Source organism: Leisingera sp. ANG-M7 (assembly GCF_000813965.1).
GTDB lineage: Bacteria > Pseudomonadota > Alphaproteobacteria > Rhodobacterales > Rhodobacteraceae > Leisingera.
Genome location: NZ_JWLI01000016.1, coordinates 220,158 through 263,852 on the forward strand (window position 1 = coordinate 220,158; position 43,695 = coordinate 263,852).

A 43,695-nucleotide genomic window follows, 5' to 3' on the forward strand; every position below is an offset into this window, starting at 1 on the left:
TCAAAGCTTTCCATCTCGACCGTGCTCAGCGCTTTGTCCACCAGAGCCGTATCCTCGCCGCTCCAAGGTTTCAGCGCCGACAGCCAGGGGGTGCGGCCCAGCTCGACGACGGACCGTGCGGTGATGCGCTCGGCCGTGTCGGCCTGCTGTTCGACAATGGCAATCCGCTGGGCGATATCGCGGCGTGTCAGCTGCGCCAGCGGCTTGTCTGCCAGCAGCACCTGTCCTTGCGAGGGCTTCGCGATGCCGGACAGCAGACGCATCAGGGTCGACTTGCCAGAGCCGTTGGGACCAACCAGCGCCAGCGTCTCGCCCGGCTGAACGGACAGAGACACATCCTGCAGCAGGGTTTTGCCGCGCACGGCAAAGGACAGGCTGCGGGCTTCGATCTTCATCGCGCAGCCCTTTGCCCACGCACCAGGATCACCGCAAAGGACGGCGCGCCAATCAGCGCTGTGACAACTCCGATGGGCAGCACCTGGCCGGGGATGATGACGCGGGACACGATGTCGGCAGCAATCAGGAACACCGCACCGGTCAGTGCTGCGGCAGGCATCAGCCTGCGGTGGCCGGGGCCGACCAGAAACCGCGCCGCATGGGGGATCACCAGACCGACAAAGCCGATGGAGCCGACAACCGACACCATCACCGCGGTCATCAGTGCGGTGGCAAAGATCAGCACCACTTGCACGCGGCGGACCGGGATACCAAGCGAAGCTGCGGAATCGGTGCCAAAGGTGAAAGCGTCAAGGGCGCGGGCATGAAACCGGCAGATCATCCAGCCTGCCAGCGCCAGCGGCACTGCCAGCCACACATCCGGCCAGCGCACGCCGCTGAGGTTGCCCATCAGCCAGAACATGATGCCGCGGGCCTGATCGGCGTTGGCAGACTTGGCGATGATGAAGGCGGTCAGCGCATTGAACAGCTGCGAGCCCGCAATGCCGGCCAGCACGATCTGCGCGGCGGCCGCACGATTGCCCCCTGCCCCAGCGGCGCGTGCCAGGATGGCGACAAAGCCAAAGGCCAGGAGCGCCCCGTTGAAGGCGCCGAAAGAGAGCGACAGGGCACCGCCGCCAAGCCCTGCAATGGCCACCGCAACCGCCCCGGTCGAGGCGCCAGCGGAAATGCCTAGAATGTAAGGGTCCGCCAGCGCGTTGCGCAGCAGCGCCTGCAGCACCACGCCAGCCACTGCCAGCGCCGCTCCGCAAGCCGCTGCCACCAGTGCCCGCGGCACCCGGTAGCTCCAGATGATGCCCTGGTCCACCGGATCAACCGGCAGGCCTGCGCCCGCCAGCTTATTGGCCAGAACGGCCAGCACAAGGTCAGGCGCAAGCGAGGTTTCCCCGATCATCGCGCCCGCCAGAACCGCCGCCGCCAGAACCGGCAGGGCCAGGCAGACGCCCCGGATGCCCTGCAAGGCCAGTGCGGCGGCTGCACTCATACGCCGTTGCCGATCGCTCTGAGTTCAGCAGCCAGGTCCTCCAGCGCCGGAATGGCGCGGATGGTGGCGTCCATCGCCTGGGCGTCCATCACCACGATGCGGTTGTTCTTGACCGCGTCCATCTGGCTGGCAACCGGGTCATTGCGCAGGAATTCCAGCTTCTTCTCGTAGTCGTCGGCGGCAAAGCGGCGGCGGTCCATACGGGCAATCACAATCACCGTCGGGTTAGCTTTGGCGATGGTTTCCCAGCCGACAGTCGGCCATTCTTCGTCAGTCTCGATGACATTGCGCAGGCCCAGCTGTTGCATCATGTAGCCCGGTGCCCCCTTCTGGCCGGCCACAAACGGATCGCTTTCCATTTCAGGCGAAGAAAACCAGAACACGGCAGAGGCATCTTCGAGCGCAACCTCTTGCGCCTTCGCAACCGCTGCCGCCTCACGAGCCTTGTAGTCGGCAACCAGTTCTGCACCCTTTTCGGCCTCGCCAAAGATCGCTGCCAATTCCTCGATGCCCTGATAAAGGCTGTCGGTGGTGAACATTTCGGTCCGGGTGCCGTCGCCGCCGGTGGTGTTGTCCTTGCCGACGCAATCCGCGGGCATCACATAGGTCGGGATGCCGAGGTCGTGGAACTGCTCGCGCTTGGCGACCACGCCTTCGGGGCCGACGTGCCATTCATACTGAGCCGCCACCAGACCCGGGCGCTTGGCCACCACGCTCTCAAAACTCGGGTCGTTGTCGGCGAGGCGCTCGACCTTGGCGTTCAGCTCAGCATATTCGGGCAGCACGTCATTGAACCAGACCGAGGTGCCCAGCACCTTATCACCCAGGCCCAGCGCATAGAGCACCTCTGTTGCCGCCTGGCCAACGGTCACGGAGGACCCAACCGGCGCCTCGAAAGTGACGGTCTCACCGCAGTTCTGAAGGGTCAGCGGAAAGGTCTCGCTGGCGGCGGCTGCCTGAGCGGCCGCAATGAAGTAAAGGCCCATCAGGCCAGAACGCAGGAACATGATTTCGATCTCCATGTGTCAATGACCGGAGAACGGGTGAAAAGGGCATTGACCGGTCAGACGAAGGGTTTTGGCCCTTCTTGCAGCCTCCAGTACTGGTGGCGCAATTCACCGGCAACCTCCCCGGACAACCCCGTCCGGTGTGCTTCAGTTTTCACCGGCAGGTCTCCTGACTGGCGGGTCATTGCCTGTGCCGTCTTCCCGGACTAGATGGTCCAGTGACTTTATGGCACAGCACTCGCCGCCTACAGTTGCGGGGGCAGTTCCGGTTGGCGCCAGACGGCGCCGCGGATTCCCTCTTAGCCCTTGCAGGACCGGTAAAGCGCGGGTAGCGCATCACCTCTCTTGCGGCAAGAAAAACTTCACTGGAAAGCTGATTTCCCCGAACACGCCAAGCAATGCCACATGCTGCGAAGAACTGTGAACAGAAAACACAGCTGCTTCCTTGTCAGATCGCTATCGGGCGGCACCACCTGCCCTTAGGCGGCCTGGAAGCAGCGCTCCACCAGCGCAGTTGTGTCGAGGATCAAAATCGACTCGTGCCTGCCATCCGCTGTTTTATGCTGCAGGCAGCCGGACACATCCTCTGCGATACTCTTCGAGGTGTTTTGCTGATCCAGGGGTTTCAGTTCAGCCACACGGTTTTCCGTCGAAATAATAATCTCGTCGACAGAGTCCACGAGTATCCCGAACTTCTGCACTCCGTGCCTGAAAATCAGAACCTTCTGATCCCGGCTGGATGCCGGCGGCAGACCGTACAGCACCCGGGGATTGAACAAGGTAATCAACTCCCCCCGCAAATTGAGGATGCCTTCGACGAATTCCAAGGAAAACGGCGGTTCCAGAAGATCCTTGGGCCGGTTGATGATCTCGCTGACGTGCGCGGTGTCCAACGCAAACCTTTTCTCAAAAGTGAATTTAATGAAGGTGCGCCGCGCCGACCGGGCTTCCTGCTCCTCAGCCTCGCCCTCTGCCGTCTCAGGCGGGAAAACCTCCTGACATGCCTTTGCGGCAGCCAGAAAGCTCGGCTCCTGCAGTAGCTTGCCAGGGTCCAGCATCATGACGATCTGATTGTCTTTGTCCAGAAGGCACCCGTTCACCAGGTCGCCGCGCGGCAAGGCCAGCTTGGCAAAGGGCAGCACTTCGTCCTCAAAGAACGGCAGGATGCTGTCAATCGAGAAGACCATGAGCCCTACCGGCCCCTCGCGGGTATCTATCACCAGCATGCGCCGTTCCTTGGGGATGGTTGCCCCAAGCTTAAATTTTGCGTCATCGCCCATGAAACCGCGAAAATCTATCACTGGCAGAATGACGCCGCGCATGTTTGCGGTACCGATCACGTTGCCACCGGTCAGCAGGGACTGCTCCAACTCGGGAACCGTTCTAACCTCTTTCACGAAGCGAAGGTCAATTGCACAGGTCGTGTGCCCGGTTTGAAAGGATACACAGGCGAGCTTTTTGCCCCTGTTGAGCTTGACGCTTTCCTTGCTGGCCTCATTGTCCGCCCGAGGCAGCTTCTCCAGGTTCAGCAATTCATGCGGGTCCAGTATCTGCACCAGCCTTTCGCCGCCGTCGAATTTCAGCACCCCGTCGATGACCACATCCTTGATGCCGTCGCCTTTGGGCCGGAAATCCACCCGAGCCACGCCTTTTCCATTCAAGACCTCGCCGGTCCTGTCAAAGAGCAGGCCAATGCAGTGTTCACCGTGTTCTATGATTGCCACCTTGCGCGCAGTCACGCTGCCAGTCGCTGGGAACTCCAGCAGGCTGCGCAAGTCTATCACCGGAACAATCATGCCGCGAAGGTTGAACAGCCCCAGCATAAAAGACGGAGCAAGCGGCACCGGTGAAATATCCTCCGGTTCGTTCACGATCTCCTGGAGCGAGGAGACCGGTATGGCAAATTCGCTGTCGTCAATCAGGAAAGACCCGTATTTGTTGGAGTGGCTGCGCTTCGCTTTGGCCGAGGGCGGCGATACAGTGGCTGGCCCAGCTGCTGCGCGGCCCTCCGCCCCGACCGAGGAACAGCCCACTCGTCCATGGGATGCACCTTCCGCGCCAAGGATCAGAGGCGTCGAGGTTTCTGTTTTCATGACGCCCCCCCTAAGCGCGGAATGGGTTTGACAGTGAACTCACCGCTGGAGCAGTCGATGGTCACTTGCCGCCCCTGCATACCTCCGACATCTTCGTGGATATTGCGGACGCCGACGTCCCGCAACGCCCGATAGGCTGAACGCGCATTGATGCTCCCGACAAGACGCTTTGGATCCGTATCTGCCGGCATCGTCATATTGGCGCCGCCAACGACAATTGCCTGAAGCTTGCGCAGATCCTTGCCGGACACCTCCATCAGGGACTGCAATGATCTGAGCGCCTGATCGACATGCCTGCCGCTGATAGCCTCCGAGGTATCCGGAGACTTGGACAGCAGGCAATGCGCCAGCCCATAGATCCCCTTGGCGGGGTGCAGAATCCCGAGACCGATGCAGGAGCCGAGAATAGCGTTCAGCGACTGTCCTGCCCGGCCGGTTTTCACCTGTCCGATTTGCACATGGATTTTTTGAACATCATTCACGCACATGGGCTGCTTACCCTGGCGGACGGCCGGTAGATAATCGGTGCCAGCTGCTCAAACCCGGTCCGAAGATTGTTCAGTGTCTCGCTTTCACCGATGAACAGAACACCATCTGGTTTGATAAGTTCCCTGACATGCTGGAGGATTTTCTCCTGATCTTCGTCAGTGAAGTAAATCAGCACATTGCGCAGGAAAACAACATCGAACGGGCTGGTGCCGCCAAGCCTTTCCAGAAGGTTATGCAACTTAAACTTCAGCCGGGCCCGGATCTGCGGCACCGCTTTGTATCCGTCCGCATCGCTGCCTTTCATGTGGCTGGCAAACAGGTCGGGCTTTTCTTTGCGGAAGCGGGCAATCGAGCGGCCATTGTAAACCCCCTTTTGCGCCACATCCAGAACCCGCGAAGAAACATCCGTGCCAAGCACGGAATAGTCGAAACCCGGTTTCTCCAGCCGCTTCTGCTCCAGGATGGTGCCGATGGTATGGGCCTCCTCCCCGGTTGAAGCCGCGGCTGACCAGACCCGCATCCGGAGGTTTTCGCCCCGTGCCTGGAATTCCGGTAGGAACACATCCTGAAAATAGTCCCAAACCCGCGGCGTGCGATAAAAATAGGTTTCGTTGGTGGTCACCCGGTTTGTCAGTTCCTGCATCTCCGCAGGGTCAGAGGCGAGACGGGAGATATAAGACGCGAAGCTCGGCTCTTCGACCTCCCGCAGCCGCCGCCGCAAACGGCTGACCAGCATTGTCTTGCGGGTCTCGCCGATTGTTATTCCAGTATTCCGGTGAACGATAGCGCGGAGTTTGGTAAAGTCCCCATCGCTCATGGTGATGTCGGTGTCAGGTTTTCTCATCCCCGGTCCTTTCGCCAATACAATGGGTCAGCAGCCAAGCCGGCCGACTTCCGTCTTCAGTTCCTGCGCTCCGCTGTTCAGCTCCTCGGTCGCAGCGGCGATGGAATCCGACGCGATGACAGCTTCTTCGGACGCGTCCACAATGCTCTGGATGGCTTCAGAGACGTCCCGCGCCGCGGTCTGCTGCTCATTTGCTGCCACTGAGATTTGAGCGATGGAATCGGTGGTATCCGAGATGCCCGTCAGGATCTTAGTGAAGGCCGCGCCAGCCTCTCTCGAGACCTCGCTGCCCAGGGTCACGCGTTTCACCGTTTCATTGATCAGCTTGCTGATTTCCTTGGCGGATTGCGACGACCGCTCCGCTAGCTTGCGCACCTCGTCAGCCACCACAGAGAAGCCGAGACCGTGTTCGCCTGCCCGCGCTGCCTCAATCGCGGCATTGAAGGCCAGCAGGTTGGTCTGCCCGGCAATCTCGCTGATCGTCTTGACGATTTCGCTGATCTCCTCGGAAGAAGCGTTGATCAGGTCCATGGCCTCAATAGACCGTTCAATCGCCTTTGCCCCCAAGTCGGCTTCTTCCTTGGTTTTCTGGGCGATCTCGTCGGAATGATTGCTGTTCTGTGCAATCGAGTCGATGGAGGCGCTCAGTTCCTCAACGGAGGCGCTGATTTCCTCGGTTGTGCAGCCGAGGGTCTGGGCACCGCCGGCAACAGTATGGGCCTGCTCCGAAATCTTCTTGGACTGTTCAGCAAACTGCGTTGCAATCCGTGTCACTTCCTGTGCCACCTGCTTTTCAGCGGTGATGTTGGTGGCGAATTTCACAACCTTGAAAGGTTTGCCATCGGCATTGAACACCGGGTTGTAGGAGGCATTGATCCAGACCTCCTTGCCGCCCTTGCCAAAGCGTTTGTATTCGCCGGCCGAGAACTCGCCTGAGGCCAGATCTGCCCAGAACTTCCTGTACTCAGGCGAGCTTGTGTACTCCGGATCGCAGAACATCCGGTGATGCTGACCGACGATCTCATCCATGGAGTACCCTACAGTGGCCAGGAAATTCTGGTTGGCGGTCAGAATGGTGCCGTCCAGTTCAAACTCGATCATGGCCTGGGCCCGGCAGATGGCCGCCATTTTGCCATCCTGTTCAGCGGTGCGCTGTTTTTCTTCGGTGATGTCGCTGGCGAATTTGACCACTTTGAAGGTCTTGCCGCCTGCATCCAGGATCGGATTGTAAGAGGCGTTGATCCAGACCTCCGCCCCGCCCTTGCCGAAGCGCTTGAATTCGCCGGCCGCAAACTCTCCGGCGGCCAGATCGGCCCAGAACTTCTTGTATTCTGGAGAGCTCGCGTAATCCGGGTCGCAGAACATCCGGTGATGCTGACCGACGATCTCATCCAGCGAATATCCCACCGTTGCCAGAAAATTCTCGTTGGCGTTGGTGATTTTGCCATCCGGCGTGAATTCGATGATGGCCTGCGCACGGTCCAGAGCGGCAAGAACGCCGGCATTCATCCGGGCCTCTGTCACATCGGCCCACTCCAGCATGTTGCCGACATATTCACCGCTTTGATCGAAGACACCGCCAACATTCAACGCGAACTTGTAGTCCCCGATTGTAATGTCGGTCTTGTACGGAAGATTGGTTGGGTCCGACAGCAGCTTGCGCTGGTGGGCCGGGTTCTTGTGGAACTGATCGATGCAGGTTCCGATGATATGAGCCGGATCGAAATTCGGCCAGACTTGTGCAAAAGCTTCTGCACTTCGGCTCAACAACTCACGGGTCGCTGCGTTGACATCGGTTACGATGAAGTCGCGGTCAACGGTCATCATGGCCGCGGACGCATTTTCATACCCCGTGGTCTTGCGCAGGTTCACCTGTTCCAGCTGTTTCTGCTTGGAAACATCGGTGGCAAACTTAACGACTTTGTACGGCCTGCCATCCGCGCTGAAGACCGGATTGTAGGAGGCATTGATCCACACTTCTGCGCCATTCTTGCCCAGGCGTTTGTATTCGCCGGCCGAAAACTCGCCCATCGCGAGCTGAAGCCAGAAGTCCCGGTATTCGTCAGACGCCGCATAGGCCGGATCGCAGAACATGCGGTGGTGCTTGCCTTCGATCTCCCCCAGCGTGTATCCGACCGTTGCAAGGAAATTCTCGTTCGCAGTTATGATTGTGCCATCCAGCTCAAACTCAATGACAGCCTGAACACGGTTAATGGCGTCCACGACCCCCTGAACGTCCTTGCTAGCCTGATCTGACTCCGGCGTCGCGGCTTTTTCATTCGCACCCATAGTTTCGCCTCACTCATATAAACGTTTCGAGGCCAAGTTGGGGGACAGCTGTTAACAACGAGATACCAATGCACCCATAACGTGCATTCACGGGTGTTTTTATACATAAAATGCAACCCAAGGACTCACCCGGCAACACAACGCCACCCATGATTGCATCCACCTCGCTGTCCGCCAAGCTACGTGTTTCTCCACTCCTGAAGTGGTCCGCTGTTATGCTTGGAAAACGGTGGATCAGAATGGGTACGAAGCTGCATAAGTTCGACGAGATTGTCACAAAGTTGCTGCAGGATGAGGTGCCCGACCTCTGGACCTGCGGTTTTCTTAGAATTACTTCCGCTTACATTAAGCACCAGCATTCGTTGCCAGTTTGGATGATGTCATGGTGAAGGCTGAACCGGCCGAACAGCCATTCGCCGGAGGCGAGATCGTTTGGACGGCAATCAAGACGCGTTCGCAGAGGCGGCTGATCATAGCGGTCGATCGTGCAGGTCCGGCGAAAGAAGAGCTCAAATTGCCTTAGGTTCTGCACGAAGGATGCGAGTAGCTCACTCGCCGAAAATCAATGGGGCTCCTCTTAGATCATTCCTGAAATGCGCGGGAAAATACTTTGCTCATTGCCGTTAACTTTGCCGAACCAGCTTACCAGCCTTCAGTTTTGACAATGACGGTTTCGATCTCGTGCTTTTCCAGCATGGCCCTGATGCCGTCCGGTGGAGGGGTGTCGGTGAAGAAGACGTCGATCGCCGACATCTTGTCGAGAGAGACCGGAGCGCGTTTGTTGAACTTGCCGCTGTCCGCCACGACGATGCAGACCTGCGCATTCTCAGCTGCGATGCGCGCAATATTGGCTTCCTCAAGATCGTGCAGCATGAAGCCCAGTTCACTGTTCACAGCGCCAACCGAGAACACCGCCAATTGAACATTGAGGCGCCGCACCAGGTCCAGCGCCTCCGCGCCGAAAGCGCCGCCGTCATGGGCGCGCAGCTCGCCGCCTGCCAGAAAAACCCGGTTGTTGTTCCGCGTGGCCAGCGTTTGTGCCACAAAAACCGAGTTGGTAACCACAAACAGGTTGCTGTGATTTCTAAGCGCCAGCGCGACATAGGCCGTTGTCGACCCGATATCCAGAAATACTGAATCTCCGTCGCTAATTGTGTCCGCCACGGCTTGGGCCAGTACTGTTTTCACATCGGCATGTGCGCTGAGGCGGTTTTCAAAAGGCGGCTCGATGACATCTTCATTCAGATGCACACCGCCATGCACCTTGCGCACTATTCTGCGCTCCTCGAGTGTCTTGACGTTGCGCCGAATGGTTTCGTTGGAGACGTTCAGCTGCTCCGCAAGCGCGCTTACGCGGCAGGATCCTCCTGCGCGATGAAGCTCGCGCAGTATCTCTTCTTCTCGCTGATTTGTGGTTTTCTGGTTCATTTCACAAGCAGGACATTGTTCTTGGCGCCCCCTTAGCCGTACTTAAAAAAGCCACACAATGCAACACGAAACCTCGTGTTTTGGCGCTGATCTCGGCATATTGGGCGCAATTATGTTGTTATTTGTGGTTTTTATTGACGAAAAGCCCAGCAAACTGCACGATACCCCTACGCGACGTCAAGAATCGCACACAACACCACACAACAGGGAAATCCACATGCGACAGAATCTCAGTATATTGGGAGCCGCTGCGCTGACAGCCGCCCTTTCCGTATCATCCGCCCGGTCTGCAGAATCCGCCGATCCGATCAAACTGACACTGCACGATTGGTCCGGTCAGCTGATCAACACAAAGATCATGGGCAGCATCCTGCAGGAGGCCGGATACAACGTCGAATACGTCCAGGCGGATTATATCGCGCAGTTTGCCGGGCTGAAGACCGGCGACCTGCATCTGGCCATGGAGATCTGGGAGACAACGGGCCGCGAAGCGCTGGACGAGGCCACTGCCTCTGGCAAGGTGGTCAATGCAGGCGAGACCGGTCTGATGGCGATCGAGGAATGGTGGTACCCAGCCTATATGAAGGACCGCTGCCCGGGTCTGCCCGACTGGCAGGCCCTGAAGGACTGCGCCGACGAATTTGCCACCGCGGAAACCTCGCCCTACGGCCGCTATGTCGGCGGTCCGGTAACCTGGGGTGGTTTCGACGAAGAGCGCGTCGAAGCGCTGGAGCTTGAGTTTGAGGTGGTGCATGCCGGCACCGATGCGGCACTGTTTGCAGAACTGGAATCCGCATATCAGCGCCAGGACCCGATTGTCCTGTGGGTCTATGTTCCCCACTGGGCTCCCTCGAAATACGACGGGGAGTTTGTTGAGTTTCCCGCCTATTCTCCGGAATGCTATTCTGATCCGTCGGTGGGCGTGAACCCGGACATGGCCTATGACTGCGGCAAGCCGCGCGGCCCGATCTGGAAAGCTGCCTGGGCCGGCCTGCCGGAGAAATGGCCGGGCGCCTATGACGTCATTCAGGCTTACAGCATCACCAACGAAGAAATGAGCGCCATGGTCGGCAAGGCGGACCTGGAAGGCGTTGAAGTGGACGCCGTGGTCTCCGACTGGATGGCTGCGAACAAGGATCGCTGGTCCGGCTGGATCAGCAACTGATCCCACTCCTCCGGGGCTGCCCTTACGCTCTCAGGCGGCCCCGGCTTTTCTTCTGACCCGTCAATTTTCCCCGGCTGCCCTTGCGGGCCGGGTCCGGAGCTGCGTGATGACACCCAAGACCAAATTATCCTGCCGCAATGTCTGGAAGCTTTACGGCGCGAACCCTGAAAGCTTTCTGCGCGAAAATCCCGCCCCTAGCGGCGAAGATATCCGGCGTGCAGGCATCATCGGTGCCGTGCGCAATGCCAGCATCGACATTGCCGAGGGGGAAATCTTCATCATCATGGGGCTGTCCGGCTCCGGTAAGTCGACCCTGGTGCGCTGCCTGTCCCGGCTGATCGAACCGACTGGCGGCGAAGTGCTGTTTGACGGCGTCGACCTTTTGCGTGCCAGCGAGCAGGAATTGATTGAAATCCGCCGCCACAAGATGGGAATGGTGTTCCAGCACTTTGCCCTGCTGCCGCATTTGACCGTTCTGCAGAACGTGATGTTCCCGCTGACCGTTCAGGCCGCCCCAAGGGCCAAAGCCGAAGCCAAGGCCCGGGAAGTTGTGGAACTTGTCGGATTGAAGGGGCGCGAGGACTATTACCCGCGAGAGCTGTCCGGCGGCCAGCAGCAGCGTGTCGGCATCGCCCGTTCGCTGGTGACGGAACCCGACCTGTGGTTCCTGGACGAGCCCTTCTCTGCGCTTGACCCGCTGATCCGCCGCGAGATGCAGGACGAGTTCATGCGCCTGCAGGCACGCCTGCACAAAACCATCGTCTTTATCACCCACGACTTCGAGGAGGCAGTGCGCCTCGCCGACCGCATTGCCATCATGAAAGACGGCGAGATCATTCAGGTCGCCACTCCGGAGGACCTCGTGCTGAACCCAGCCACGGCTTACGTCGCTGAATTCACCCGCCACATCCCGCGCTCCAAGGTGCTGACGGTGGGGGGCATCATGACCCCGGACGCACAAGCCGAGGGCGTGCCCGTTCCGGCAGCCGCCCGGGTGTCGGAAGTTGCGGAACAGATCATTGCCGCAGATGCCCCGCGCCCGGTGTGTGATGCGAACGGCCGGATCGTCGGCAGCATTGGCCGCACGGCGGTGGCACGGGTGCTGTTCGGCACGGGAGAGGCGGCATGAAAGTGCATCTGACCCGGCAGGCTGCGATCTGCTGGGGGCTTGTGCTGGCGACAATTCTGCTGGGCTGGTTCGGCCGCGATCTAGCCAAGGCGCTGGATGCGCGCTGGCTGGTCAAGGTTCCGCCCTCCTGGGATATCCCGTTCAACACATACATCTCCGCTGCCATGGCCTGGCTGATGGAGGAGGCAGCCGTCGGCCCGGTCTCCTTCACCGATGCCACCCGTTCCATCGCCTGGCTGATCGAGCAGCCCTATGAATTGGCGTTGAACCTGCTGGCACACGGCTTTCTGTTCGATCCCGGCCCGGAGCCGCAGGTTCTGCTCCCAGCCGCCAGCTGGATCGCCGTCACCGCTGCGGTGATCGCCCTGGGGCATTACTGCCGCAGTTGGGGTCTGGCCGCGCTTGTCGGCGCCTGCTTTGCCTATCTCGCGGTTTTCGGGCAATGGGACAGCGCCATGGTCACGCTGGCCTCAGTGCTCATCGCGGTGCCGATCGGCGCGGGCGGCGGGCTACTGGCCGGCATCTGGGCCTACCGCCATCCGCTGGGTGAGCGCATCCTCTCCCCCGTTCTGGACCTGATGCAGACCATCCCGATCTTCGCCTACTTGGTACCGATCCTGTTCATGTTCGGCTTTGGTCCGGTATCGGCGTTGGTCGCCACCATCATCTATGCAACCCCGCCGATGATCCGCATCACCATCATGGCGCTCAAGGCAGTGGACCCGGAAATCCTCGACTTCGGGCGGATGGCCGGCACCACCCGGCGGCAGTTGATGTGGCGGGTGCTTGTGCCCTCGGCCAGCCAGAGCCTGATGATCGGCGTCAACCAGGTGATCATGCTGACGCTCAACATGGTGATCATCGCCTCGATGATCGGCGCGGGCGGTCTTGGCTTCGACGTGCTGGCCGCGCTGCGCCGCCTCGACATTGGCGCAGGCTTTGAGGCAGGCATCGCAATCGTAGTCCTGGCGATTGCGGTGGACCGGCTGAGCCAGGCCTTCGCAGAGCGCATTGGCCAGGCCCACCACACCAAGCCTGGCTCCTGGGCCGCCCGAAACAAGCGCACAGTGCTGGTGCTCTGCCTGCTGACGGTCACTTGGGTGCTGGGCCGATTCTCGCCCTTGCTGCTGGACTACCCGCAAAGCCAAACCATCACCACCGGCGCTTTCTGGAATGACACCGTCAAGTACCTGAACGTGAACTACTTCGATGCGTTCGAGGCCGTGAAAATCTTCTTCCTGCAGTGGTTCCTGCTGCCAATCAAGAAAACCCTGCTCGGCATTCCCTGGCCCTGGACCATTGCCATGCTGACGCTGCTTGGCTGGCGCGCCGGCGGCTGGAAGCTGGCAGCCCTGTGCGGCGCGATGTCTGCCCTGATTGCAGTCAGCGGCCTGTGGGCCAAGGCGATGGTCACTGTCTATCTCTGCGGTGCCTCGGTGATCCTTGCCACCCTGATCGGGGTTCCCCTGGGCGTGCTGGCGGCGCTGAACCGCCGCGCGGGCATCGCCATCAACTTGCTGATCGACACGCTGCAGACCCTGCCCAGTTTCGTCTACCTGATCCCGGTGGTGATGCTGTTCCGGGTTGGCGACTTCACCGCAATGATCGCCATCGTCCTTTACGCGCTGGCACCGGCTGTCCGCTATGCCGCCCACGGGGTGCGCAGCGTCAGCGGCGAGCTGATTGAGGCAGGCCTGGTATCCGGTTGCACCAAATGGCAACTGCTGCGCCTTGTGCGGCTGCCGATGGCGCTGCCGGAAATCCTGCTGGGTATCAACCAGACCATCATGCTGGCGCTTTCGATGCTGGTGATTACCGCGCTGGTCGGCACCCGCGACCTGGGTCAGGAGGTCTATATTGCACTGACCAAGGCCGACACTGGGCGCGGTCTGGTCGCCGGGCTCGCCATCGCCTTTATCGCCATCATCGCCGACCGGCTGGTCAATGCCGGAGCCCGCGGCGCCCGCATCCGCTTTGGACTGGAGAGCTGAGCATGAGCCAATCCGACCTGCTTCACAAAATCCGCGCACTGCCCATCTGGCAGGGGGATATCACCGTTGCTCCGTTGAAAGGCGGCATCACCAACGAGAACTACTTGGTTGAGGACAGCGCCGGAAAATACGTGGTGCGGGCGGGCGACGACATCCCGCTGCATCAGGTGCTGCGCTTCAACGAACTGGCCGCCAGCCGCGCCGCCCATGCTGCAGGCCTGTCGCCTGCGGTGCTGCATGCCGAAGTCGGCCTGACGGTGCTGGAGTTCATCGAAAGCCGTACCCTGACCGAGAAGGACGTGGGCGATCCGGCAATGCTGCCGCGGGTGCTGGAGCTGGTTAAATCCTGCCACCGCGATGTGCCCGGGCATCTGCGCGGCCCGGCGCTGGTGTTCTGGGTCTTCCATGTGATCCGGGATTATGCGGCCACCCTGCGGGATATGGACAGCTCGCATGCGGCACTGGCCTTGGAACTGGCAGGCATCGGCAGCATGCTGGAACAGGAGGCAGGCCCCTTCGACATAGTCTTCGGACACAACGACCTCTTGTGCGGCAATTTCCTTGATGACGGGGAACGGCTCTGGCTGATCGACTTCGACTATGCCGGCTTCGACTCGCCGCTGTTCGACCTTGGAGGCCTCGCCTCGAATAACGGGCTGTCGCAGGCGCAGGAGCAATGGCTGCTGGAATCCTACTTCGAGGCACCTGTGACCGATGACCTGCTGCATCGCTACAGTGCCATGAAATGTGCTTCGCTTCTGCGCGAGACCATGTGGAGCATGGTGTCAGAGATCACTTCCGAAATCGACTTTGACTACGCGGCCTACACCGCCAGCAACCTCGCGCGCTTCCGCGCGGCGCTTGACGACTTTCAAAACACCTGAGGACTGACATGACTGAACTTCCCTCAACTGCCAAGGCAGTCATCATCGGCGGCGGCATCATCGGCTGCTCCACTGCCTACCACCTGGCCAAGCTGGGCTGGACCGACACCGTTTTGCTGGAGCGGAAAAAGCTGACCTCGGGCACTACCTTCCACGCCGCCGGGTTGGTTGGGCAGCTGCGCTCGAACGCCAACATCACCCAGCTGCTGGGGTATTCGGTCGATCTCTACAACAAGATCGAAGAGGAAACCGGCCTGGGTACCGGCTGGAAGATGAACGGCGGACTGCGGCTGGCCTGCAACGAGGAACGCTGGACAGAGGTCAAGCGCCAGGCCACCACAGCGCATTCCTTCGGTCTGGAGATGGAGCTGCTGACCCCGAAAGAGGCGCAGGAGCTGTGGCCGCTGATGGATATTTCCGACGTCATCGGCGCCGCCTTCATGCCGACCGACGGCCAGGCCAACCCCTCCGACATCACCCAGGCGCTGGCCAAGGGCGCGCGGATGGCCGGGGCCAGGATCTTTGAGGACACCAAAGTCACCGATATCGAGATCGAGGACGGCAAGATCCGCGCGGTGATTACCGAACATGGCCGCATCGAATGCGAGAAGGTGATCTGCTGTGCCGGCCAATGGACCCGAACCTTTGCCAAGCGGTTCGGGGTCAACGTGCCGCTGGTGCCGATGGAGCACCAGTATATGGTCACCGAGCCGTTTGAGGGTGTGCCCTCCGGCCTTCCTACCCTGCGCGACCCGGACCGGCTGACCTACTACAAGGAAGAGGTCGGCGGGCTGGTGATGGGCGGCTATGAGCCGAACCCGATCCCCTGGGCCACTGACGGCATCCCGCAGGGTTTCCACTACACCCTTTTGGACAGCAACTTCGACCATTTCGAGCAGTTGATGGAACAGGCGCTTGGCCGGGTGCCGGCACTGGAAAACGCCGGCATCAAAACCCTGACCAACGGGCCGGAAAGCTTCACCCCCGACGGCAACTTCATCATCGGCGAGGCGCCGGAGCTGCGGAACTTCTATGTTGGCGCGGGCTTCAACGCGTTTGGCATCGCCGCGGGCGGCGGCGCCGGTATGGCACTGGCGGAATGGGTGAAGAACGGCGAGCCGCCGTTTGACCTCTGGTCCGCTGACATTCGCCGCTTTGGCCGCCCGCATTTTGACACCGACTGGGTCCGCACCCGCACGGTGGAAGCCTACGGCAAGCATTACACCATGGCCTGGCCGTATGAAGAGCACGACAGCGGCCGCCCCTGCCGCAAGTCGCCGCTGTACGACACGCTGAAAAGCCAGGGGGCGTGCTTTGGCGAGAAACTCGGCTGGGAGCGCCCGAACTGGTTTGCCGATGCCGCCCGTGGCGAAACTCCCAAGGACGTCTACAGCTTCGGCCGCCAGAATTGGTTCGACGCAGTGGGCCGCGAGCACAAGGCGGCGCGCAAGGCGGCAGTGCTGTATGACCAGACATCCTTTGCCAAATTCTCGCTGAAAGGCCCGGATGCGCTGGCCGCGATGAACTGGATCTGCGCCAACGACGTGAACAAGCCGGTGGGAACTCTGACCTACACCCAGATGCTGAATGACAAGGGCGGCATCGAATGCGATCTCACGGTGGGCCGCGTCGCGCATGACGAGTTCTACATCGTCACCGGCACCGGTTACGCCACCCATGACTTCGACTGGATCCGTCGCAATATCCCCGACGGCATGAACTGCCAGCTGTTCGATATCACCTCCTCCAACGCGGTGCTGTCGCTGATGGGGCCGAAGGCGCGCAGCATCCTCGCCGCTGTCACCCGCGACGATGTCTCCAACGACGAGTTCAAGTTCGGCACCATCCGCACCATCGGCATCGCCGGCTGCCCGGTGCAGGCGCTCCGCGTGACCTATGTGGGCGAGCTTGGCTGGGAACTGCACCTGCCGGTGGAATACGCCCATACCGTCTATGCCACGCTGATGGAGGCAGGCAAACCGCACGGGCTGGTCAATGCCGGCTACCGCTCGATCGAATCCCTTCGTCTGGAAAAAGGCTATCGCGCCTGGGGATCGGACATCGGCCCCGACCACACCCCGTTCGAGGCCGGGCTCGGCTGGGCGGTCAAGCTCAGTAAGGATATCCCATTCAAGGGTCGTACCGCCGCCGAAGAGCAGAAGGCGCAAGGCGTCAAGAAGATGCTCGCCTGTTTCACCACAGATCCGGGCGTGGTGCTCCTGGGCCGCGAGACGATCTACCGCAACGGCAAGCGCGCCGGCTGGCTGACTTCCGGCGGCTATGGCCACACCGTCGGGCAGTCCATCGGCTACGGCTACATCCGCAATCCCGATGGCGTGGATGCCGAATACGTGCTGAGCGGGGACTACGAGTTGGAGGTCGCCACCGAACGCGTCCCCTGCAAGGTGCAGCTCTCACCTCTTTATGATCCGTCGATGAGCCGGGTGAAGATCTGTACCTGATCAACGGGATGAGCAACTACCGCCGCCCCTCGGACGGGATTGCTCAGCGCCCGATCCATATTGCCGCCGCGTTGGAGGAGCGCCAGGGCAAGCCGGTCATCGGCCATGACATCGCGCTTTACTGGCGGATCTTCAAAACCCTCGGAATTGCACCGGAAACCGAACAGGGCAGTTTGCTCTCCTCACTGAAAGACTGACCATGCACAAGATCGTTGCCCTCTGGGCCATTCCCAGCTCCAGTTTCACCGCCTTCGAATGGATGATTCAGCAACGCGGTAACCTTGTCTGCCTGCACGAACCTTTTGGCTAAGCCTGGTATTAGGGAGAGGACCCGCTCTGGCCGCGTTTCAGGAAGGGGGAAAAGACAACCCCCAACCTGACTTTGGACAGCGCTTAGGGCGGCATCCGGGATACGGGCGCGCAAGGGCCCGGTCTTCATCAAGGATTTTCCGCGTTACATCAATCACATGTGGTACGCGGCCCTCTCCCATTTCACCCATGCTTTTCTGATCCGCAATCCGGCTAAAACCATCACGTCTATGCACCACAAGTGGCCCGGCTGGAAGTCGGGTTCCCCGAGCAGCGGGCCTTGTTCGAATTGCTGACGGCGCTGAAAGGCAAAACTCCGCCGGTTGTCGACAGTGACGACCTGCTGGAATACTCGGAGGAGTTGGCACGCGCCTTCTGCGATGCAGTTGGCATCTCCTTCTCACAAGAGGCACTGACATGGGAAGCCGGAGGCGACCCTTTTGCTCACAACTGATGGGACGGAGGGTCGTTTCATGCAAACCTGGCGCAATCCACCGGCCTGACGCCGCAGAGGCGCAGGTACATCCGTCTTGAGGACACGCGGGAACGGGTCCAACGGGTACACCACCGGATGAGGCCGCACTACGATCACCTGTACAAACACCGCCTGCGTGTTCTGCAATCCGCCGGCTTAGGCAGGAGTATTTGGAGGATACGGCAGCGCGGGTCAGTGAAAGAAGTCGTCGAAGCCGGTCTATGCATCGGCTGCGGACTGTGCGAGGCCCTGACGCCTGAACGCTGGAAAGTGGCCCATACGCCGCAGGGCCGCCTGCGTCCATCCAGGATGGTCGCAGGATCTGATGCGGAGATACTGCAGGCCTGCACCGGGGCGGTTGCCCGCCCCAACGGCGAAACCGCCCCGCTCTGGGACGCAGTCTGGGGGTTACTACCGGATGCAGGAGGCCTGGGCTAGCGATCCTGACACCCGGTTCCGGGCGGCGGCGGGCGGTGTCCTGACCGCGCTTGCAGCACACCTGCTTCGGTCCAGCGAGGCACGTTTCATCCTGCATTGCGCCGCCGGCCCGCAAGCACCGATGCGATCGGTCTGGTGTCTCAGCGACACGCCCAGCCAGCTCTTGCAGCGCGCAGGATCGCGCTATAGCCCAAGCGACACACTGGCCGGGTTGCAAGCGGCGCTTGACCGCGACGAGCCTTTTGCCGTTATTGCAAAACCCTGCGATGCCGGCGCGCTGCGCGAAGTTGCTAAAACCGATCAGCGGCTGGCCAGAAACCTCGTGGCCGTGCTCGATGATTGCAAGCTGTCCGAAACATACGTCGCACTGTCCCGCTACCGGGGCCATGGCAACCCCGGACCGACAAGGATCGAAACGCGCGACGGCCGCGCTTTCCAGAAAACTCATGTCGAGATGTAGGCTGACGAAAGCGGCTGGCGAGCAACTTTGCCGCGCCGGGTGCGAAGCCGGGAGCCTCTCCGCCGACGCAGAGATCCCCCCGCCAGTTCGGCGCCTTTCAGCCGTCTCAAGTCCGCAAAAAGCACGCCTTGGCCGCGCCGCTTAGAGGTATGGCTGCCGCGGGCTCGCCGGTGTACCGGCATGAAGGCCTGAGGCTGGAAAAGCTCGACACCCGCGATGCCCAGGAGGAGGCGGGAACCCTGAAGCGTGTCCCCGATGGCAGGTTCTGTGAAAAACTTCCGTAGTGGGGGCCAGAGCAAAGGGTTTGACCTGCAATGAAATTGCTGCACGCCGCCCAGCAGCTTGCATTCAGGTTAGCCTTGATCCGAATTGATCGTTCTGGCGATGCGTTTCGGAAGTGCAGCCAAGGTCACATACCGCTTCGGTCAGTAGTGACGTTGGACCAGTTCTTCCCGATCATGTTGCACCCAGCATCCATCACAATAACCGCTTCCGGTTGGGTTGCTGGCATTGCTTCAGTCTCCTCAAAAGGAAACACGGTTCCGCACTGAGCAGGTTTACGATTTCAAGCCGTTTGTGCATTTCCAAGACAATTTCAGTTCGTTTTGCTTAGCAAAGCCGGATTAGCGGCAGAGCAGAAGGTTTTCGCGCAGCGCCCGCTCGCAGCTTTTAATAGCATTTCCGCAATTGCTCACAGCCGACATCGGTTTCAACGCAGAGCTATGGCGATGACGAAGAGATCCGCCGCCATGATCGGCCCAAAGCTGCCGTATGTGCGGCATTCAAATTGCTGCCGTGCGGCCCGCAATTTCGGACTTTCGCGGCCAGCGCGAAACCGTGCTGGGCCCGCACTCGCGCGATTGGAGACAAGCCTGTTCGCGTAAAAGGAAGAAGAAGCAATTCAGCAAGATGTGCCAGTCTATTGGGTTTGCAACCATCTTGAAAACACCGCGGCGCAGTCTTGGGAAGCCGCTTTGCGCGGGCGGACCAGAAAGTAGCCGTAGTCCTGCAGCATATACGGTGACAGGCGGAACAGTTTCTCCTCCTCCAATTCCCGTTCGATCAGCGTGTCCATCAGGGCGATCCCCTGGCCATCTGCAACCGCCTGAACACGCACATTGGGGTCAGGGATGATCAGCGTGTCCCGGCGCGTCCGGTGCGGCAGCCCCGCGGTATTCAGCCAGTCAGTCCAAGCATCGCTGTCATCATGATCACGCAGCAGCGTAAAGGTTGAAACCGCTTGCTCCCAGCCGAGCCGCTCCACCGTTTCCAGGGCTGCAGCGTTGCCTGCGGGAAAGGCCGGGCAAGGCAGGAACGGCGCAACGTCGCCATCCCCCCACTGCCCATTTCCCCAGCGGATTGCGATGTCAATGCCTTGCGCTTCAAGGTCGAACAGCCGGATCATCGGTTGCAGCCGGAGCTGGATATCCGGATGCGCCTGCATGAAGGACATCAGCCGCGGTGACAACCAGCGGGCGGCGAAATAGGTGGAGACACCCACCGTCAGGGTTTTGGCAGAGCCCCCTTTGAGGGCCAGAATACCAGCCTCGATCTCTTCATAATGGCTTTGACAGGCAGCCAGCAGCTTGACTCCGTCCGGCGTCATCTCGACCCCGCGGACATTGCGATGAAACAGCGCAAATCCCAGATCCGCCTCCAGCGTTTTCACCTGATAGCTGACCGCGCCCTTGGTCATGTTCAGCGCTCCGGCCGCATCTGAAAAACTGCGGTAACGGGCGATCTCAGCAAACAGGCGCAGGCTGTCGTGATGGCGGAATTCTATGGGCATGATGTAATTCGTATAAATTCCCTAGACGCTGCGGGCAAATTATATCGATTGCTGGCGGCTTAAATTCCCAAAAATATGGATCAATAAACACATTTCCAGGAGTTGCATCGTTGGAAAATATGAACGCCGACACCCATATCACTCAGCGCGGAAAGCCGCGCCGGGGGCGGCTGACCCGGCACAATGCGCCGCAGGCGGCACCGGTGTACAGGCGCCGTCAGATCCCTGCCTACGATCTGCTGGACGAGACCGCACTCCGGCGCATCGAAGCTCAGGCGGACTGGATCCTTGAGCATATCGGCGTCGAATTCCGCGGTGATGACACAGCACTTGCGCTGTTTGCCGCAGCCGGGGCACGCGTTGAGGGCGTCCGGATCCGCTTCGAACCGGGCCATGTGCGCCAGCTTTGCAAAACCGCTCCCGCCGAATTCCAGCTGCATGGCCGTGATCCCGCCCGCACGGTGACCTTGGGTGGCGACAACTTAGTGCTGATGCCCGGCTATGGCTCGCCCTTTGTCACCGACCTGGAGCAAGGCCGCCGCTATGCCACGCTGGAAGATTTCGAAAACTTCGTGAAGCTTTCGCATATGTCGCCCGCCCTGCACCATACCGGCGGCACCGTGGTTGAACCGACCGATGTACCGGTGAACAAGCGGCATCTGGACATGATGCTGGCGCATCTCACCCTTTCGGACAAACCCTTCATGGGCGGTGTCACTTCCCTGCAAGCTGCGCAGGAAAGCGTTGAGATGGCGCGGCTGGCCTTCGGCGCGGGATTCCTGGACCAAAACGCGGTGATGCAGGCCAATATCAACGTTAATTCGCCGCTGATCTATGACGGGGTGATGTCTGCCTCCCTGCGCATTTATGCAGCGGCCAACCAATGCGTCTGCATCTCGCCCGCCATCTTTGCCGGCGCCATGGGACCGCTCTCACCGGCAGCGGTTGCCGCCCAAACCCTGGCAGAGGCGATGGCGGGTATCGCCCTCACCCAGCTGGTGCGCCCTGGCTGCCCGGTCGTCTTCGGCAGCTTTCATTCTTCCATGAACCTGCGCACCGGCGCGCTGACTTTTGGCTCTCCGGAGGCGAACCTCACCACCATGGCACTGAGCCAGCTGGGCCGCAGGCTGGGGGTGCCGGTGCGGTCCGGCGGCGGTCAGGTCACTGCCTCCAATACCGCCGACGGCCAGGCGATGCAGGACAGCGCCGGTGCGATGTGGGCCACTCTCCTGTCCGGCGGGCATCAGGTCTGGCACGCGGCAGGCTGGCTCGAAGGCGGGCTGGTGATGTCCTACGAGAAGTTCGTGATGGACCTCGACCATTGCGGCGCCATGCTGAAGATGCTGCAGGGGTTCAGCACGGACGACGAGGCCTTTGGCCGCGACGCCTATACCGAGGCCGGACCGGGCGAGAACTTCCTGTCCACCAGCCACACCCTGCGCCACTACACAACCGCCAATTTTGAACCGCGGGTGCCCGAAGGCGGCCCCTTTGAAACCTGGGACGAGAACGGCCGCCAGACCGCTGATCAGCGGGCCGCGGCCCGATGGCGTCAGATGCTGACGGAATTTCAGCCACCGGAAATGCCAGCAGCCACCCGCACAGCCCTGAATGACTTCGTGGCGGAGCGCAAAGCCGCAATGCCCGACGAATGGTATTGAGAAAGGACCCTGAAACATGACCGAAGAACTGAACCGCACCTCGGCGCTTGCCTCCCGCCACATTGCCCTGGGATCAGGGCTTGAGGACTGGAACGGTATGGGCACCGCCTGGACCTACAGCACCGACCCGAACGATGAACACGACGCAGTGCGCGAGCGTGCCGGCATGTTCGATATGTCCCCGCTGAAGAAGGTGTTTGTCCGCGGCAAGGACGCGCAGGCCGTGCTGGATCACTTGACCACACGCGACCTGTCCAAACTGGCGCCGGGCAAAGCTGCCTACCTCTGCGTTTTGACCGAAGCGGGCGGCATTGCCGACGACGCCATTGTCTCGAACAACGGCGGCGATGAGTGGATGATCGTGCATGGATCCGGCGATACCATGGCGCTGCTGCAAGCCTCGGCAAAGGGCCGTGACGTCTGGCTGGAGTTCACCGACGACCTGCACGACGTCTCGGTCCAGGGTCCGGCGGCGCTGGACATCCTGAACGCCCTTTGCGACATCGATCTTGCCGGGCTGCGGTATTTTGAACACGCCCCGGCAACCCTGTTTGGCCACCCCTGCCGGATCTCGCGCACCGGCTATTCGGGCGAACGCGGCTATGAGATCTTTGCCAGCGCCGCAGTGATTATTGATATCTGGGACAAGCTGGCAGAGGCGGGTGTCATGCCGTGCTCTTTCACCGCGCTCGACAAGGTGCGGATAGAAGCGGGATTGCTGTTCTACGGCTATGACATGACCGAGGTGCACACTCCATGGGAGGTCGGCCTGGGTTTCACAGTCAGCGCCACGAAGGGCGACTTCCGCGGCAGAGAGGCGGTGATGGCGTCGAAGGGCCGCGAAAAGACTTCAAACGTCTGCCTCGATATTGATCATTCGGACATGGTGGCGGGCGGAGAGACCTTGCTGCTGGATGGTGAAGAGATCGGCGTGATCAACAGCCCCTGCTATTCGCAACGGATGGGCAAATCGCTGGCGCTGGCACATGTCCGCCCTGGGATCGACGCGGGATCGGTTCTGCGGCTTAAAAGCGAGACTCTTCAAACCGCCGCAACAGTGGTTGGCAGCCCGGTCTACGACCCGCAAAAGACACGGACGCATCAATAGCCTGGCTAAATATTCTGCTGGCGGGCGTGAGAGACATTGGTCCTATAGAAACTCTCGCCCGCCCTTCAGCATTTTGGCTCAACAAAGGCGCTTACCGGAGCTTTTGCCCCCTCCTTAACTGGTCGAAACGACCAGCCAAGGCCTTTCAGTGGACCAATTTATGCAGTTAGCACCTCACCGGCACAGCCGACCCATAGCTGACCGTCAACAGCCTGTATCAAGGCCGTCATGCAGCCCGCTTTTGGGGACCTTGGCTCATCGTACAGCATTGCAAGTAAACAATTTTCGACAGCACACGGCGGAGCCGTCAATCGCAATTTCTGGGGAGGCTTGCTGAGGCGCAAGGACAGAGCGAACGTATATTTTTCAATATTGACAATCAATCCAACACCATTATTGTCAAAAGTGACAATTAATGGAGCTGCCATGCCGCGCCCTAGTTTGAAAGACCAGCGTTCCGAGGAAATCCTAGACGCCTACCTGACTTGCGTTGCCCGCTTTGGGCTGGAAGGGGCAACACAAGAACGGATCGCCGCAGAAGCCGGAGTTAAGCGCCCGCTTCTGCGTCACTACCTCGGCAATCGTGATCAAATGGTTGCTGCTCTGAACGCTCATGTCGTTGAGACTTTCAACGAGCTGACGGATACGCTGGCTGTTGCATTGGCCGGCGCACTAAACGCGGATGACATGGTTGAACTCTTGTTTACTGAGGATGCAGTCAATGATCCCAGGCTACTGCTCGCCTGGCAGGGGCTGTCAGTCTCCTCAGGCGAGAACCCGGAAATGCGGGCTGACCTGCTGGACAGCCTCGAGCAGTTTCTGAAAGTGCTTAGCGACACTTTGCACCGGATTGTGCCCGCGGCAGCCCCCGCAAAGACCCGGGCTGTGGCACAAGGTATCTCGTCATGTTTCGTGACGCTCGATTCCCTTTCACCGCTTTCACCACCCGCGGAATGGCGGCGGGAGCTGAAACAGGCAGCCCTGCTTCTGGCGCGCACTTTGGAGGTTCCGGCATGAACCGCCAAAGGATTTTGAACTACATCGCCTTTCCGATCCTCGGGGCTGCTGCAGTTCTTGGCATCTATTGGATTTGGGGGCTTTTGTTTCTGTGGTGGCTGGTCCCTGCTGTGATAAGCGGGCAAGCCCATTTCGTTTTTGAAGTCAGCCGCAGCAAGGATCCTCTGCTGTTCTGGGCAGTGGTAATCCTCTGGGCTTTAGCCGGGGTCATGATGATCGCGGCCAGCCTGTACCCGCAATACGCCCCATGGCTTGTCTGAGGCAGCAAAATGACCCGTATGTATCACAACCTCCCCGTCTCCGCTTACACGTCGCAGGAATGGTTCGACCATGAACAAGCTCTGATCTTTTCCCGCAGCTGGCGTTATGCCGGGCTTGCAGAAGATGTGCCGGAGCCTGGCCACTACATCTCAGTTCAGGCCGGGCTGAACAACCTCTTCATTGTGATGGGCCGCGACCGCCGTCTGCGTGCCTTTCACAACATCTGCCGCCATCGCGGAACCCAGCTGATCCGGGCTGTCGGCAAATCGCAGAAGGCGCTGACCTGCCCCTATCACGACTGGACCTATGATCTGGAAGGCAACTTGATCTCGGTTCCCGACGAGGAGCGCGAGTATCCAAACGGTATCGACAAGAGCTGCCTTGGCCTGAAGCCTGCAAGTGTCGACGTCTGGCGCGGCATGCTGTTTGTGCATCCGGACCCGCAGGCCTCCAGCCTGACGCAATGGTTCGGTGCTGTGGATCCGCATCTGGGTCCTCATAAGCCCGAAGAACTGGCGGAATACACCGAAGCGCGCAATTCTTACGAGATCAAAGCCAACTGGAAAATCGTCGTAGAAAATTACATCGACGTCTATCACCTCAGCCATCTCCACGCGAACACGCTGCACATGTACGATCATTCTCAGGCTGAATACGGCTGGGTAGGGCCGCACTACCATTTCTGGGAACCTCCCAGCGAGGCCTATGGCAAGGAGCTGGAAAAAAACCTGCCAACCCCGCGGGTGATCCCTGAACCGCATCGCGGCACTTGGGTTCCAATGCTGTTTCCCGGCATCGGCATCGGTGCCAGCGAAGACAGCTGGAACCTGTTCACTATCACTCCTTTGGGCCCGGAACTGACGCGGGTCGAAAACCGCACGAAACTCGCCAACGTCTCAGACTGGGACTACAGCAAGCAGGCTTGGAGCAGCCACAGTTTCTGGAAAGACTTCGGCGGCGCGAAATACGAAGGGGATGACGTTTCGGACGAAGATGACCCAATGGCGTCGGGCGATTTCACCGCCGAGGACATCTATGCGTGCGAGCAGCAGCAGAAATCTCTGCAAAGCCCCTATTTTGAGGTCGGCCCGGCGGCCGCGGGCGAAAGTCCGGTCACCCGGCACCAGCAAGCTGTGCTGGACTTCATTGCAGCGCAGGAGGCCCGAAACGCATGAGGTCCTCTACAAGGCGTCCCTCTGGACGGCTGACAGGCAGGCCGCTCACCCTGCAAGGGCTGCTGGGGGCTTTCTGGCCGCAGGTCAGTGTCACCTGGGGACTGACCCTGGCCGAAGTGATGATGTTCGCGCTAATCCCCTTGCTGATAGGGAAGGCCATCGACGGGCTGCTGGCCGCAAATTTCGAAGCGTTCATCCAACTTGGTGCGGTGTTGGGCGGGCTTGTCCTCCTTGGCACCCTGCGCCGGGTGTACGACACCCGCGCCTATGGCGTTATGCGGGTCGAACTCGGCAAAGAGCTAGCAAAGAGATCGGGAGGCACTCCTGTCACGCGGCTTAACGCGCGACTTGGCATGGGGCGCGAGCTTGTGGATTTCCTGGAATCCGAGGCTCCTCAGAGCATGACGGCAGTTATCCGGGTCCTTGCCGCAGTTGTCATTCTGGCAGGTTTCCACCCAGTGCTGGCATTGGCTGCGTTGGCGGCGTTGGCAGCAACCATGCTGACTTATACACTGGCGCACAAAAGGTTTTTCCGCCTGAATGCAGCTCTCAACGCGCGGGCTGAGCAGCAGGTTGGCGTGCTGGAAACCCGATCGCCCCCGCGGCTGGGGGCGCATCTTCTTTCATTACGCAAATCAGAAATCCGCATCTCTGACACCGAGGGCCTGATCTACGGAATGATCCTCGCCGCCCTCCTCGGCATGGAGATGTTCAACCTTTGGTTTGCGACCCAATCGCTGGGAGTCTCTGCTGGCGGCGTGTTTTCTATCGTCACCTACAGCTGGGACTTCGTTGAAAGCGCTCTGATCCTGCCGATGACCCTGCAAACGCTTTCGCGCCTGTCCGAAATCACTGCACGCATCAACAAAATGGAGGCCGCTGAATGAAACGCGTCACTGCTACCGCAATCGGAACTTTTCTTGCTGCCGGGCTGGCAATTGCAGCCCCTAGGGGCACGCCTGAAGACCTAGTCAAACGCCATTATTCTGCAATCTCGGTGCCTGCCGCGCACTGGCACGATTGGCACCCGGAAGCCACCCATAGCATTATCGTTCAATTGGGCACGGGCGCACCAGACTGGAAATTCAGCTATTCATTGTCCGAATGGGAAGTTCAGCCCAACTGGACCGAGGACCCCAGGCTCATGGAAGCCATGCAAGGCTATAAGGAAACCGGCCGATCCGAAGCGGTGCTGGAAGTTACCCCAGAAGGCAGCGCAAGTGTCATTACCGCCCGGACACAGGTCAGCTATGTCTGGGGTAAATATGATGGGGTGATGACCCAGACCGACCGCTTTGACATCACCACTCTTGCTGGGCGGCCTCTGATACGGTCGCTGACTTCCACGTATGACTACCGCTGAGGCCGCAATGAATACCCGATTTCATACCCTTACCATTGCAGGCATCCGCCAGGAGATTGGCGGCAACGCCGCCAGCGTTACCTTTGCCGTGCCGCCGGAGCTGAACGAAACCTTTAGCTGGAGAGCCGGGCAGCATTTGCCCTTGCGGTTTAAGATCGACGGCAAAGAACACCGCCGCTGTTACACAATCTCCAACCCGCCCGGTGCTCCTCTGCGCATCACGGTCAAGCGGCTCAAAGACGGTGTGGTTTCGAACCATATCGCAGACAGCCTAAAGGCCGACCAATCCGTGGAGGCGATGCCGCCACTAGGGCAGTTTTCTCTCCAGCCCGACCCGATGGCGCGCCGCACCCACTATTTCTTTGGCGGCGGCAGCGGAATTACGCCCCTGTTCGCTATGATCAAAGAGCTCCTGGTGCATGAACCGCATTCAGTTGCCCACCTGATATTTGGCAACAAAACTGCTGACACGATCCTTTTCCGAGAGGAATTGGACGCACTCGCCGACGAACACCCGGATCGATTCACTCTGCGTTATATGCTCTCGTTACCGTCGATGTGGAGCTGGTTTTCCCCCTGGCGCAGTGGCCGTATCGGTGCTGAGGCCATCAGTGCAGCCTTCGCGGAAACCCCGCCGGTGGCGCAGGACGTAAGATATTGGATCTGCGGCCCGGGGGCGATGAACAAAAGTGTGCGCGACGCTTTGATGGCACTGGATGTGCCTGCAGGCCGCATTCGCCTGGAGAGCTTCGGCGGTGGTGAAATGGAAACCGTTACCGCGATCAAAGGCATTGCCACCACAGCCTCATTTACCCTGAACGGCAGCCGCCAGAGCATTGCGGTGGCCGAAAATCAGACATTGTTGGAGGCGGCGCTCGCATTCGGGCTGAAACCTCCCTACAGCTGCCAGTCCGGGGTCTGCGGTGCTTGCAAGGCGCGGCTTAAATCAGGCAAGGTTCGCATGCGAACGCAAATGGCTCTTACCGAAAGAGACATTGAGCAAGGAGACATTCTCACCTGCCAAAGTCTCGCCAAAACGCCCAAACTAGAGATTGAGTTTCCATGCTAACGTGCCAAATGAGGGGTCTCAATCCTTTTTCGGTCCGCTGCACATTACCCCACGCGAGATCCCTGACAGCCGCGCCTCATCTTCCGGCTCCCATTTCTGACGCAGGCCACGCACATAATCCGCGTCACTCTTCAAACGGGACACCCTTTTCGTGTAGTGCCACGCGCGCAATACGACTGTAGACGCTGAATTGGTAGCCAAGTAGCACAACAGGTTTTCTCATTCTTCCAGGATTAGCTATCAGATGCTCGCGCTGAAAGAGCCACGTGCAAATGGTTGCGAACGAAGTGCCACCTGAAACAATTTTCGCCGCACCTGGACTGCAGGCAGAACGCGGGCGGAGCCAGGTCGCGAACTGCAGGGCCGGGGTATTCCGTTCTGGAACGGCCATTCGCGCGGCGCGCGATGAGACCCTGGTCCGATCCCATTCATGCCCCAAAAGTTAGCTTGGCTCCATGGCGGCCACCACCTTGATCTCGACGACCACGCCCTCCCTGCGCAATCCTGCGACCTCAACCGCTGTCCATGCGGGAAAGGGGGCCGAAATATATTTGGAACGGACCGCGCAGAACCTATCGAAGTGATCCCGAAGGCCGACATGATAGGTCGTCATCTCGACAATCGAGTCGAAGTCCAGTCCGGCTTCCCGAAGGACTGCACCGATCTTCTCGAATGCCTGCCGGAATTGCTCTTCCAGATTCTCTGGCGTCTCGCCGTCCTGGCCGCTTCCAGTCATGCCCGTCACAAAGACATGGTTGCCAGAAATGACCCCCGGTGAAAGCTTGATCTGGTCAGCCGTTGCCCGTGACTCTCTGGCCGGAAAGAGTGCGCGCCGCGCCATGTTCCCTCGCTCATCCGGTGCGGCATCAGAGTGTCTGACCGCTCTTCCTTCGTCAACGGCAGCTTTGTCCCGCGCTCAGGGTGAGTTCGTGCCCGATGCGGCGAAATTGGGCTGCGAGCCCAGAACGGCCACTGCCCATGTCAGCCCCCTTGCTGCCGCAGCATATCCTTGCCCGAATTTCGTGCAAGGCACTTCGCCATTCCGTTGTGAGTGCGAAGTACTGTGGCAGCCTTGCCGAAAGCGGGCATCCATGAACCATACAGGCGCCTCTCAACTCACGATCTGTCAAACGTCTTGAAAGCAGGTATCACGCTTCAATGCGGATAGGCGTACCGGTCGGAACCAGAGACCATATCTCCTGCATTTCCTCATTGGTCACTGCAATACATCCGTTTGTCCAATCCCATAGCCGGTGCCATCCTCCCAGACCGCCCCATCCATTGAGAATGCCGTGGAGCATGATGTTTCCCCCTGGCGAAATGCCCCGCGCGGCAGCCTGGTCGGCATCTTCCTGATTTGGGTAGGAAATGTGCAAGCTGAGATGCGCAATGGAATTGTCGTTGCGCCAATCGATCACATAAGAGCCTTCGGGGGTCCGCTCATCGCCTTCCTGCGTCTTGTGCCCCTGGGGATGGGCACCGAGAGACACTTTGTACACCCGGATGAGGCTGCCCTTTTGCAGCAGGGTCAGCGTCCGCGCGGTTTTGTCGACGACAATCATGTCTGCCTGCTGGCCGGGGGCGGCCATGACCGGCGGGCTGCCGGAGCCGATGCGGATCATGACTTGCGTATAGGCGATCAGGCCGCCGGCACACAAACAGAGACAACCAAAAAAGACTATAGCCCGCCGTATCATAGCGGTGAAATCCTGGTTCGCCGGGACCCGCCATCGCCGGTCGGAATGCGGTCTGGCAGAAGTTCCAGACGCCACTGGGTTGCATGCGGCGGAGCAGGCAAATCAAAGCGTTCCTCCATCGACCAGCCGCAGGTCATTGACTTGCCCGGACGGATCAACTCCACCCAAAGCCAATATTCCTCGGCTGCATCCGGGTCCGGAACTGCCAAACGTGCAGCAATCCGGCCATCGCGCGGCGGCGGTCCGTCATGAAACCATTGGTCAATAGTGCGGCCAACCGAATAAGCCCCGAGCAGTAAGGTGTCATCAGCACTTACCGGGAACGGAAATTCTATGTTGAATTCAATGTCGCGGAAGGGCGCAGCGGGAGCAGCAACCGGGCGGCGCTCATAGCTGGAGACCACCTCTGCCCATTCGGCTGGCTCGATCTTGTGGCAGGCGTTCTTAATAGCAAAATCATTCATGAACCGGTTTCCTAGGAAAAAAAGCATTGCACAGATACTGCAAATAGCACCGGTCCAAAAAATACTGCGGCGGCTCATGAAGGCTTTCGTTGCCTCTCAATCCAAGGGGGAAACCAGCGTTGTCCGGAACCCGCCGTCACTGGTTGGAACCCGCTCAGGCAAGAGCTTGATCCGCCAGCTGCTTGCGTGCGGCGGAGGCGGCAGTTCAAAGCGTTCTTCCAAACTCCAGCGGCACACAGTGGACGTGCCAGGACGCAACAGCCGTATTCCGAGCCAAAAAACCTCCGCCGAAGAGTTTGCGGCAACGGCAAGGCGTGCGTGAATACGCCCATCGGCAGGGATGTTGCCGTCAAAGACAACATGGTCAATGCCACGACCGTCAGCGTAGGCGTTGAAAATCAGAATATCGTCCGGTTTCAAGTAAAACGGAGGATCAAGAACAAACTCCAGATCGCGGAATGGGGCCGCTGGTTTGGTGATCGTTTGACGCTGAAAGTTCGCTGCCAACTCATTCCATTCAGCGGGTTCAACATGGTGGCAGCGGTCTAGTGGGGCGGTATCATCCATAAATTGACTTCCGGCAAAAGTAAGAACAGCAAAACATGTGAGGGTGGCAACAACCAGTCGGGAGCGGGTCATTCTAGCTAGGCTCCAACGTGAACACCCCCGAAGGCTGATCTTCCGGCGTACTCCCGCTTATTGGCAAGGCACGTGCTCCATTCAGCCGCCACAAGGCATAGTCATTAATTCCTTCCGCTTCACCACCATCTGCGATCACGGGTATCCTTCCTGTACTAAGGCCCGGGTGCGGATAGGCCTCGTGATTTGGCGGCAAACCGATACGTTCTCCTTCGTGCCCTTCGCGGGCCCTGCTCATTTGCATGGCAATTTCTTCATGCCGGGAACGGTCGCGAACAACATTTCCGTAGTTCGTACGCCGCTTGAATGCTCTCACCTGCACAGAGAAATGATCAGCGAGTTCCTGTCCGTAAGTCCCCATAGCCGTCCGGCAAGCATAGGAAAAGATCTTCCCGTCTTGAGCGAACAGATCAGCAGGCAGGCCTGTGAAATGATGTATCCGTACATTCATCCAATCGCCTCCCCAGTCGTCGTAGTTGAGCGACAAATAGCTTGGCAAACCATGGCAATACAGAGCCAGGTTCTTGATCTCATGCCGTTCTGAGCCCTCGCCCCGTTCCCGCAAAAGAGAAGTAAGGTCTGAAACAGAGGTCATGGGTACAACCCGAACCCCCAGCGTCTCCTTCAGATAGTCCAGATTGAGCAGCTCCCAGCGGTTGTAGCCCCGGTTCACATAACCAATCGTTGTCCGGTCTGCTGTTGTCCATCCTGGAGGCACCCGCACGCCTGATGCGGTTGCGTAGCCGCAGGCCAGAAACATCAGCTTCAGCTGGAAACCGGCACGTTCATACTCAAATTCTGAACCGATAATGACAATGTTTTCTGTCTTGGGCGGGCAATGTGCGCAATCGTCACCTGCTTCGCCCCGTCCAAACTGTTCCGCCATGATGGCCTCTCCCGGCTATTCAGCTGCAACCAAGCGGGCGCGTGCCAGCAGGCGGCGGGCCGCGCTGACATCGTCCGGCGGCATAGCATCCCCCCAGGCCACTAATGTTTCCTGGCTGAAATCTCTTCCCGCCGACCGCAGCAAAATACCTGCACGCACAACATCCCAGATTGCGCCCTCCCGCCGGTACCCGGCTTGGCGTGCGGCATTGCACATATCCTGCACCTCTTGCTGCGTGAAGATATCAAACAGTGGCCCCTCTTTGCCCAGGCCAGTGAAAACGCGGTTTGTGAAGTTCTGCCATCGCGCTGTCCGGAAGAGCGGGCGGTAGGCATCGATGCCCCGTTCCGGCAAAGGGCCTGCCGTCACGGGGTCGGGCAGTTCCACTTGTGCGATGCCTTCAGACGTCGGCCAGATAACAGCTGCAATATCTTCCCCAAAGCGCCAAGCAACATGAGAAGGATCCTGTGCATGCGAGGCCCAAAGGGATTCCGCCGTCTGCGGTTCCCAAAAGCGCAGGAAATATGCCTGGCCTTGCGCATCTGTCACACGGCTTAAACGCCTCAGATGCCGTCTCAGGTCCTCCGGGCTGCGCCGGGGGCGGAACAATATGCCGGGCCAAAATGTCCACCAGTGCCAGGGCGCAGGCCCTTCGGTGAATAAGTATTGCAAGGCTTTCGAATCCGGTTGCAGCCCCCCTATCCAAGGTGCGCAATCACCGAGATGTTCTTTGGCCTTTCCTTGCCACAGGCAACTTGCCGTTTGGGAATCCGCCTGCAGCAGTTCCGGGACCTGATGGTTGGCAGCAGCGTCAAAAACAGCCACGACACTCCCGTCCTCAAGGTTCATCGCAGCTAAATGCGATGCGCTCAACGGTTCGTTCGGCGCAAGGGGGGAGAAGATTGCTTCGCTACGTATCAGCATGTTTGATCCGACAACAAAAATTTGTATCTTTCAGGAAAAGAACCTGAGGCTTCCAAGCCTCAGGCCGCAAATGAGCAATGTATACAACCCATGGCGGTGACGGGCAACATTGACGCACCCGTCTGCTTTGAATTGCAGTGGCGCAGCATGGTCACTTTCAAGGCAATTCAAATAAACTGGCTTTGCAAAGTCGGCACCCTCGCATAAAGCTGCTGCTTCTGAGTGCCGATGCCGCGTATGCGGCGAAAGCCCGCTTTGTCCCGTCACTGAAAGTCCAAGCCCGACCAGGCGAACAGCCTCTGTCACGGAGATCAGCCATTCAGGTCGGGCGCGGCGAACTTGCGGCATGAGCCCTATCCGGACCTGTCAGAATTGTGCTGCACGTGCAAAGTGGAAGAATTTTTTTGCGCTGGCATGGTAAACCGGCCTGCGGTGCAGCGGAGATCTCAGCCATTCACGCCGGGTGCAGCGGAGTTGAAACTGTGAAACTGCACAACGCGCGCAAAGCCGCCATTGGCCGAAGCAAGTCCGGAGCAAAGCCGTCGTTCGCCCCGCCTATAGCCGTCGCGGTGCAGCTTGGTCAGACAGCCGTTCCTGTGCCACGCAGCATCCTCAGATAACCGGAGCCCAGGCTACGTGACATAGTTAAAGTCGGCACAATTCTATGAACTCTCTGAAACCAAAGGTTTGGACACAGGGGCCGAAACCACCTGAAAAAATCATCTTGGAACATCGTTGCCCCGGACACTCGCCCCGGCCTAGAACGATGATGGCGTACACGCGCTGATGACTTTGCACACCTTGTCCCCGGCGTTGCGGAACCGGTGTGGCAGGATGCTGGAAAAGTAATAAGCGTCTCCTGGGCCTAGAATTCGGGATTGTCCATCTACCGTTACTTCCAGACGCCCCTCAATTACGACCGCACATTCTTCGCCCTCATGCGACAGGGCTCCACGGCCTGAGTCTGCACCGACACCGTACTCTTCAATCAGCATCTGCAGCTTTCGATTCCGCCGCTCACCTGCGACCAGCAGGTAGGATACGCCCGGCGACCCCAGGTCCCGCATGCCGCTGTGAGGAAAGAAAAAGTTGTCCTCGTTCTTCAGTTCGAAGCTGAAGAAAAAGCCCAAGTTAACATCGACACCTGCGAGAATTTTCTTGAGCAGAGCCACTGAAGGCTGGGTTGATCCGCTCTCGATCTGAGAAATCGTACCGCTTCCCACCCCCGCGCGCTTGGCCATCTCGCGTTGGCTGAGACCTTTTGAGGTTCGAATCAATCGCAGGCGTCTTGCGGTTTCCAGATCGGGTGCCGAAGAGTCGCCCATTGTGATTTCCTGCTTCTGATCGAAAGCACCTTAGGCCGGCCCGATCAGTTTTTCAATGACTTACACATTCCTACAAAGCCGGGTGTGCGAAAAGCTGAAACTTTGCAAGTATCTCTCATCAAATAATAATCTGCCTTGCGAGGAATGGACATGCCCGTTCAGTCAAATACCATGTCGTCTTTCTGGATGCCGTTTTCGGCCAATCGTGATTTCCTTCGCGAGCCCCGCATGATCCAGTCTGCCGAAGGGATGTATTACACCAGCTCGGACGGCCGCCGGATCATGGATGGCACCGCGGGGCTGTGGTGCGTCAACGCAGGCCACCGTGATCCGCTGATTGTAGAGGCAGTGCAGAAGCAGGTTCACGAGCTGGACTACGCTCCGAACTTCCAGTTTGCCCACCCGCAGGCGTTCGAGCTGGCGGGCAAGCTGACGGCGATGATGCCGGACGGGATGAACCACGCGTTTTTCACCAACTCCGGGTCTGAATCCGTCGACACCGCGCTCAAGATCGCGCTGCATTACCACCGGATGCGCGGCGACGGTGCCCGCACCCGTCTGATCGGGCGTGAACGCGGTTATCATGGCACCGGCTTCGGCGGCATCTCGGTCGGGGGCATCGTGAAGAACCGCATGCATTTCGGCACGCTTCTGACTGGGGTTGATCACCTGCGTCATACTCAAGATTTGGAAAAGAACGCATTCACCCGCGGCTGCCCCGCGCATGGCGCCGAACTGGCCGATGATCTGGAGCGCATCGTGGCACTGCACGATGCCTCGACCATCGCGGCCGTCATCGTCGAGCCGATGGCAGGGTCCACCGGTGTGCTGCTGCCGCCCAAGGGGTATTTGCAACGGCTGCGCGAGATCTGTGACCGGCATGGCATCCTGCTGATCTTTGACGAGGTCATCACCGCTTTCGGCCGGCTGGGTTCAGCGACCGCGTCGGAATATTTCGGCGTTAATCCGGACATCATCACCACTGCCAAAGGGCTGACAAACGGCGTCATCCCGATGGGGGCGGTCATCGTGTCCGACGCAATCTACAACTCTGCCATGGAAAACGCCGATGCGCCGATTGAGCTGTTCCATGGCTACACCTACTCGGCCAACCCGGTGTCCTGCGCAGCCGCACTGGCCGCGCTGGAAAGCTATGAGCAGAACGACCTGTTCCGCCGCGCGGCACTGCTGTCGCAGCCTTGGGAGGATCAGCTTCACAGCCTGAAAGACCTGCCCAATGTCATTGACATCCGGAACCTGGGGCTGGTCGGCGCCATCGAACTGGCCCCGCGCGAAGGCGCGCCGGGTGCGCGGGCCTATGACGCGATGAAACGCGCCTGGGACGCTGGGATCATGATCCGTGTGACCGGCGACATCATCGCACTTTCTCCGCCGCTGATCATCTCGGAACCTGAAATCAACACGCTTGTTCAGACACTTGGCAAAGTTCTGGCTGAGCTTCCGTGACCTTTCCCCTCTAAATCCAAAGGACTGCAATCATGAAAGATGCTGCCCCGATCGCTTCGATCGGCCACTATATCTGTGGCCAAAACACAGTTCCCGACGGCGAAAACACCCAGGCTGTCTATAACCCTGCAACCGGCGAACACACCGGCGATGTGTCCCTGGCAACCGTCGAAACCGTGAACGCTGCGGTTGCTGCGGCCAAGGCGGCCTTTCCTGCGTGGTCGAACACGCCGCCGATCCGCCGGGCCCGGCTGATGAACAATTTCCTGGCGCTGGTGCGTCAGCACAAGGACGACCTGGCCCGCGCCATCACTGTCGAGCACGGCAAGGTCTTCACCGATGCCCAGGGCGAGGTCGAGCGCGGCATTGATATCATCGAGTTTGCCTGCGGCATCCCGCAGCTCCTTAAGGGTGATTACACGGAGCAGGTGTCCACCGGCATGGACAACTGGACCACACGCCAGGCCCTGGGCGTCGTGGCCGGGATCACGCCCTTCAATTTCCCGGTCATGGTGCCGATGTGGATGTTCCCGATCGCCATCGCCGCAGGCAATACCTTCATTCTGAAACCGTCGCCGACCGATCCTTCGGCTTCGCTGCTCTATGCCGACCTGATGAAACAGGCAGGCTTCCCCGATGGCGTGTTCAACGTCGTTCAGGGCGACAAGGTGGCCGTGGATGCGCTGCTTGAAAATGACGACGTCAAGGCCGTGTCCTTTGTCGGCTCGACCCCGATTGCCAACTACATCTACGAAGTCGGCGCCCGCCACGGCAAGCGCGTCCAGGCCCTGGGCGGGGCCAAGAACCACATGCTGGTGATGCCTGATGCCGACATGAACAAGGCCGCCGACGCGTTGATCGGTGCAGCCTATGGCTCGGCCGGAGAGCGCTGCATGGCCATCTCGGTTGCTCTGCTGGTTGGCGATGCCGCGGACAAGCTGATGCCGGTGCTGAAAGAACGCGCCGAGACCCTGAAGATCAAGAACGGTCTCGAACTGGACGCAGAAATGGGCCCGATCGTCACCGCCGCCGCGCGCGACCGGATCAAGGGCTATATTGATAGCGGCGTCGAAGAAGGCGCCAACCTTATGGTCGATGGCCGCGGCTACACCGTCGAAGGGCACGAAGGCGGCTATTTCCTGGGCGGCACCCTGTTCGACCACGTCACCCCGGACATGAAGATTTACCGCGAAGAGATCTTTGGCCCGGTTCTGGCCTGTGTCCGCGTGCCGAACTTTGCCGAAGGCCTGCAGCTGATCAACGACCACGAGTTCGGCAACGGAGTGTCGCTGTTCACCCGGGACGGCAACGTCGCGCGTGAGTTCGGCAAACAGGTTCAGGTCGGCATGGTCGGCGTCAACGTTCCGATCCCGGTGCCGATGGCGTGGCATGGCTTCGGCGGCTGGAAAAAGAGCCTGTTCGGCGACATGCACGCCTATGGCGAAGAGGGCGTCCGCTTCTACACCAAGCAGAAGTCCATCATGCAGCGCTGGCCTGAAAGCATCTCGGAAGGTGCTGAATTCGTCATGCCGACGGCCAAGTAAGCCTCTCATTCCTGGAGTGAAAACGATGTACATTGGCGTACCCAAGGAAATCAAAAACCACGAATACCGCGTCGGGCTTACGCCCGAGAGCGTGGCTGAGCTGATCACGAACGGTCATGCGGTGCTGGTCGAAACCGGTGCGGGTCTGGGCATCGGTGCGGATGATGATGCCTATCGTGCTGCTGGTGCGGAGATCGCGACAAGCGCAGCCGAGGTGTTTGCCCACGCCGAAATGATCGTAAAGGTGAAGGAGCCGCAAGCAGCGGAGCGTGCGATGCTGCGCGAAGGGCAGATCCTCTATACCTATCTGCACCTGGCTCCAGATCCGGAGCAGACCAAAGATCTGGTGAACTCTGGCGCGGTCTGCATCGCCTATGAAACAGTAACGGACGACAATGGCGGTCTGCCGCTCCTGAAGCCAATGAGCCAGGTTGCAGGCCGGATGTCGATCCAGGCCGGTGCCGGTGCCCTGGAAAAGGCCCAGGGCGGGCGCGGGGTTCTCCTGGGCGGTGTGCCTGGGGTGAAGCCCGGCAATGTTGTTGTCATCGGCGGCGGTGTTGTCGGTTTCAACGCGGCGCAGATGGCCGTTGGCCTGCACGCTGACGTCACCATTCTGGACCGTAACCCGGCCGTTCTGGAAAAGCTCGAAAACCATTTTGAGGCATCCGCCAAGGTGGTTTACTCAACCCAGGCCGCGCTGGAGGAAGAGGTTTCCAATGCCGACCTCGTGATCGGGGCGGTTCTGATCCCCGGCGCCGCCGCACCCAAGCTTGTTTCGCGTGATCTGATTGCGAAAATGAAACCCGGTGCAGTGGTCGTGGATGTTGCCATTGACCAGGGCGGCTGCTTTGCGACCTCCAAGTCAACGACACACGCAGACCCGACCTATGTCGTTGATGATGTTGTGCATTACTGCGTCGCCAATATGCCCGGCGCGGTGGCCCGGACTTCGGCCTATGCGCTGAACAACGTGACCCTGCCGCATGCCATCGCCATTGCGAAAAAGGGCTGGCGGCAAGCGCTGGCCGACAACCATCACCTGCTGAATGGCCTGAACGTGGCCTACGGCGAGGTGACCTGCAAGGCCGTGGCCGATGACCTCGGATACGGCTTCGAGGACCCCAGAAATTTGCTGACTTAAGCAAATCCGCGCCCGCAACAGAATACCGTTGTGCGGGCGTTGTTCGTCAAACAGGAGGAGAACTACCCGATGAGTTTCAACAAGTTTACCAAAGGTCTGGCCGCTGGCGCGCTGAGCACTCTGATGTCGACCGCGGCTTTCGCCGAAGACATGACCCTGCGTTTTGCTGGCGTGTTCCCGATCGACCACCAGGGCACAAAAATGATGGAACAGGTTGCCGCAGATGTTGCAGCAGCCAATGTTGGCCTGAAGATCGACGTGTTCCCTGCAAACCAGCTCGGTTCCGGTGAAGCCTTGTTCGAAGATGTCGCCCGCGGCAACATCGATCTGGCTTCCGCTTTTATCTACGCCGACACCGATCCGCGCCTTGAGTTCCTGTCCATGCCGTTCCTGCTTGGAGGATGGGATGACATGGAAAATACGCTGCTCAACATGGATTCCGAGTTCAACACCATCCTGCAGGAGATCACCGACGAATACGGCGTCCGGGTGATGGCTCAAAACCCTGAAGGGTTCATCGGCATCGTTGCTTCGCAAGAGCCCCAGAACTGGAGCAGCTTTGAAGACAAAGGCATGAACATTCGTGTCTGGTCGTCCAGCGTTGTGAAGTCGATGGTTGAAGAACTGGGCTACCAGGCAACAACCATGGCATGGGGGGACATCTTCCCCGCGCTTCAAGCCGGTATCGTCGATGGTGCGATCTGCTGCACCAAAACCGCGACCTACTCCATCTTCGCCAAGTCGGATGTCGGCACCCACTTCGTCGAGTACAACTCGATCTCCGAACTAACAACGTTCTATGCATCGCAGCGGACGCTGGACAAGCTGAATGACGCACAGCGTGACGCGTTGCAGGCAGCTCTAACCAAAGCGTCGAATGATTTCTTCAGCTACAACCGAGAAAACGACGAGGTTTTCGGTCAGAAGCTGCTTGATAAAGGCTACACCATCCTTCGCCTGAGCGATGAAGAACAGGCTGCGATGGCCGCGCATGTTCAGGAAACGGTCTGGCCGCAGATGGCAAAAAGCGTTGGTCAGGACATCATCGACCGCCTGCTGGCAGCCAAGAACAAATGATCAGGAAAGGGGCCGGCAGACCAGCTGGCCCTTTTTTGTTCTTGAGCGAAACAATGGGAGGGAGAAAGATGTCCGTTTCGGTAAGCGAACAACCACCAGCCGCCGGGAACGAAGTTCACGGCATTCGGAACAAAATAACCGACGAATTGCCGGTCATCATTGGCTACCCGATGAAGGCGATCGCATTTGTCATGAGACAGATTGTAATGGTGTCAGGGTTCCTGATGGCATTCACCTTTGGCGCGGTTGTTGTCATCAGATACGGCTTTGGCGGCGATCTTTTCGCCTACGAAGAATGGCTTTTGGGCATTAGCATCGTGGGCTTCTTTGCAGGTGCTGTTCTGGCCTCTGCGCGCAATCTGCATATCAACGCGGATATTCTGGGCATCGTCATCCAAAACCCGCGGATGATCTGGTGGCGCGGGTTCATCGTGCTGACGGTCGAGTTGCTGGTGATCCTGTTTCTAATGTACGCGTGCTATGTCTCGCTGCTTGACGACTTCTCGTTCCCGCGGCTGCGCGCAACCCCTGTGCTGCGCATCCCCTTTGTCACCTGGCGGATCGGGATCATGGCCGCCTTTGGCTTCATGGCGATGTTCACCACCGCGTATCTGTACGTGCATATCCGTCAGGGTCTCGGTCTCCCGCTCAAATCAGCTGCTGCCAAGGAGGCCGCAAAATGATCATCACCGGTAGTCTTCTTATCGTCTGCGCCATGCTGCTTCTTGGGGTCAGCGTTTTTGTGGCCTTCGGGGCCGTCCTGATTTTCATTGCCATGGTCGGTGATCAGTCGATCACAGGGTATTTGCCGACGGGGTCCACGGGAATCCGGTCGCTGGTTCTGCTGGCCATCCCGCTGTTCATGATTGCGGGCGGCATCATGGAAAAAGGCCGGATCGCGGCGCCTCTGGTTTCACTCGCCGAAATGTTCATCGGCCATATCAAGGGCGGGCTGAGCGCTGCGGGCGTCCTGGCCTGCGGGGTCTTTGGCTCGATTTCCGGCAGCGCCAACGCCACCCTGACCTGCATCGGCGGCATCATGATGCCGCACTTGAAAAAGGCCAACTATCCCGGCGGGCAGTCGGCCGCTCTGATCGTGGCAGCAAGCCCTCTGGGCCTCCTGATCCCGCCAAGCTCGTCGCATATCCTGTATGGCTGGGTGGCACAGCAGCACGTGCTGAAATGCTTTCTGTCCACCGTGATCCCCGCGTTCATACTGATCACCCTGCTGATCGTCGTGAACCAGTTCATGCTGCGGAAATACGATGGCATTAACCTGACAGAACGCCCCAGGCCTTTTCTGCCCACCTTTGGCCGCCAGGCGCGCCTGGCGGGACCTGCCCTGATGATGCCGCTGATCATTCTGGGGGGAATCTACGGCGGTATCATGACCCCGACCGAAGCCGCCGGTATCGCCGTGGTCTATTCGATCCCGATTGCGATCTACTTCTACCGCGGCCTGACCTGGAAAACGCTGGCTCAGACCATCCAGAATTCCGGCGTCACAATCGGTGTGGTGATGGTCATGATCTTCATGGTGCTGATCGTGTCGGACAACCTGATCTCGCAGGGCGCACCGCAATTGGCCAAAGATCTGGTTTACTCCGTATCTGACAACCCGATTGTGATCCTGCTGATGATCAACATCGTGATGATCCTGATCGGGATGCTGATGGATGATATCTCGGGCCTGCTTCTGGCGACCCCGATCCTGTTGCCCATCGCGCAGAGCACCGGAATGGACCCGATCCATTTTGCTGCCGTGATCGGCGTGAATCTGGGCATGGCCAACATCACACCACCCACGGCGCCGCTTCTCTATCTTGGTGCCCAGGTCTGTGACGAACCGGTCTCGCGCATGCTGTGGCCGACGCTGATCTTCATCGTCTTTGCCTGGCTGCCGACGCTGATGCTGACGACCTTTGTCCCGGAACTGGCGCTCTTCCTGCCCGACCTCCTGCTCAGCAAATAAGGGGGCCACCTATTCCTGCGCCCCCCGGACCGGGGGCGCTCCCCTGCCGGCGGCGGATGCCGGACAGGCAGCCGCGAACCTTCAGCCCCAGAAACTGAACACAAGAGGAATACCATGTATAGCAACATACTCGTAGCGCTTTCCCTGGAACATGGCATCAGCGAACAGGCACTCTCCACGGCACGTGCGCTTCTGTCCGAGGGTGGAATGATCACCGCAGCCCATATTCACGAGCCGCCGAACAAGCAGATCATGTATTACATGGAGCAAAATGTTGTCGAAAAATCCTACCAGAAAGCCCAGGCAAGCCTGGCTGACCGGTTGCAGGGAGAAGCGGATGTGAACTCCGTCATTCTGGAAAGCCAGTCAGCGGGCCGCGCGATAACGGAATATGCCAACAAACACAAAATCGACTGTATCGTCCTTGCCTCGCACAAACCCGGGATGAAGGAGTTCTTTCTGGGTTCGACCGCCGCGTTCGTCGTTCGCCATGCTCATTGTTCGGTACATGTCCTCCGTCTGTAACGGCTGATAATGGCCGCAGATCGAACAGCCAGCCCTGCGCAAATGGTTTGCAGTCAAAACAGGGTTGGAGCTTACTTAGGAGCGCCGGTTGGACCATTTGGCTGCCACCTGATTTGGGGCAACTAGAAAATGAGTGTGCCTGCGATGCTCATCGGAGCGCTGTCCGCAACTGTCGCATGGTCGTGTCGCGATATTCTGCCCGGTCTTTTGGGGGTGTGCGAACAGAAGGGGTGGCAGGTAACGGAAGTTTTCACGGATCACGCGCTCAGCGGCAAGAATGCCCTGCGTCCGGGATACCAGTACCTGATCCAGGCTGCAGAACGTGGCGGGAACGACGTCATTGCCGCCGAGAGTCAGAACCGGCTCTCGCGGGACATGGCGGATTCCGCAAGCCTGCTGAAGCGCATGAACTTCTTCGGAGTCAAGATCCACACGGCTTCGGAGAATGAGCTGGATGACATGAAGGTCGGGATCGGCGGGCTGGTGTCCACCATGTTCCTCAGGGACTTGGCCCAGAAGACACGGCGCGGGCTGGAAGGACGCATTGCCAGGGGCAAATCTGCTTGCGAGATTGCCTACGGCTACCGGGTGAAGCGTGAGATCCTGCCCGACGGCACGGTCAGCACCGGCGACCGGGAGATCGAGCCGGACGAGGCCGCCGTCATCACCCGGATCTTCCAGGATTACGCAGACGGCCTTTCCGCGCGCTCAATCGCTGCCGCGCAGAACGCCGAAGCAGTGCCTGCTCCCCAGAGCGGCAAGGGCACCGGAGTCTGGAACCCCTCAACGGTCTCCGGGCACATCAAGCGCGGCACCGGTATCCTGAACAACGAGCTGTACATCGGGCGCCTGGTCTGGAACCGGCTGACCTATGATACCAACCCGGACACCGGCAAACGCTTGTCACGCCTCAACCCGCCCGAAGACTGGAAGATCGAAGAAGTCCCACAGCTTCGTATTCTGGATGATCAGCTCTGGCAGGCGGTGAAGACGCGCCAGGGGGAGGTGCGGCAAGCGATGAACCCGGCGGGTGTTCTGACGGAACGGCCGAAGCTGGAACGCGCGCGCCGCCCAACCTACCTGCTGTCAGGCCTCCTGCGCTGCGCCTGCTGCGGCGCCAGCTACACGCTGATCAACAAGACACGCTACGGCTGCGCAGGTGCCCGCACCATGGGCGCTGCGGTCTGCACCAACCGCGCCACCATCGGCCGGGCAGAAGTGGAAGAGCGGGTGCTTTCCGGGCTGAAGCAGCGCCTGCTGGCACCGGACCTGCTGGCGCAGTTCGCGGAGGGTTACCGCAAGGCGTTCAACGACGCCGCCACGGGGGCCTGCCAGGACCGGCAGAAGGCCGAACGCTCTCTCAAGAAGGCGGAGAGCCGGATCTCAAACATCCTGACCGCTATTGAGGACGGCATGTACACGGCCTCGATGAAGGACAAGATGTCTGAACTGGAGAGAGAAGGCCCGCCTGAAGGCGGTCATCGCGGACAACCCGGAGCCCACTGCCCTGCGGCTGCACCCGAGCCTGTCGTCCCGGTACCGGGAGCTGATCGAAGATCTTGCTGGCGCCCTGAATGCACCAGAGGTGCGGCGGGAGGCGACGGGGTCGCTGCGGGCACTTATTTCGGGGGTTCGGGCGGTTCCGGACACGGATGCGCCGGGCGGCCATCAGCTTGAGCTTTTTGGA

Annotated in this window: 40 protein-coding genes and 1 riboswitch (1 of these 41 cut by a window edge); of the genes, 24 read left to right on the forward strand and 16 right to left on the reverse strand. The window is 59.5% G+C overall.

All coding sequences use genetic code 11. The features are described from left to right. From RA26_RS17755 to RA26_RS17790, 8 genes are all read right to left on the reverse strand, one after another. Positions 1 to 395: the 5' portion of an ABC transporter ATP-binding protein gene (locus tag RA26_RS17755; protein WP_039185891.1), read on the reverse strand. The gene continues 367 nt to the left of window position 1, outside the view; only the first 395 of its 762 coding nucleotides appear in the window; its start codon is at positions 393 to 395; the stop codon falls past the left edge of the window. Further along, positions 392 to 1,441 (reverse strand): FecCD family ABC transporter permease, encoded by a 1,050-nt coding sequence (locus RA26_RS17760; protein WP_039185894.1) that lies wholly within the window; start codon positions 1,439 to 1,441, stop codon positions 392 to 394. Before RA26_RS17760 ends, RA26_RS17755 begins: the two co-directional genes overlap by 4 nt. Beyond that, positions 1,438 to 2,448: an ABC transporter substrate-binding protein gene (locus RA26_RS17765; protein WP_039186027.1), complete on the reverse strand. Its 1,011-nt coding sequence runs from the start codon at positions 2,446 to 2,448 to the stop codon at positions 1,438 to 1,440. The genes RA26_RS17760 and RA26_RS17765 overlap by 4 nt, the downstream gene beginning before the upstream one ends. A 142-nt stretch (positions 2,449 to 2,590) precedes the next feature. Next, positions 2,591 to 2,782: riboswitch (cobalamin riboswitch) on the reverse strand. A 145-nt stretch (positions 2,783 to 2,927) separates the two neighbouring features. Then, a complete protein-coding gene (locus RA26_RS17770; RefSeq protein WP_039185896.1) occupies positions 2,928 to 4,541 on the reverse strand; it encodes a chemotaxis protein CheW in 1,614 nt (537 codons plus the stop codon). Continuing rightward, positions 4,538 to 5,029 carry a chemotaxis protein CheD gene (locus RA26_RS17775; RefSeq protein WP_039185898.1) on the reverse strand — a complete coding sequence of 164 codons (492 nt, stop codon included), beginning with the start codon at positions 5,027 to 5,029 and terminating at the stop codon, positions 4,538 to 4,540. The genes RA26_RS17770 and RA26_RS17775 overlap by 4 nt, the downstream gene beginning before the upstream one ends. After that, complete coding sequence (locus tag RA26_RS17780; protein ID WP_052272477.1) at positions 5,020 to 5,874, reverse strand: CheR family methyltransferase; 855 nt, start codon at positions 5,872 to 5,874, stop codon at positions 5,020 to 5,022. The genes RA26_RS17775 and RA26_RS17780 overlap by 10 nt, the downstream gene beginning before the upstream one ends. A gap of 27 nt (positions 5,875 to 5,901) precedes the next feature. Beyond that, complete coding sequence (locus tag RA26_RS17785) at positions 5,902 to 8,163, reverse strand: PAS domain S-box protein (RefSeq protein ID WP_082015865.1); 2,262 nt, start codon at positions 8,161 to 8,163, stop codon at positions 5,902 to 5,904. Between the two features lie 642 nt (positions 8,164 to 8,805). Further along, entirely contained in the window at positions 8,806 to 9,591 is a 786-nt protein-coding gene (locus RA26_RS17790; RefSeq protein ID WP_039185900.1) for a DeoR/GlpR family DNA-binding transcription regulator, read from the reverse strand. 217 nt (positions 9,592 to 9,808) lie between these two features. On the opposite strand from RA26_RS17790, the gene RA26_RS17795 reads away from it, so the two are divergent. The 8 genes from RA26_RS17795 to RA26_RS17830 all read left to right on the forward strand — a co-directional run bounded on the left by RA26_RS17795 (position 9,809) and on the right by RA26_RS17830 (position 18,904). After that, complete coding sequence (locus RA26_RS17795; protein WP_039185903.1) at positions 9,809 to 10,756, forward strand: ABC transporter substrate-binding protein; 948 nt, start codon at positions 9,809 to 9,811, stop codon at positions 10,754 to 10,756. A 106-nt stretch (positions 10,757 to 10,862) separates the two neighbouring features. After that, on the forward strand, positions 10,863 to 11,885 hold the full coding sequence (locus tag RA26_RS17800; RefSeq protein ID WP_039185904.1) for a quaternary amine ABC transporter ATP-binding protein: 1,023 nt from the start codon (positions 10,863 to 10,865) through the stop codon (positions 11,883 to 11,885). Continuing rightward, positions 11,882 to 13,876 (forward strand): ABC transporter permease, encoded by a 1,995-nt coding sequence (locus tag RA26_RS17805; protein ID WP_039185906.1) that lies wholly within the window; start codon positions 11,882 to 11,884, stop codon positions 13,874 to 13,876. The genes RA26_RS17800 and RA26_RS17805 overlap by 4 nt, the downstream gene beginning before the upstream one ends. Positions 13,877 to 13,878: 2 nt before the next feature. Continuing rightward, positions 13,879 to 14,760 (forward strand): phosphotransferase, encoded by an 882-nt coding sequence (locus RA26_RS17810; protein WP_039185908.1) that lies wholly within the window; start codon positions 13,879 to 13,881, stop codon positions 14,758 to 14,760. Between the two features lie 8 nt (positions 14,761 to 14,768). After that, positions 14,769 to 17,222: a GcvT family protein gene (locus tag RA26_RS17815; protein ID WP_039185909.1), complete on the forward strand. Its 2,454-nt coding sequence runs from the start codon at positions 14,769 to 14,771 to the stop codon at positions 17,220 to 17,222. A gap of 8 nt (positions 17,223 to 17,230) precedes the next feature. Beyond that, a complete protein-coding gene (locus tag RA26_RS17820) occupies positions 17,231 to 17,419 on the forward strand; it encodes a hypothetical protein (RefSeq protein WP_039185910.1) in 189 nt (62 codons plus the stop codon). Between the two features lie 353 nt (positions 17,420 to 17,772). Beyond that, complete coding sequence (locus RA26_RS23105; RefSeq protein WP_206540443.1) at positions 17,773 to 17,985, forward strand: hypothetical protein; 213 nt, start codon at positions 17,773 to 17,775, stop codon at positions 17,983 to 17,985. A gap of 439 nt (positions 17,986 to 18,424) precedes the next feature. Further along, positions 18,425 to 18,904, forward strand: a complete 480-nt coding sequence (locus RA26_RS17830) for a coenzyme F420 hydrogenase/dehydrogenase beta subunit N-terminal domain-containing protein (RefSeq protein ID WP_039185911.1) — start codon at positions 18,425 to 18,427, stop codon at positions 18,902 to 18,904. 919 nt (positions 18,905 to 19,823) lie between these two features. Here the strand turns inward: RA26_RS17830 and RA26_RS17835 are convergent. Beyond that, a complete protein-coding gene (locus RA26_RS17835; protein ID WP_052272478.1) occupies positions 19,824 to 20,693 on the reverse strand; it encodes a LysR substrate-binding domain-containing protein in 870 nt (289 codons plus the stop codon). Between the two features lie 119 nt (positions 20,694 to 20,812). Between RA26_RS17835 and RA26_RS17840 the strand changes: the two genes are divergently transcribed. The 8 genes from RA26_RS17840 to RA26_RS17875 all read left to right on the forward strand — a co-directional run bounded on the left by RA26_RS17840 (position 20,813) and on the right by RA26_RS17875 (position 28,347). Beyond that, positions 20,813 to 22,354 (forward strand): trimethylamine methyltransferase family protein, encoded by a 1,542-nt coding sequence (locus RA26_RS17840; protein ID WP_039185912.1) that lies wholly within the window; start codon positions 20,813 to 20,815, stop codon positions 22,352 to 22,354. Between the two features lie 16 nt (positions 22,355 to 22,370). After that, positions 22,371 to 23,462 carry an aminomethyltransferase family protein gene (locus tag RA26_RS17845; RefSeq protein WP_039185913.1) on the forward strand — a complete coding sequence of 364 codons (1,092 nt, stop codon included), beginning with the start codon at positions 22,371 to 22,373 and terminating at the stop codon, positions 23,460 to 23,462. Positions 23,463 to 23,834: 372 nt separating this feature from the next. Beyond that, positions 23,835 to 24,479 (forward strand): TetR/AcrR family transcriptional regulator, encoded by a 645-nt coding sequence (locus RA26_RS22180; protein ID WP_193747636.1) that lies wholly within the window; start codon positions 23,835 to 23,837, stop codon positions 24,477 to 24,479. Next, positions 24,476 to 24,739, forward strand: a complete 264-nt coding sequence (locus tag RA26_RS17855; RefSeq protein WP_039185915.1) for a hypothetical protein — start codon at positions 24,476 to 24,478, stop codon at positions 24,737 to 24,739. The genes RA26_RS22180 and RA26_RS17855 overlap by 4 nt, the downstream gene beginning before the upstream one ends. Before the next feature lie 9 nt (positions 24,740 to 24,748). Continuing rightward, on the forward strand, positions 24,749 to 25,915 hold the full coding sequence (locus tag RA26_RS17860; RefSeq protein WP_039185916.1) for an aromatic ring-hydroxylating oxygenase subunit alpha: 1,167 nt from the start codon (positions 24,749 to 24,751) through the stop codon (positions 25,913 to 25,915). After that, positions 25,912 to 26,802, forward strand: coding sequence for an ABC transporter six-transmembrane domain-containing protein (locus RA26_RS17865; protein WP_052272480.1), 891 nt, complete (start codon positions 25,912 to 25,914; stop codon positions 26,800 to 26,802). The genes RA26_RS17860 and RA26_RS17865 overlap by 4 nt, the downstream gene beginning before the upstream one ends. After that, the gene (locus tag RA26_RS17870; protein WP_039185917.1) at positions 26,799 to 27,278 is read left to right on the forward strand and encodes a hypothetical protein; all 480 of its coding nucleotides are present in this window, start codon (positions 26,799 to 26,801) and stop codon (positions 27,276 to 27,278) included. Before RA26_RS17865 ends, RA26_RS17870 begins: the two co-directional genes overlap by 4 nt. A 7-nt stretch (positions 27,279 to 27,285) precedes the next feature. Then, the gene (locus RA26_RS17875; protein WP_039185918.1) at positions 27,286 to 28,347 is read left to right on the forward strand and encodes a ferredoxin--NADP reductase; all 1,062 of its coding nucleotides are present in this window, start codon (positions 27,286 to 27,288) and stop codon (positions 28,345 to 28,347) included. A gap of 442 nt (positions 28,348 to 28,789) precedes the next feature. Here RA26_RS17875 and RA26_RS17880 read toward each other — a convergent pair whose 3' ends face one another. The 7 genes from RA26_RS17880 to RA26_RS17910 all read right to left on the reverse strand — a co-directional run bounded on the left by RA26_RS17880 (position 28,790) and on the right by RA26_RS17910 (position 34,282). Next, positions 28,790 to 29,188 carry a RidA family protein gene (locus RA26_RS17880; protein WP_039185919.1) on the reverse strand — a complete coding sequence of 133 codons (399 nt, stop codon included), beginning with the start codon at positions 29,186 to 29,188 and terminating at the stop codon, positions 28,790 to 28,792. Between the two features lie 307 nt (positions 29,189 to 29,495). Continuing rightward, positions 29,496 to 29,969, reverse strand: a complete 474-nt coding sequence (locus tag RA26_RS17885; protein WP_241482680.1) for a L,D-transpeptidase family protein — start codon at positions 29,967 to 29,969, stop codon at positions 29,496 to 29,498. Between the two features lie 71 nt (positions 29,970 to 30,040). Next, positions 30,041 to 30,586 (reverse strand): hypothetical protein, encoded by a 546-nt coding sequence (locus RA26_RS17890; protein ID WP_152612656.1) that lies wholly within the window; start codon positions 30,584 to 30,586, stop codon positions 30,041 to 30,043. An 18-nt stretch (positions 30,587 to 30,604) separates the two neighbouring features. Beyond that, entirely contained in the window at positions 30,605 to 31,147 is a 543-nt protein-coding gene (locus RA26_RS17895; protein WP_152612657.1) for a hypothetical protein, read from the reverse strand. Position 31,148: 1 nt separating this feature from the next. Next, on the reverse strand, positions 31,149 to 32,033 hold the full coding sequence (locus tag RA26_RS17900) for a hypothetical protein (RefSeq protein WP_039185924.1): 885 nt from the start codon (positions 32,031 to 32,033) through the stop codon (positions 31,149 to 31,151). A 15-nt stretch (positions 32,034 to 32,048) separates the two neighbouring features. Beyond that, positions 32,049 to 32,957, reverse strand: a complete 909-nt coding sequence (locus RA26_RS22495) for a DUF4123 domain-containing protein (protein WP_082015869.1) — start codon at positions 32,955 to 32,957, stop codon at positions 32,049 to 32,051. A 758-nt stretch (positions 32,958 to 33,715) separates the two neighbouring features. After that, positions 33,716 to 34,282 carry a cupin domain-containing protein gene (locus RA26_RS17910; RefSeq protein WP_052254122.1) on the reverse strand — a complete coding sequence of 189 codons (567 nt, stop codon included), beginning with the start codon at positions 34,280 to 34,282 and terminating at the stop codon, positions 33,716 to 33,718. A 144-nt stretch (positions 34,283 to 34,426) separates the two neighbouring features. Here RA26_RS17910 and RA26_RS17915 point away from each other — a divergent pair, with 144 nt between their 5' ends. The 8 genes from RA26_RS17915 (at position 34,427) to RA26_RS17950 (ending at position 43,685) form a co-directional block, all read left to right on the forward strand. Beyond that, positions 34,427 to 35,749, forward strand: coding sequence for an aspartate aminotransferase family protein (locus RA26_RS17915; RefSeq protein WP_039185926.1), 1,323 nt, complete (start codon positions 34,427 to 34,429; stop codon positions 35,747 to 35,749). A 32-nt stretch (positions 35,750 to 35,781) separates the two neighbouring features. Then, positions 35,782 to 37,293: a CoA-acylating methylmalonate-semialdehyde dehydrogenase gene (locus tag RA26_RS17920; RefSeq protein ID WP_039185928.1), complete on the forward strand. Its 1,512-nt coding sequence runs from the start codon at positions 35,782 to 35,784 to the stop codon at positions 37,291 to 37,293. A gap of 25 nt (positions 37,294 to 37,318) precedes the next feature. After that, positions 37,319 to 38,434, forward strand: coding sequence for an alanine dehydrogenase (ald, locus tag RA26_RS17925; RefSeq protein ID WP_039185931.1), 1,116 nt, complete (start codon positions 37,319 to 37,321; stop codon positions 38,432 to 38,434). Positions 38,435 to 38,503: 69 nt separating this feature from the next. Then, positions 38,504 to 39,511 carry a TRAP transporter substrate-binding protein DctP gene (gene dctP, locus RA26_RS17930; protein ID WP_039185934.1) on the forward strand — a complete coding sequence of 336 codons (1,008 nt, stop codon included), beginning with the start codon at positions 38,504 to 38,506 and terminating at the stop codon, positions 39,509 to 39,511. Between the two features lie 68 nt (positions 39,512 to 39,579). After that, entirely contained in the window at positions 39,580 to 40,194 is a 615-nt protein-coding gene (locus tag RA26_RS17935) for a TRAP transporter small permease (RefSeq protein WP_193747638.1), read from the forward strand. Further along, positions 40,191 to 41,483, forward strand: coding sequence for a TRAP transporter large permease (locus tag RA26_RS17940; protein WP_039185937.1), 1,293 nt, complete (start codon positions 40,191 to 40,193; stop codon positions 41,481 to 41,483). The genes RA26_RS17935 and RA26_RS17940 overlap by 4 nt, the downstream gene beginning before the upstream one ends. Positions 41,484 to 41,597: 114 nt before the next feature. Further along, complete coding sequence (locus RA26_RS17945) at positions 41,598 to 42,008, forward strand: universal stress protein (protein ID WP_039185939.1); 411 nt, start codon at positions 41,598 to 41,600, stop codon at positions 42,006 to 42,008. Positions 42,009 to 42,152: 144 nt separating this feature from the next. Then, complete coding sequence (locus RA26_RS17950; protein WP_241482681.1) at positions 42,153 to 43,685, forward strand: recombinase family protein; 1,533 nt, start codon at positions 42,153 to 42,155, stop codon at positions 43,683 to 43,685. The last annotated feature ends 10 nt before the right edge of the window (positions 43,686 to 43,695 follow it).

Excerpts from the sequence above, each read along its gene's own strand:
- RA26_RS17760 (WP_039185894.1), bottom strand. The coding sequence starts at position 1,441 with ATGAGTGCAGCCGCCGCACTGGCCTTGCAGGGCATCCGGGGCGTCTGC.
- RA26_RS17765 (WP_039186027.1), bottom strand. The coding sequence starts at position 2,448 with ATGTTCCTGCGTTCTGGCCTGATGGGCCTTTACTTCATTGCGGCCGCT.
- RA26_RS17770 (WP_039185896.1), bottom strand. The coding sequence starts at position 4,541 with ATGAAAACAGAAACCTCGACGCCTCTGATCCTTGGCGCGGAAGGTGCA.
- RA26_RS17775 (WP_039185898.1), bottom strand. The coding sequence starts at position 5,029 with ATGTGCGTGAATGATGTTCAAAAAATCCATGTGCAAATCGGACAGGTG.
- RA26_RS17780 (WP_052272477.1), bottom strand. The coding sequence starts at position 5,874 with ATGAGAAAACCTGACACCGACATCACCATGAGCGATGGGGACTTTACC.
- RA26_RS17785 (WP_082015865.1), bottom strand. The coding sequence starts at position 8,163 with ATGGGTGCGAATGAAAAAGCCGCGACGCCGGAGTCAGATCAGGCTAGC.
- RA26_RS17790 (WP_039185900.1), bottom strand. The coding sequence starts at position 9,591 with ATGAACCAGAAAACCACAAATCAGCGAGAAGAAGAGATACTGCGCGAG.
- RA26_RS17795 (WP_039185903.1), top strand. The coding sequence starts at position 9,809 with ATGCGACAGAATCTCAGTATATTGGGAGCCGCTGCGCTGACAGCCGCC.
- RA26_RS17800 (WP_039185904.1), top strand. The coding sequence starts at position 10,863 with ATGACACCCAAGACCAAATTATCCTGCCGCAATGTCTGGAAGCTTTAC.
- RA26_RS17805 (WP_039185906.1), top strand. The coding sequence starts at position 11,882 with ATGAAAGTGCATCTGACCCGGCAGGCTGCGATCTGCTGGGGGCTTGTG.
- RA26_RS17810 (WP_039185908.1), top strand. The coding sequence starts at position 13,879 with ATGAGCCAATCCGACCTGCTTCACAAAATCCGCGCACTGCCCATCTGG.
- RA26_RS17815 (WP_039185909.1), top strand. The coding sequence starts at position 14,769 with ATGACTGAACTTCCCTCAACTGCCAAGGCAGTCATCATCGGCGGCGGC.
- RA26_RS17820 (WP_039185910.1), top strand. The coding sequence starts at position 17,231 with ATGAGCAACTACCGCCGCCCCTCGGACGGGATTGCTCAGCGCCCGATC.
- RA26_RS17830 (WP_039185911.1), top strand. The coding sequence starts at position 18,425 with ATGCAGGAGGCCTGGGCTAGCGATCCTGACACCCGGTTCCGGGCGGCG.
- RA26_RS17835 (WP_052272478.1), bottom strand. The coding sequence starts at position 20,693 with ATGCCCATAGAATTCCGCCATCACGACAGCCTGCGCCTGTTTGCTGAG.
- RA26_RS17840 (WP_039185912.1), top strand. The coding sequence starts at position 20,813 with ATGAACGCCGACACCCATATCACTCAGCGCGGAAAGCCGCGCCGGGGG.
- RA26_RS17845 (WP_039185913.1), top strand. The coding sequence starts at position 22,371 with ATGACCGAAGAACTGAACCGCACCTCGGCGCTTGCCTCCCGCCACATT.
- RA26_RS17855 (WP_039185915.1), top strand. The coding sequence starts at position 24,476 with ATGAACCGCCAAAGGATTTTGAACTACATCGCCTTTCCGATCCTCGGG.
- RA26_RS17860 (WP_039185916.1), top strand. The coding sequence starts at position 24,749 with ATGACCCGTATGTATCACAACCTCCCCGTCTCCGCTTACACGTCGCAG.
- RA26_RS17865 (WP_052272480.1), top strand. The coding sequence starts at position 25,912 with ATGAGGTCCTCTACAAGGCGTCCCTCTGGACGGCTGACAGGCAGGCCG.
- RA26_RS17870 (WP_039185917.1), top strand. The coding sequence starts at position 26,799 with ATGAAACGCGTCACTGCTACCGCAATCGGAACTTTTCTTGCTGCCGGG.
- RA26_RS17875 (WP_039185918.1), top strand. The coding sequence starts at position 27,286 with ATGAATACCCGATTTCATACCCTTACCATTGCAGGCATCCGCCAGGAG.
- RA26_RS17880 (WP_039185919.1), bottom strand. The coding sequence starts at position 29,188 with ATGGCGCGGCGCGCACTCTTTCCGGCCAGAGAGTCACGGGCAACGGCT.
- RA26_RS17885 (WP_241482680.1), bottom strand. The coding sequence starts at position 29,969 with ATGATCCGCATCGGCTCCGGCAGCCCGCCGGTCATGGCCGCCCCCGGC.
- RA26_RS17890 (WP_152612656.1), bottom strand. The coding sequence starts at position 30,586 with ATGAGCCGCCGCAGTATTTTTTGGACCGGTGCTATTTGCAGTATCTGT.
- RA26_RS17895 (WP_152612657.1), bottom strand. The coding sequence starts at position 31,147 with ATGACCCGCTCCCGACTGGTTGTTGCCACCCTCACATGTTTTGCTGTT.
- RA26_RS17900 (WP_039185924.1), bottom strand. The coding sequence starts at position 32,033 with ATGGCGGAACAGTTTGGACGGGGCGAAGCAGGTGACGATTGCGCACAT.
- RA26_RS22495 (WP_082015869.1), bottom strand. The coding sequence starts at position 32,957 with ATGCTGATACGTAGCGAAGCAATCTTCTCCCCCCTTGCGCCGAACGAA.
- RA26_RS17910 (WP_052254122.1), bottom strand. The coding sequence starts at position 34,282 with ATGGGCGACTCTTCGGCACCCGATCTGGAAACCGCAAGACGCCTGCGA.
- RA26_RS17915 (WP_039185926.1), top strand. The coding sequence starts at position 34,427 with ATGGACATGCCCGTTCAGTCAAATACCATGTCGTCTTTCTGGATGCCG.
- RA26_RS17920 (WP_039185928.1), top strand. The coding sequence starts at position 35,782 with ATGAAAGATGCTGCCCCGATCGCTTCGATCGGCCACTATATCTGTGGC.
- ald (WP_039185931.1), top strand. The coding sequence starts at position 37,319 with ATGTACATTGGCGTACCCAAGGAAATCAAAAACCACGAATACCGCGTC.
- dctP (WP_039185934.1), top strand. The coding sequence starts at position 38,504 with ATGAGTTTCAACAAGTTTACCAAAGGTCTGGCCGCTGGCGCGCTGAGC.
- RA26_RS17935 (WP_193747638.1), top strand. The coding sequence starts at position 39,580 with ATGTCCGTTTCGGTAAGCGAACAACCACCAGCCGCCGGGAACGAAGTT.
- RA26_RS17940 (WP_039185937.1), top strand. The coding sequence starts at position 40,191 with ATGATCATCACCGGTAGTCTTCTTATCGTCTGCGCCATGCTGCTTCTT.
- RA26_RS17945 (WP_039185939.1), top strand. The coding sequence starts at position 41,598 with ATGTATAGCAACATACTCGTAGCGCTTTCCCTGGAACATGGCATCAGC.
- RA26_RS17950 (WP_241482681.1), top strand. The coding sequence starts at position 42,153 with ATGCTCATCGGAGCGCTGTCCGCAACTGTCGCATGGTCGTGTCGCGAT.